Genomic DNA, 48,649 nt, shown 5'->3' on the forward strand with positions numbered 1-48,649 from the left:
CTACGACGATGAGGCTCAGCCGTTCCGCTGGACCTACGACGGCACCCCACTTAAAGCCGCATGACCCCCGCAAGATCAATGCGGCGCTGCACTAGCCCGGTGCGGGCCCCTCAGCAGAGCGACCGCTGGGCTGTGCGGATGCTGATGGTGAACAGGTCGCTGTAAGCGCGGCACCCGACCGTCCGGGCCCACGCACCTGTCGGATTCCTGCCAGCGCCGCACCCCGCCCGATGTTTGGCTGGGCCCATGACGCCTTCGCACCCGCTCCTCGCTCCCGCCCGCGCCTTCCGTGCCCTGCACGTGCCCGGCCGTCCGCTCGTCCTGCCGAACGCCTGGGACGCGGCGAGCGCCGCGGTCGTCGCCGAGGCCGGTGCCGCGGCCGTCGCGACCACCAGCGCCGGGCTCGCCTGGGCGCTCGGTGCCGCCGACGGCGACCGGCTCGACCGGGACCGCGCCCTGCGGGCGGTCGCCGGCGTCGCCGCCGCCGTGCGGGTGCCGGTGAGCGCCGACATCGAGGGCGGCTACGCGAAGGACCCGGCGGGGGTCGCCGACACCGTGCGGGCGGTGCTCGCCGCGGGCGCGGTGGGCATCAACATCGAGGACGCCCGGCACACGGCGGACGGCGAGCCGCTGCGGGCCGTCACCGAGCAGGCGGAGAGGATCGCTGCCGCCCGCGAGGCCGCGGACGAGGCGGGAGTCCCCCTGTTCGTCAACGCGCGGACGGACACGTTCCTGCGCGGCGCCGGGGGAGTGGACCGCACCCTGGAACGGGCCGCCGCCTACCTGGCCGCGGGCGCCGACGGGATCTTCGTCCCCGGGGCCGTCGACCCGGAGACGGTCGGGGCGCTCGTCGCGGGCATCGACGGGCCGGTCAACGTGATGGTGTTCCCCGGTGCGCCGTCGGTCGCCGAACTGGCCGCTGCCGGTGTCGCCCGGATCAGCGCGGGCTCCGCACTCGCCCAGGCCGCCCACGCACTGGTCCGCCGCGCCGCGCGGGAGCTGCTCACGGCGGGGACGTACGGCGCGCTGGCCGACGGATACGACTACGGCGAGCTGAACGCGCTGCTCACGCGCGCGTGAGCGTTCAGCAGGCGTCGCGGATCAGCTCGGCCAGGTCGTGGTCCAGGTCGAGCTGGAGGTGTTCGAGGCCGACCGGGACCAGGCCGTTGGCCGCCTCCAGGAAGTGCCGGATCTCGCCCGAGCGCACATGCACGACCGCGGTGCCCTCGGGGGCGTGGAACTCCAGCACGGTGCGGTCGTAGCCGTACGGCCGCACCCGCACGTCCCCGTGGCCCTCGGCGCCCTGCAGCCCGGCCGCGAGCAGCTCGCGGGAGAAGGTCCAGCACACCTCGACGCCCTCCAGGGTGGCCGGGGCCGGGAAGGTCATGCGGACGGCGAACGGGTCGCGCCGGTCGTAGCGCAGCGTGGCGGGAATGCTCGGCATGCGTGGTGCGGCGGCGACGAGGCGTGCCTCTACGGGCTGCTCGATGACGGTGGACAACGCCTTGCTCCCTCGTGACGGCTGGACTGCGCCCGGGTGTGACACCCGGTACTGGAAGAGACGACGGAAACGGCCGATGCGTGCACACGGGGAACGAGTGACCTCGGTCACCGCGTTCATGCACACGTTCCCGCCCGGCCCGCAGCCCGTAAGTCCGCCGCCGCACGGGCCGCGCCATCTCCCGTGCACGCGTGCGTGGTTGGGCCTCTGGACGGCGCCCGGGGCATGGGCTGGCTTCGCCCGCCATGAGGCGCTTGGGGAGCACGCGGCACAGGGGACGTACCGGTCGGCGGGTGGCGGCGGGGGTGGCGTGCGGGGCGGCACTGGCCGCGCTGACGGTCCCGGCGGCCGAGGCCCGGCCGCTCGTTCACCAGGGGGCGCCGGGAGGTGTCCACTGGCAGCCGAAGGACCCCGGCACCCCGCAGGTCCGCTTCCGGGGCCTCGCCGCCGTCGACCGGCACACCGCGTGGCTCGCCGGCACCGCCGGCACGGTGCTGCGCACCACGGACGGCGGCGCGACCTGGCGGAACGTCTCTCCGCCGGGGGCGGCCGACCTGCAGTTCCGGGACGTGGAGGCGTTCGACGCGCGCCGCGCGGTGGTCCTCGCCATCGGCGAGGGCGAGGCGTCCCGCGTGTACCGCACCGACGACGGCGGGGCGACCTGGACGGAGTCCTTCCGCAACACCGACCCGAAGGCCTTCTACGACTGCCTCGCCTTCTTCGACCGCCGTCACGGCCTCGCGGTGAGCGACCCCGTCGTGGACGGCAGGTTCCGCATCCTGTCCACCGGCGACGGCGGCCGGTCCTGGCGGGTGCTGCCCGCCGCCGGCATGCCGGCCGCGCTGGACGGCGAGGCGGGCTACGCAGCGAGCGGACAGTGCCTGGTCACCTCGGGCCCGAAGGAGGTCTGGCTGCCCACGGGAGGCGCCGCGCACGCGCGCGTGCTGCACTCCGCCGACCGCGGACTGAGCTGGACGGCCGCCGAGACGCCGGTCCCGGCCGGCGACCCCGCGCGCGGCGTCTTCGCGCTCGCCTTCCGCGACCGGGCCCACGGCCTCGCCTGGAGCCCGGCCGGCACACCGCCGCCCGCCTACCGCTCCGGCGCCGCGTGGCTCCCGCACAGCCGTACCGCCGCGCTCGCCGTCGGCCCCACGGGCACCGATCTGACCACCGACGGCGGCCGCAGCTGGCGCACGATCGACACCGGCTCCTACGACACCGTGGACTGCACCCCCGACCTGAGCTGCTGGGCGGCCGGCGAACAGGGAAGGGTGGCCCGGCTGGAACGCTGAGGTGAGAGCCGTAAGTGGCCGTGAGGCGGGTACTCGTCGCACACCGCCGAGGAAAGGAGCGATCATGCCAGCCGGTTCCAGCCCCAAGCGCGAGCGTCAGTACGAACACATCAAGAAGAGCGCGCAGGACCGGGGCGAGAGCACCGGGCGCGCCGAGGAGATCGCCGCCCGGACGGTGAACAAGGAGCGCGCCCGCTCGGGTGAGTCCAAGTCCGCCAGCCGCAGCTCGACGCAGGACATGTCGTCCGGCAAGCGCGGCGGCCAGCGGTCGGGCAACCGCTCCGGCCCCCAGGGCCCGACGCGCGACCAGCTCTACAACGAGGCGAAGCAGCGTGGCATCGAAGGCCGTTCGCACATGAACAAGGACGAGCTGCAGCGCGCGCTCGACCGCAAGAAGGGCTGACCTCCGAGGAGCGCCGGAGCGCCGGAGCGCCGGCCGTTCCGCGCGGACGACGCCGAGCTGAGCCGGGCCCCCGGGCTCAGCTCAGCGTCTGCCGGTGGCGGGCCAGTTCCGGAGCGGTTTTCGTGGCGATGAACTCGGTGACGCGGTACGCGCACACCCCGGCGGCGACGAACGGGTCGCCCGCGACGGTCTCCTCGATGCGGGCACGGTCCTCGGCGACGGCCAGGATCACCCCGCCGTCCCGCGGTTCCTTCCGCCCGGAGGCCAGGAAGAAGCCCTTCTCGTACTGCTCCTCCAGCCAGACCACATGGTCCGGCAGCACGGCGTCCACGGCGTCGAGCGGGGCGGTGTAGGTCAGTTCCAGCACGAACATGATCGTGAGCCTACCCCCGGGCCGGCCGGCCCGTCGGGAGGCGTCCATCATGGCCACCATGACGACCGTAGGCGTACCCGCGGGCTGGCCCGCGACGGAGGAAGAGGCCCGCGCCGTGCAGGACGAGCTGCGCGGGCGGGTGGTGCTCGGCGAGCCCGGGCCGCCGCCCGGGACCGGGCGGGTGACGGGGGTCGACGTGGCCTACGACGACGCCCTCGACCTCGTCGCCGCGGCGGCCGTCGTGCTCGACGCCGCCACCCTGGACGTCGTGGCGGAGGCGACGGCCGTCGGCCGGGTCTCCTTCCCGTACGTCCCCGGGCTCCTCGCCTTCCGGGAGATCCCCACCGTCCGCGCCGCCCTGGACCGGTTGCCGTGCCCGCCCGGGCTGATCGTGTGCGACGGCTACGGCCTGGCCCATCCGCGCCGCTTCGGCCTCGCGAGCCACCTGGGCGTGCTCACCGGCCTGCCGACGATCGGCGTCGCCAAGAACCCGTTCACCTTCCGCCACGACGAACCGGCCGCCGCGCGGGGCGCTTCGGCCCCGCTGCTCGCCGGGAGCGAGGAGGTCGGGCGCGCTCTGCGCACCCGGGACGGCGTCAAGCCGGTCTTCGTCTCCGTCGGGCACCGGGTGAGCCTGGACAACGCCCTCGCGCACACCCTGGCGCTGACCCCCGCCTACCGGCTGCCGGAGACCACGCGCAGGGCGGACGCCCTGTGCCGCCGGGCCCTCGCGGAGGCGGCACGGGCCCACGCGCGCGTGCCCGCTCCGGACACGACGACGGGCCGGGCGCCGGCCTCCTGACAGGCCGGACCGTGGACGGCCGAGCCGTCGCCCGTCTCGACGGCCTGACCGGGCGGCGGTACGGCGTGGCCCGGTGGCGGTACGGCGTGACCGGGCGGCGGTACGGCGGGCTAACCGCGGGCCGCGACCCGGAAGGTGATCCCGGCGGCGCGCAGCCGGGCCGTGAGGGCGTCGCCCATCGCCTGGGCCGTGGTCACCTGACCCGCCGTCGGCGGGAGGTCGTCGAAGGCCAGCGACAGGGCCGCCTCCCCGAACATCTTCGCGGTCTCGTCGTAGCCGGGGTCGCCGCCCGCCACCTCCGTGAACACCCGCCGTCCGCCGCCCTCGCCGACGAAGCGCACCGAGAAGCTGCTCCTCGCCCGCCTCTGCGCGCTCGGTCCGTCCCCCGGCCTGAGCCGGTCCGACAGCCAGCGCCGGGCCGGCGGCAGCTGGGCCGCCGCCAGCACCGCGCCGACCGCGGCGACCCCGCCGAGGGCGACCGGCAGGCGCCGCACCGCCGCGTAGTGCCGGTAGCGGAAGTCGGGTCCGTAGCGCTGGAGGGCCTTCGCCGAACGGCGCACGATCTGCGGGTCGATGGTCGGCAGCGGCAGCGCCCAGGCGCCGACCTCCCCGGCGAACCTCGGCGCGCCCGCCGGCGCGGTGACCCGGCGGTCCATCAGCCGCGGCTCGTGCCGGCCCCGGTCGCGGGCGGCGGCCAGCATCTGCCGTCCCCGCGCGAACTGGTTCAGCGCGGAGGCGAGGGTGCCGCCGGAGAAGGCCGCGTCGGCGGACACGTACCCGTCCACGGTCAGCGGCACCCCCTGCGGCAGCTGCCCGACCGTGAAGTACACGCCGAGATCGTGCGGCACGGAGTCGAAGCCGCAGGCGTGCACCAGGCGCGCGCCCGTCTCCCGCGCGCGTGCGTCGTGGCGGACGTACATCAGGTCCACGAACTCCGGCTCGCCGGTGAGGTCCAGGTAGTCGGTGCCGGTGTCCGCGCAGGCGGCGACCAGGTCCTCGCCGTACAGCACGTACGGGCCCACGGTGGTGGCGACCACGCGCGCGTTCTCGGCGAGGGCGCGCAGGCCGGCCGGTTCGGCCACGTCGACCCGGAGCACCCCGATGTCCGCGCCGCCGGGCAGCCGCTCGCGCAGCCGCTGCAGCCCGCGCTCGTCGCGGCCGGCCACCGCCCAGCGCAGGTCCCGCGGTGCGTGGGCGGCGAGATACTCCGCCGTGAGCGTGCCGACGAAGCCCGTGGCTCCGAAGAGCACGAGGTCATAGGGGCGATCCGCCCTTTTTAGCCTGCTCATGACACCCCTTGGTCGTGCAGCCCGCGCCACTGTCGGTGGCTGAGGCTAGCGTGAGGAGTGCGCAGCGATGACGACCAGCCCCCGGAGGCAGCGGTGGCCATGGCCAGGAACGCCCTGAGGACAGGCACACGCGCCTCTCCCTGCACGGATCCACCCCGCGGCGCACCCGCCTCTCACCCGACCGGGTGATCCGCGCCAAGCCGGGCACTTGGCTAAGCGCTTGCTCGTTCAGGTCTTGTGCCCGGTGGAGCCTGTTCTTAGCATCACCGGTGTTACATCAGTTGTGTCACACGCTTTGGGGGCTGGACGCATGACGACGGCACGGACACCCGGCACGCAGGGCGGCGGCCCGCTCTCCGGCGTGCGCGTGGTGGAGCTGGCCGGCATCGGGCCGGGCCCCTTCGCCGCCATGCTGCTGGCCGACCTCGGCGCCGACGTGGTCCGGGTGGACCGCCCGGGCGGCCCGGGCCTCGGCATCGCCCCGGAGTACGACGTCACCAACCGCAACAAGCGCTCGATCGTGGTCGACCTGAAGACACCGGACGGCCCCGCCCGCGTGCTCGACCTGGCCGCCCGCGCCGACATCCTCCTCGAGGGCTACCGCCCCGGCGTCGCCGAGCGGCTCGGCGTCGGCCCCGGGGACTGCCTCGCCCGCAACCCCCGCCTGGTCTACGGCCGCATGACCGGCTGGGGCCAGGACGGCCCGCTCGCCCCCCGCGCGGGCCACGACGTGGCCTACATCGCGCTCACCGGCACCCTCGGCATGATCGGCCGCCCGGACGAGCCCCCGGCCGTCCCCGCCAACCTCCTCGGCGACTACGCGGGCGGCTCCCTCTACCTGGTCGTCGGCGTCCTCGCCGCCCTGCACCACGCGCGCGCGACCGGCACCGGACAGGTCGTGGACGCGGCCATCGTCGACGGCACGGCCCACCTGTCCGCGATGATCCACGGCATGCTCGCGGCCGGCGGCTGGCAGGACCGGCGCGCCGCCAACCTGCTGGACGGCGGCTGCCCCTATTACGGCACCTACGAGACAGCCGACGGCGGGTACATGGCCGTCGGCGCCCTGGAGGGCCAGTTCTACGAGGAGTTCCTGCGCCTGCTCGGCCTGGCCGACCTGGCACCGGCCCGCGCGGACTGGACCCGCTGGGACGAACTGCGCGCGCACATCGCCGCCCGCTTCAAGTCCCGCACCCGCGACGAGTGGACGGCCGTCTTCGAGGGCTCGGACGCCTGCGTGGCACCCGTGCTGTCCCTGCGCGAGGCCCCGCACCACCCGCACCTGGCCGCCCGCGGCACCTTCACCGACCACGGCGGCATCACCCAGCCCGCCCCCGCCCCCCGCTTCTCCGCCACCCCCACCACCGTCCGCGGCGGCCCGGCCCTGCCGGGCGCGGACACGGCGGCGGTGGCGCGGGAATGGGGGATACCCGCACTCGTGAGCGACGACCCGGTCACCGACGCCGACTGACCCGCCCACCCCGCTCGGCCCACCCTCCCGAAAGGCACCTCAGTGAGCACCGAAGCGTACGTGTACGACGCGATCCGCACCCCGCGCGGCCGCGGCAAGGCAGGCGGCGCCCTGCACGGCACGAAGCCCATCGACCTGGTCGTCGGCCTCATCCACGAGATCCGCGACCGCTTCCCCGGCCTCGACCCCGCCGCGATCGACGACATCGTGCTCGGTGTCGTCGGCCCCGTCGGCGACCAGGGCTCCGACATCGCCCGGATCGCCGCGATCGCCGCCGGACTGCCCGACACGGTCGCGGGCGTGCAGGAGAACCGCTTCTGTGCCTCCGGCCTGGAGGCCGTCAACCTGGCCGCCGTCAAGGTCCGCTCCGGCTGGGAGGACCTCGTCCTCGCGGGCGGCGTCGAGTCCATGTCCCGGGTCCCGATGGCCTCCGACGGCGGCGCCTGGTTCAACGACCCGATGACCAACCTCGAGGTCGACTTCGTGCCGCAGGGCATCGGCGCCGACCTGATCGCCACCGTCGAGGGCTTCTCCCGCCGCGACGTGGACGAGTACGCCGCCCTCTCCCAGGAGCGTGCCGCCACCGCCTGGAAGGAGGGCCGCTTCGCCCGCTCGGTGGTCCCCGTCAAGGACCGCAGCGGCCTGGTCGTCCTCGACCACGACGAGCACCCGCGCCCCGGCACCACCGCGGACTCCCTCGGGAAGCTGAAGCCCTCGTTCGCGGACATCGGCGAACTCGGCGGCTTCGACGCCGTCGCGCTGCAGAAGTACCACTGGGTGGAGAAGATCGACCACGTCCACCACGCGGGCAACTCCTCCGGCATCGTCGACGGCGCCTCGCTCGTCGCCATCGGCTCCAAGGAGGTCGGCGAGCGCTACGGCCTCACCCCGCGCGCACGGATCGTCTCCGCCGCCGTCTCCGGCTCCGAGCCCACCATCATGCTCACCGGACCCGCCCCCGCGACCCGCAAGGCGCTCGCCAAGGCCGGCCTCACCATCGACGACATCGACCTGGTCGAGATCAACGAGGCGTTCGCCGCGGTCGTGCTGCGCTTCGTGAAGGACATGGGCCTGTCCCTGGACAAGGTCAACGTCAACGGTGGCGCCATCGCCCTCGGCCACCCGCTCGGCGCGACCGGCGCGATGATCCTCGGCACCCTCGTGGACGAACTGGAGCGCCAGGACAAGCGGTACGGCCTCGCCACCCTCTGCGTGGGCGGCGGCATGGGCATCGCCACGATCATCGAACGCATCTGAACTCCCTGCGGAACCAAGCGACTTCAACGGAGACGACTGTCATGACCGAGAGCACCACCATCCGCTGGGAGCAGGACGGCACCGGTGTCGTCACGCTCGTCCTGGACGACCCCGACCAGTCCGCGAACACCATGAACCAGGCGTTCCGCGACTCCCTCGCCGCGATCACCGACCGGCTGGAGGCCGAGGAGGACTCCGTCCGGGGCATCATCTTCACCTCGGCGAAGAAGACCTTCTTCGCGGGCGGCGACCTGCGCGACCTGATCCGGGTCACGCCCGAGACCGCGCAGGACCTGTTCGACGGCGGCCTCGCCATCAAGCGCAACCTGCGCCGCATCGAGACGCTGGGCAAGCCGGTCGTCGCGGCGATCAACGGCGCCGCCCTGGGCGGCGGCTTCGAGCTGGCCCTCGCCTGCCACCACCGGGTCGCCCTCGACACCTCCGGCACGAAGATCGGCTGCCCCGAGGTCACCCTCGGCCTGCTGCCCGGCGGCGGCGGAGTCGTCCGGACCGTACGGCTGCTCGGCATCGCGGACGCGCTGCTGAAGGTGCTCCTCCAGGGGCAGCAGTACAACGCGCGGCGCGCCCAGGAGAACGGCCTCGTCCACGAGGTCGCCGCCACGCCCGAGGAACTGCTCGCCAAGGCCCGCGCGTTCATCGACGCCAACCCCGAGTCCCAGCAGCCCTGGGACAAGCCCGGCTACCGGATCCCCGGCGGCACCCCCGCCAACCCGAAGTTCGCGGCCAACCTGCCGGCCTTCCCGGCCACCCTGCGCAAGCAGACGAACGGCGCGCCCTACCCGGCCCCCCGCAACATCCTCGCCGCGGCCGTCGAGGGCTCGCAGGTGGACTTCGAGACCGCCCAGGTCATCGAGGCCCGCTACTTCGTGGAGCTGGCCGCAGGACAGACCTCGAAGAACATGATCCAGGCCTTCTTCTTCGACCTGCAGGCCGTGAACGCCGGCGCCAACCGGCCGAAGGGCATCGAGCGCCGCCAGGTCCGCAAGGTCGCCGTGCTCGGCGCCGGCATGATGGGCGCCGGCATCGCCTACTCCTGCGCCCGCGCGGGCATCGACGTCGTCCTGAAGGACGTCGCCCTGGAGGCGGCCGTCAAGGGCAAGGGCTACTCCGAGCAGCTGTGCGCCAAGGCCGTCGCCAAGGGCCGCACCAGCCAGGAGAAGGCCGACGCGCTGCTCGCCCGCATCACCCCCACCGCCGACGCCGCCGACCTCGCCGGCTGCGACGCGGTGATCGAGGCCGTGTTCGAGGACACCTCGCTCAAGCACAAGGTGTTCCAGGAGATCGAGTCCGTCGTCGCGCCCGACGCGCTCCTGTGCTCCAACACCTCCACCCTGCCCATCACCACCCTCGCCGAGGGCGTGGAGCGCCAGGGCGACTTCATCGGCCTGCACTTCTTCTCGCCGGTCGACAAGATGCCGCTGGTCGAGATCATCAAGGGCGAGCGCACCGGCGACGAGGCCCTCGCCCGGGCCTTCGACCTGGTCCGGCAGATCAACAAGACGCCGATCGTCGTCAACGACTCGCGCGGCTTCTTCACCTCCCGGGTGATCGGCCACTTCATCAACGAGGGCGTCGCCATGGTCGGCGAGGGGCTGGAGCCGGCCTCCGTGGAGCAGGCCGCCGCCCAGGCCGGCTACCCGGCCAAGGTCCTCTCCCTCATGGACGAACTGACCCTCACCCTGCCGCGGAAGATCCGCAATGAGACGAAGCGGGCCGTCGAGGAGGCGGGCGGCACCTGGACCGCGCACCCGGCGGAGGCGGTCATCGACCGCATGGTCGACGAGTTCGGCCGCCCCGGCCGCAGCGGCGGCGCCGGCTTCTACGAGTACACCGAGGACGGCAAGCGGGCCGGGCTCTGGCCGGGCCTGCGCGAGCACTTCACCCGGCCCGGGCACGAGATCCCGTTCCGGGACATGCAGGAGCGGATGCTCTTCTCCGAGGCGCTCGACACCGTGCGCCTCATCGAGGAGGGCGTCCTGACCTCCGTCGCCGACGCCAACATCGGCTCGATCTTCGGCATCGGCTTCCCCGGCTGGACCGGCGGGATCCTGCAGTACATCAACGGCTACGAAGGCGGCCTGCCCGGTTTCGTGGCCCGCGCGCGGGAGCTCGCCGAGGCCTACGGCGAGCGGTTCACCCCGCCCGCACTGCTCGTGGAGAAGGCCGAGAAGGGGGAGCCGTTCGCCGACTCAGTCCGTTCCTGAGCCGGGCCCGGCCGGTTCCGGCCGGGTGACCCACTCGCTCAGCTCCTCCCGCAGCGAGCGCTGGAACGTGGTCAGCAGCGCCTGCACCACCAAGGGGTGCATGTGCGCCGACAGGGACTTCACGTCCCGGGCGTCACGCTCCGCCACCTCGCCGCGGAAGACCTGGGAGAGTTCGTGAGCCGCGGCGCGCGAGTGCTCGATGAGCACCTTGCGCGCCGCGAGGATCGCCTCCTGCGACAGCGGCACGTCGAGCAGCTGCACGCCGAGCCGGAGCAGCCCGGAGTCGACGCGGAAGGTGTCCGCTCCCGCCTCCGTGATCACGTTCATCGCCGTCAGCCGCTCGAGGTCCTCGGCGGCCAGCGACCGTCCCGCCCGCCGCTCCAGCTCCCGCCGCGGCACCGTGTCCACCGCGTCCGGCGCCCACGAGGCGACCACCGCGCGGTGAATGGCCAGGTCGTGCGGGGTGAGACCGGGCGGCAGCTGCCGCAGGTACCGCTCGATCGCCGCCAGGGTCATGCCCTGGTGCTGCAGCTCCTCGATGAGGGCCAGCCGTGCCACGTGGTCCGGGCCGTAGTGCCCCACGCGGCGCGGACCGATCACCGGCGGCGGCAGCAGCCCCTTGCTGCCGTAGAACCGCACGGTGCGGACCGAGACGCCCGCACGGGCGGCCAGCTCGTCGACGGTGAGGGGCGCGTCCCCGGCATCGGTCGTCATGTGCAGCAGTATCGCTGTCTCACCAATGGTGTGAAACCCGTGGTGAACATCGCGTGGACCCTGAGTGGATCGTGTGAGAAGTGACGCTCTGTGACCTGGGCCACCGCGCACCCGCGGCTCTCTCTGGGAAGCTGCTGCCTTGGTCTGTACCGCGACTCATCAGGGTGGTGCGGGCCGATCCCTGCACGACCCCCGGGCCCACGAGGCCCGGGCGCACCAGGAAGTGGAACCACCCGTGAGCACCAAGGACACCGTGGAAACGGTGCAGGCCTCGACCCGTCCCGAGGTGGCCACGACGCCCGCGGACGCGGGCGACGCCGGTTACAGCAAGGACCTCAAGGCCCGCCACGTCAACATGATCGCCATCGGCGGCGCCATCGGCACCGGACTCCTCCTGGGCGCCGGCGGCCGGCTGCACAACGCGGGCCCGGCCCTCGCCCTGGCCTACCTCGTCTGCGGCGTCTTCGCCTTCTTCGTCGTCCGGGCCCTGGGCGAGCTGGTCCTGTACCGCCCGTCCTCCGGGTCGTTCGTGTCGTACGCCCGTGAGTTCCTGGGCGAGAAGGGCGCCTACGTCGCCGGCTGGATGTACTTCCTCAACTGGTCGACCACCGGCATCGCCGACATCACCGCGATCGCGCTCTACACGCACTACTGGTCCATGTTCACCAGCATCCCCCAGTGGGTGCTGGCGCTGATCGCCCTCGCGGTGGTCCTGGCCGTGAACCTGATCTCGGTGAAGATCTTCGGCGAGATGGAGTTCTGGTTCGCGATCATCAAGGTCGCCACCATCGTCGGCTTCATGCTGATCAGCATTTTCCTGCTGGCCACCCAGCACAAGGTCGACGGCCACACCCCCGGTCTGAGCGTCATCAGCGACCACGGCGGGCTCCTCCCGCACGGTGCGATGCCGGTCGTCCTGGTCATGCAGGGCGTGATCTTCGCCTACGCCGCCCTGGAGCTGGTCGGCGTCGCCGCCGGTGAGACCGCCGAGCCGGAGAAGGTCGTCCCCCGCGCGGTGAACTCGATCATGTGGCGCGTCGGCCTGTTCTACGTCGGCTCGGTCGTGCTGCTCGCCCTGCTGCTGCCCGGCTCGGTGTACTCCGCCGATGAGAGCCCGTTCGTCACGGTCCTGTCGAAGATCGGCGTCCCGGCGGCCGGTGACGTGATGAACCTGGTCGTCCTGACCGCCGCCATGTCCTCGCTGAACTCCGGCCTGTACTCCACCGGCCGCATCCTGCGCTCCATGGCCATGGCGGGCTCCGCCCCGAAGTTCACCGCCCGCATGAACCGCAGCCAGGTGCCCTACGGCGGCATCCTGCTGACCTGCGCGGTCTGTGTCCTCGGCGTCGGCCTGAACTACCTGGTGCCCAGCCAGGCCTTCGAGATCGTGCTGAACGTGGCCTCTCTCGGGATCATCAGCACCTGGGTGATCATCATGCTCTGCCACATGATCTTCGTCCGCCGTGCCCGCGCCGGCCTGGCGACCCGTCCGGACTTCCGGCTGAAGTTCAGCCCGGTCACCGAGATCGCGACGATCGCGTTCCTGCTGGTCTGCCTGGGCATGATGTGGAACGACCCCGAGGTCGGCCGGAAGACCATCCTGCTGATCCCGGTGCTCGCCGTCGTGCTGGTCGCCGGCTGGTTCGGCGTGCGCCGCCGGGTGGCGCAGAACGCCGGCCGGGACCTGTCGAAGCAGACGAAGTAGCGGCCCCGGAAAACCCCCCGAGCCACTGTCAGTGGCATCGCCTACGGTGGCGTCATGCTGGAGATCACATACGTCCGGGGTGACGCCACCGTGCCGTCGGTCAAGGGCGGCAAGGTGATCGCCCATGTCTGCAACGACATCGGCGGCTGGGGGAAGGGCTTCGTGCTCGCGCTCTCGCGCCGCTGGCCGCAGCCGGAGGCGGCCTACCGCGCCTGGCACCGTGACCGGGCGAGGAACGACTTCGCACTGGGCGCCGTCCAGCTGGTCGAGGTCGGGCGGTCCCTGTGGGTGGCCAACATGATCGGCCAGCACGGAATCAGGACGGGCAGCAAGGGCGTCCCGGTCCGCTACGAGGCGATCGACACCGCCCTGGCCCGCCTCGCCGGCGAAGTGATCGAACGCGGCGCGTCGGTGCACATGCCCCGCATAGGCTGCGGTCTGGCGGGCGGCACCTGGTCCCGCGTGGAGCCGCTCGTCACCGAGCGGCTGGTGGGACGGGGGATCGCGGTGACCGTGTACGACCACGCGGGGGGCGGCCGATGACGCCGGGGAGCGATGCGACGGACGTCCTGGTGCTGGGCGGGGCGGGCGTGGACACGATCATCCACGTCCCCGAGCTGCCCCTGCCGTACGCCGACAGCTACATGATCGACACCGGGATCCGCACCCGGGCCGGACAGACCGGCGACTTCGTCGCGCTGGGGCTGGCCGCGCTCGGTCTGCGCACCCACCACCTCGACCTGCTCGGCGACGACCCCGAGGGCGACCTCGTCCGCGCCCTGCACCGCGAGCACGGCATCGCGCTGACCGCGCTGCCACAGCCGGCCGGCACCAGGCGGGCGGTCAACCTCGTCGGTCCCGACGGCCGCCGCCTGTCCCTGTACGACACCAGCCGGGCCCGGCCCGGGGACCGCTTCCCCGCGGAGCTGCTGCGCCGGCTGGCCCGGGCGAGCCGGCATGTGCACGTGACCATCACCCAGCCGTGCGCCGAGGCACTGCCGGTGCTGACGGCGGCCGGCGTCCCGCTGTCCACGGACCTGCACGACTGGGACGGCGAGAACCCGTACCACGAACCCTTCGCGTACGCGGCGGATGTCGTCTTCCTCTCGGCCGCCGCGCTGACCGACCCCGAGCGGACCATGCGGCGCATCGCCGAGCGGGGCCGGGCCGAGGCCGTCGTCGCCACCGCCGGGGCCGACGGCGCGTATCTGCTGGCCGGCGGCGAGCTGACGCGGGTGCCCGTGGCGGTGCCGTCCGCGCCGGTGGTGGACTCCAACGGCGCGGGCGACGCCTTCGCCGCCGCGTTCCTCTACGGCCGCCTGGGCGGCGAGCCGCCCGGGATCTGCGCCCGCTACGGCGCGGTCGCGGGCGCCCACGCCTGCACGGTCCCGGCCTCCCGAGCGGAGTCGATAGGCCGGGACGCACTGCTGCAACAGGCCGAACCGAGCCGCTAGCCACGGCCGGCACACACGCCGGCCGCGGCCACACGTCGGCCGCGCGCCGGCCACGGCCCGCACGCACGCCGACCACGGCGAAGCGTCGGCGACGGTTACGCGCGGGCCCCGGCCGGCCACGGCCAAGGTCAACCACCGCCACGGTCATGCGCCGGCCGCGGCCAGCCACGGTCACGCGCCGACCAAGGCGAAGCGTCGGCGACGGTTACGCGCCGGCCCCGGCCGGCCACGGCCACAACCAGCCACGGCCACGGCCACGGTCGTGCGTCGGCCACGGTCGTGCCCAGGCCGCGGCCACCCACGGTCACGGTCACGCGCCGACCACGGCCAAGCGTCGGCGACGGTTACGCGCCCGCCCCGGCCAGCCACAGCCACAACCAGCCACGACCACGGCCGGCCACAGCCACGACCACGGCCGACCACAGCCACGACCACGGCCGACCACCGCCACGGCCACGCGCCGGTCGCGGTCACGCGCCGGCCGCGAACGCCCGGGCGCTGCGCTGACGGGGAGCTGACGCCCGGCGCCGCCCCGGCAGGTCCAACCGGTCGCCCGGTCGGACCCGCCAGGCCGTCGGGCGCCCGCCAGGCCGTCGGGCGCCCGCCAGGCCGTCCGGCGCGCGGCAGGCTCAGTGCCCGTGGCCGCCGTGGGCCGCCTCGATCCTCTTCCAGGAACGCGGCTGGGCCACCGCCGTGCCCGCCGTCGCCAGGGACGCGGCGCGGGCCGCGGGCGCGGCCGGCTTCGACGGCTGGAACAGCCAGGTGTCGAACAGCCCCGCGAGCGGCTTGCCGGACACCTGCTCGGCGTACGTGCGGAAGTCGGCCACCGAGGCGTTGCCGTACGCGTGCTTCTTCGGCCAGCCCTTCAGGATGCGGAAGAACGCGTCGTCACCGACCTTGTCGCGCAGCACCTGCAGGGCGAGGGCGCCCCGGTCGTAGACGGCGTCGTCGAACTGCTTGTCCGGGCCCGGGTCGCCGGGCGCGACCGTCCAGAACGGGTCGTCGGCCGGGTGCGAGGCGTACACGTAGTCGGCGAGCTGCCGCGCGGTGCCCTCGCCCTCGTGCTCGGACCACAGCCACTGCGCGTACGACGCGAAGCCCTCGTTGAGCCAGATGTCCTTCCAGCCCTTGAGCGACACGTCGTCGCCGTACCACTGGTGGGCCAGCTCGTGCACGACCAGCGACGTGTTGGCGCCCTTCGCGAACTGCTTCGGGCTGTAGTAGACGCGGGTCTGCGTCTCCAGCGCGTACCCGGTGGTGGTGTTCGGCACGTACCCGCCGGCCGAGGCGAACGGATACGGCCCGAAATAGCCGCTCAGCCAGTCCACGATCTCGCCGGTGCGCTCCACGCTCGCCCGCGCGGCCCCGTCGTTGTCGCCGAGGTCCTTGCTGTAGGCGTTGACGATCGGCACTCCGCCGTCGGACGTGCCGGTGGTGATGTCGAACTTGCCCAGCGCGAGCGTGGCCAGATAGGTCGCCTGCGGCTTGTTCTGCCGCCAGGAGTAACGCGTCCAGCCCAGCTTCGAAGAGGTCGCCTGCAGCGTGCCGTTGGAGATGGCCTGGGTGCCGTCCGGCACGGCCACCGACACGTCGTAGGTGGCCTTGTCCCTCGGGTGGTCGTTGCTCGGGAACCACCACCAGGCGGACTCGGGCTCGTCGGCCGCCACCGCACCGTCGGGGGTGCGGTGCCAGGTGGTGAAGCCGTAGGCGCTCTTCGTCGACGGCACCCCGCTGTAGCGGACGACGACGGTGAGCGGCGTGCCCTCGGCCAGCGGCGTCTTCGGCGTGACGACCAGTTCGTGCTGCCCGGAGTGGGTGAACGCGGCCTTCGCGCCGTTCACCCGCACCTCGCTCACGTCCAGCAGGAAGTCCAGGTCGAAGCGGGACAGGTCCTGCGTGGTCCTCGCCAGGATCGTCGCCGTGCCCTGCAGTTCGTCCGTCTTCGGCTGGTACCGCAGCCGCAGGTCGTAGTGGGAGACGTCGTAGCCGCCGTTGCCGTAGTACGGGTAGTAGGGGTCGCCGATGCCCGGCGCACCGGGGGAGTAGCTCGCGGCCGATGCCGGGATCGCCAGCAGGAGGGAGGCCGCCGCGAGTGCGCCCGGCGCGATGATTCTGCGGTGCACGTCAGCTCCAAGTCGTCGGGACGGAGGGTGTGTTCGGAGCCTATTCAGTCCCTGTGGCCCCTGACCTGTCCATGGTCACTGCTGTCACACGATCGCCATTCGGCCGTCACGCGACACGCTGGGCGCCGCAAAACCCTCTTATGCCGGGCAGTTGACCGGAGTACCGTCCGCGCATGCCGATGAGAACGCGCTTCACGATCTGGAGAACGCTCGCCACCGGGGTCGTCGCCATCCTGACGGCCGCCTTCCTCACCCCGGCCGCCGCCCAGGCCGCCACCCAGCAGAGCAGGTCACCCCGCGAGAGCCGGCCCGTCTACTCGTACGCGCACGCGGTCCGTGAGGCGGTCTGGGTGGACACCGGCCTCGACGGGGACGGCGACGGAAAGACCGACCGGGTCGCCGCCGACATCGTGCGGCCCGCCGAACCGGCCCGGCAGGGCCGCAAGGTTCCGGTCATCATGGACGCCAGCCCCTACTACTCCTGCTGCGGGCGCGGCAACGAGAGCCAGGTCAAGACGTACGACGGGTACGGCCACGTCGTCCAGATGCCGCTGTTCTACGACAACTACTTCGTGCCCCGCGGCTACGCCTTCGTCGGCGTCGACCTCGCCGGCACCAACCGCTCCGACGGCTGCGTGGACGTCGGCGGCCGCTCCGACATCCTGTCCGCGAAGTCCGTCGTCGACTGGCTGAACGGCCGCGCCAGGGCGTACACCACCCGCACCGGCACCAAGACGGTCAGAGCCACCTGGACCGACGGCCGCACCGGCATGATCGGCAAGAGCTGGGACGCCACCATCGCCAACGGCGTCGCCGCCACCGGCGTCAAGGGCCTGAAGACCATCGTCCCGATCAGCGGCATCTCCTCCTGGTACGACTACTACTTCGCCCAGGGCGCCCCGCTGTACGAGGGCGGCCCCGACGAACTGGCCGGCTACGTCCAGAGCGACGAGGCCCGGGCCCACTGCGCGGCCGTGCAGAAGAAGCTCGCCGACGGCAGCCCGCGCAGCGGCGACTGGACCGGGCTGTGGACCGAGCGGGACTACGTCAAGGACGCGGGCAGGGTGCGCGCCAGCGTGTTCCTGGTGCACGGCATGCAGGACCTCAACGTCCGCACCAAGCACTTCGGCCAGTGGTGGGACGCCCTCGCCGCGCACGGCGTCGAGCGCAAGATCTGGCTGTCCCAGACCGGCCACGTCGACCCCTTCGACTACCGGCGCGGCGCCTGGGTCGACACCCTGCACCGCTGGTTCGACCACGAACTCCTCGGCTACGACAACGGCATCGACCGGGAGCCGATGGCCGACGTCGAACGCCACCCCGGACAGTGGGTCACCTCCCGCGTCTGGCCGCCCGCCGGCACCCGCACCACCACCCTGCACCCGGCCCCCGGCAGCCGCGCCGGCGTCGGCACGCTGGGTCTCCACGCGGCCTCCGGCACCGAGACCTTCACCGACGACCCCAAGCGCAGCGAGACCGACTGGGCGGCCCGCCTGACCACGTCCACCCCGGAGAAGGCCGGCTTCCTCACCGCGCCGCTCACCCACGACCTGCGCCTGTCCGGCTCGTCCACGGTGACGGTGACCGCGACGCCCAGCACGGCCTCGGCCCACCTGTCCGCGGTCCTGGTCGACCTCGGCCCGGACACCATCCGTGACTACGCGGACGCCGCCGAGGGCATCACCACCCTCGACAACCGCACCTGCTGGGGCGCGAGCACCGCCGGGGACAGCTCCTGCTTCAAGGAGACCAGGGCGAAGACGGCCCAGGTGGACTACACCGTCTTCAGCCGCGGCTGGGCCGATCTCGGCCACTACGCCTCGCTCGGCAAGGGCGTCCCGCTCACCCCGGGCAGGGCGTACACGATGACGCTGCGTCTCGCGGCCACCGACCACGTCGTCCCCGAGGGGCACCGCCTCGCCCTGATCGTCGCGGGCACGGACAAGGACCTCATCGACCCGCCGTCCACCACACCGACGCTGGCGGTGTCCCTGTCGGGTACGGCGGCCAGGCTGCCGCTGGTCGGCGGCGCGGCGGCGTTCGCCCGGGCCACGGCCGACGCCACGGGAGCGGCTCCGTCACCGAAGGCTCTGCACGGCGTACGAGCACCGCGCACCGCCGAACACATTCCGGGGTAGTCGCCGCCCCACCGCCCCGACGAGGGCTCAGGCGGCCGGGAACGCCAGCCCGGCCGCCTCCCGCGCGCACCCCCACGCCACGGTGATCCCCGCTCCGCCGTGGCCGTAGTTGTGGACCACGGCGCGGCCGCCGGCCAGGGGCTGCCGCTCCAGCCGTACCGCGTCCCGGGCCGGGCGCAGCCCGACCCGGTGGGCGAGCACCCGCGCACCGGCGATCTCCGGCCGCACCGCCGCACACCGCTCGACGATCGCCGCGGCGGTGTCCGGATCCGGCTCCGCCGACCAGGCGCCGTCCTCAGCCGTACCGCCCAGCAGCAGCCCGCCCGGCTGCGGGATGACGTACGTCGAGACCGCGGACGCGTGCTCGACGGACGTGAACCAGGTCGTGATCCCCGGGTTCTCCACGACGACCAGCTGCCCGCGCACGGGATGCACCGCCGGGTCCGGCACCAGCGAACGGGCCCCGAGACCCGTGCAGTTGACCACGACGGCGGCGGGCACGGCGGCCAGGTCGGCCACCTCGCGGAGCTCCACCGTCCCGCCCGCCCTCGCCAGCCGCTCCCGCAGCCACACCAGGTGGACCGGCATGTCGAGCACCGGCAGCCGCGCGGCCAGCCCGCCGGGCACCGCCCGCAGCCCCGGCACCCGGCTCGCCCACGCACCCAGCCCGTCCAGCCGGGCGCCCCGGTGTACGCCCTCGACCAGGCGTACGCCCGTCTCCCGCGGCCGGTCCGCCAGCTCCTCGTACACGGCGAGGGTCTGCAGCGCCCACTCACCCACCGACGGCTCCGGCTCGATGCGGTAGGGCCACCACAGCCCGCCGGCGACCGCCGAGGTCGTACGCCCGGCGGGCTCGCGCGCCCACACCCGCACCCGCCGCCCGGACTCGGCCAGCACCACGGCCGTCGTCAGCCCGGCGACCCCGGCCCCGACCACGATCACTTCGTCACTCGGCTCGTTGTCCACGCCAGGACGATAGGCCGCTCCCGGACGAATGTGACATGCCGCGCTCACCCCGGTTTCGGCGTGGGGATACTCACAGCATGTCTGCCCGCTTCGCGACCTTCGGCCTGGCACCGGCGATGCGCGCCGGCGGTGTCCTCGCCGACGGCGGCTACCAGGTCCACCGGGACTTCGTGGACTTCCTCGTGGACGGCCGGCCGCTGCTGTTCAGGCTGTCCGACCTGGACGCCGTCTCCCCGCTCGCCTCGGACGTCCCGCCCGCCATCTTCACCGCGCAGGTGCGGGCGCTGCTGCTGGAGGCCGAACCGCCGCTCCCGGACGGCCGGTTCGTGATCTACGGCTGCCCCGAGTGCGAGGACCTGGGCTGCGGAGCGGTCACCGCCGTCATCGAGCGCGACGGCGAGGACTACATCTGGCGGGACTTCGCCTGGCAGACGGACGTGCACGCGGACCTGGAGCTGGGCGGCTACCACGGGCTGGGACCGTTCCGCTTCCACGGCGCGGAGTACCGCGCGGCCCTCGACGCCCTGCTCGAGGAAGCCTCCCCGCCCCGCCGCCGGGTCCTGCTGATCGGCGCCCGCGTCGCCGTCCTCGCCCGGCTGGCCGCCGCGCTGCGCACCATCGGCATCGGCGCCGACATCATCCAGGACGCCCGGGACGTCTCCGCCGAGGAACTGCGCGGCTACGGCGCCGTCGCCTTCGGCCGCGCGGTCGGCGCGGCGGAACGGGCCGCCGTGCTCGAGGCCTTCGAGCGCGCCGGGGCGGAGGTCACCCCGGTGGACGGGCTCGCCCCGATCGTTCCGCTGCTCGTCGCCCAGATCGAGCACGCCCTGGACCGCGGCCCCCTCCCGCGGCACCGGCTGACCGCGCTGTCCGCCGCCGGCACCGTCGCGGACGTCGAGGTGATCTCGCCGTGCCGGGTGCGGATCACCGCGTACCGCCTCGACCGGTTCTACCGCAACCGTGCCCGGGAGGTGTTCGACGGCCTCCTGGAGACCGGCCGCCATCGCATCGCGCTGGAGCCGAAGGCGGTCAAGGGGGAGGCGTACCTCGTCGCCCGGACGCCGGGAGGCGTGCTCGTGGCGCCGGTGACCCGGGGGAACGCGGGCTGAGCCGCCGGCGCCCGGCGCATTAGGATCGGCGCCTGATGACTGCCACCCTCGTCGCAAAGAACCTCGCCGCCGGCCACGGCGACCGCTCCCTGTTCGCCGGGCTCGACCTCGTCGTCGCCCCCGGTGACGTGATCGGTCTGGTCGGTGCCAACGGCGCCGGCAAATCCACCCTGCTGCGGATGCTCGCCGGACTCACCCCGCCCGAGCAGGGCGAACTGCGGCTGTCCCCGCCGGCCGCGACCGTCGGCCATCTGCCCCAGGAGCCGGAGCGCAGGCCGGGGGAGAGCGTCCGCGAGTTCCTCGCCCGCCGCACGGGCGTCGCGGAGGCCCAGCGCACCATGGACGAGGCCACCCAGGCCCTGGTGGACGGCGCGCCCGGCGCCGACGACGCCTACGCGGCCGCCCTGGAGCGCTGGCTCGATCTGGGCGGCGCCGACCTGGAGGAGCGCGCCGAGGAGATCGCCGACTCCCTCGGCCTCGCCGTCGGCCTGGACCAGCCGATGACCGCCCTCTCCGGCGGCCAGGCGGCCCGCGCCGGACTCGCCTCCCTGCTGCTGTCCCGCTACGACGTCTTCCTGCTGGACGAGCCCACCAACGACCTCGACCTCGACGGACTGGAGCGTCTGGAACGCTTCGTCACCGGCCTGCGCGCGGGCACGGTCGTCGTCAGCCACGACCGCGAGTTCCTCACCCGCACGGTCACCAAGGTCCTCGAACTCGACCTGGCGCAGGGCCGGATCAACCTCTACGGCGGCGGCTACGCGGCCTACCGGGAGGAGCGGGACGTCTCCCGCCGGCACGCCCGCGAGGAGTACGAGGAGTACGAGGGGAAGAGGAACGCCCTCGAGGACCGGGGCCGGATGCAGCGGGCCTGGATGGACAAGGGCGTCAAGAACGCCCGGCGCAAGGCGGGCAACGACAACGACAAGATCGGCCGCAAGTTCCGCAGCGAGGCCAGCGAGAAGCAGGCCGCCAAGGCCCGGCAGACGCAGCGCATGATCGAGCGGCTGGAGGTGGTCGAGGAGCCGCGCAAGGAGTGGGAGCTGCGGATGGAGATCGCCTCCGCCCCGCGCTCGGGCGCGGTGGTGGCCACGCTGCGCGACGCCGAGATCCGGCGCGGCGACTTCACCTTCGGCCCGGTCTCCCTGCAGATCGACTGGGCGGACCGGGTGGCGGTCACCGGGGCCAACGGCGCCGGGAAGTCGACCCTGCTCGGCGCGCTGCTCGGCCGCGTCCCGCTCGACTCCGGGCACGCGGCCCTCGGCTCGGGCGTCCTGGTCGGCGAGGTGGACCAGGCCCGCAAGGTGTTCCACGGCCCCGAGAACCTGCTCGACGCCTTCTGCGCGGCCGTCCCCGAGACCGAACCGGTCGACGTGCGCACGCTGCTCGCCAAGTTCGGCCTGAAGTCCGATCACGTACTGCGCCCGGCGGCGAGTCTGTCCCCGGGGGAACGCACCCGCGCCGCGCTGGCGCTGCTCCAGGGCCGGGGCGTCAACCTCCTCGTCCTGGACGAGCCGACGAACCACCTCGACCTGCCCGCCATCGAACAGCTGGAGTCGGCCCTCGACTCCTACGAGGGCACGCTGCTCCTGGTCACCCACGACCGCAGGATGCTGGACGCGGTCCAGGTGACCCGGCACCTGGACGTGGCGGCCGGAAAGGTGACGGAGCGCTAGGACGCCCCGACGAGGCCGGTCCGCGCGCCGCCGCTGGCGGGGTGTGCCCGGTCCTGGTGGCGCCTTTGCGCGTCGGGTCCCATGGGCCCCCGACGGGACGTGTGCCCGTTCCGGGGCGGGCGGGACGACGGCGGGCCGCGCCGCCGTCAGGACCCCGACACCGGCCGGGACGCGCGCCGCCGCCGGGGCTCACCCGGCCCCGGCGGGGCCTGTCCGTGTCGGGGTCACCCGCGCGGCGGCGGGGCATCTGTGCGCGACGGCCCCCGGCGGGACGTGTGCCCGTGCCAGGACACGCCCGCCCGGCCCCGGCGACCCCCGTTGCCGGGGCAAGAAGACCGGATCCGGCGACCCCCGTTGCCGGGGCAAGAAGGCCGGATCCAGCGACCCCCGTTGCCGGGGCCGGAGGGCCGACTCAGTAACCCCCGTTGCCGGGGCCGGAAGGCCGGCTCAGCGGCCCCCGCGCTTCGGGTCCACCAGCCCCGCGCGGCGCAGGGCGTCCGCCATCGCGCTGTTGGACGGCGGCGGGGCCTGACGGCCGCCCCGGTCACCGCCGCGGCCCTGCCGCTGCCCCTGCCCCTGCCGCTGCTGGGGCGGCCGGGCGCCGCCGCCCCGCTGCTGCCGGCCGCCGCCCTGGCCCTGAGGGGCGGCGGCCTCGTCGTCCAGCCGCAGCGTCAGCGCGATCCGCTTGCGCGGGATGTCCACGTCCAGGACCTTCACCTTGACGATGTCACCGGGCTTCGCCACATCGCGCGGGTCCTTCACGAACGTCTTCGACATCGCCGACACGTGCACCAGGCCGTCCTGGTGGACACCGACGTCCACGAACGCGCCGAAGGCGGCCACGTTCGTCACCACGCCCTCCAGGACCATCCCGGCGGACAGGTCCGAGATCTTCTCCACGCCCTCCTTGAAGGTGGCGGTCTTGAAGGCGGGACGCGGGTCGCGGCCCGGCTTCTCCAGCTCCTTCAGGATGTCCGTCACCGTCGGCAGGCCGAAGGTGTCGTCCACGAAGTCGGCGGGCCGCAGCGAGCGCAGCACGCCCGTGTTGCCGATGAGCGAGGCCACCTCCTGACCGGTGGTCTTCACCATGCGGCGCACCACCGGGTAGGCCTCGGGGTGGACGCTGGAGGCGTCCAGCGGGTCGTCGCCGCCGCGGATGCGCAGGAAGCCCGCGCACTGCTCGTACGCCTTCGGGCCCAGCCGGGCCACCTTCTTCAGGGCCGAGCGGGACAGGAAGGGGCCGTTGGCGTCCCGGTGCGCCACGATGTTCTCGGCCAGGCCGGACGAGATGCCGGACACCCGCGAGAGCAGCGGCACGGACGCCGTGTTGACGTCCACTCCGACGCCGTTCACACAGTCCTCCACCACCGCGTCCAGCGAGCGGGACAGCTTCACCTCGGACAGGTCGTGCTGGTACTGGCCGACGCCGATCGACTTCGGGTCGATCTTCACCAGCTCGGCCAGCGGGTCCTGCAGGCGCCGGGCGATGGAGACCGCGCCGCGCAGCGACACGTCCATGCCGGGCAGCTCCCGCGAGGCGTACTCCGAGGCCGAGTACACCGACGCGCCCGCCTCGGACACCATCACCTTCGTGAGTTTCAGCTCGGGGTGCCTGGCGATGAGTTCGGTGGCGAGCTTGTCCGTCTCGCGGGACGCCGTGCCGTTGCCGATCGCGACGAGGTCCACCGCGTGGTCCTTCGCGAGCCTCGCCAGCTTCGCGATCGCCTCGTCCCACTTGTTGGCCGGGACGTGCGGGTAGATCACATCGGTGGCGACGGCCTTGCCGGTGGCGTCGACCACGGCCACCTTCACGCCCGTACGGAAACCGGGGTCCAGGCCCAGCGTCGCGCGCGTGCCGGCCGGGGCGGCCAGCAGCAGGTCGCGCAGGTTCGCGGCGAACACGTTCACCGCCTCGTCCTCGGCGGCGGTACGAAGGCGCAGCCGCAGGTCGATGCCGAGGTGGACGAGGATGCGGGTGCGCCAGGCCCAGCGGACCGTGTCCTTCAGCCACTTGTCGGCGGGGCGGCCCCGGTCGGCGATTCCGAACCGGGCGGCGACGGTGCCCTCGTACGACGACGGCGCCGACGGGGACTCGGCGGGCTCCTCCGGCTCCAGGACGAGGTCCAGGACCTCCTCCTTCTCACCGCGCAGCATCGCCAGCACGCGGTGCGAGGGCAGCTCCGTGAACGGCTCGGCGAAGTCGAAGTAGTCGGCGAACTTGGCGCCGGCCTCCTCCTTGCCCTCCCGCACCTTCGCGACCAGCCGCCCGCGCACCCACATGCGCTCGCGCAGCTCGCCGATCAGGTCGGCGTCCTCCGAGAACCGCTCGGTGAGGATCGCCCGGGCGCCCTCCAGCGCGGCCTGCGGGTCGGCGACGCCCTTGCCGGCGTCCACGAACGCGGCGGCGGCGGCCTGCGGCTCGACCGTCGGGTCGCCCAGCAGGCCGTCGGCCAGCGGCTCCAGGCCCGCCTCGCGGGCGATCTGCGCCTTGGTGCGCCGCTTGGGCTTGTAGGGGAGGTAGATGTCCTCCAGACGCGCCTTGGTCTCGGCGCCCCGGATCTGCGCCTCGAGCTGCTCGGTGAGCTTGCCCTGCTCGCGCACCGACTCCAGGATCGCCGTGCGCCGCTCCTCCAGCTCCCGCAGGTAGCGCAGCCGCTCCTCGATCGTGCGCAGCTGCGCGTCGTCGAGCATCTCGGTCGCTTCCTTGCGGTAGCGGGCGATGAAGGGCACCGTCGAACCGCCGTCCAGCAGCTCCACCGCGGCCTTCACCTGCCGCTCCCGTACGCCGAGCTCCTCGGCGATCCTGCCTTCGATGGATCCTGCTTCGATGGACCCGGGTGTCGTCACGATCCCGTACCGCCTTCTCCACTGAGGTTGCGCGGCAATTGTGGCAGGTGACACCGACATCCGGGGATCAGGGCGGCACCCCGGCGGGGCGCCGGGCCCCAAGGTCAGGCCCGGCTGCCGCGCGCGGTGGACGAGGCTCCGCCGAACAGCCGGGCGAGCGCCCGGAACGGCAGCGTGACGACCGTGGCGACGGCTCCGCCGATCTGCCGCAGCACGTCTGCGATGGCACGGAACACGAATGAACTCCCTTCCCGCGGGTCTCGTTGTCGGGGGCCGGGTACCTCGGCGGGCACGGCCCATGCCCGCGTGGCAGGAAAGGTGGGAAACTCGTCATTGCGGCCATGCAAGGGCCGTCGAAGAATCGGGGACATGCCGCAGCGAACCGTTTTGTTCGTCCTCTTCGACGAGGTGCAGAGCCTCGACGTCACCGGACCGCTCGAGGTGTTCTCCGGCGCCGAGACCCACACGCCCGGCACGTACCGGATCCGTACGGCCTCCCTCGACGGCGGGCCCGTCCGCACCTCCGGCGGGCTGCGCCTCGTACCGGACGGGGCCCTCGGCCGGGCCCCGGTGCCGGACACCCTGGTGGTCCCCGGCGGTGCGGGAACGCGCCGTGTCGAACCCCGGCTCGTGGAGTGGCTGCGCGACCACGGCCCGCGGCCCCGGCGGCTGGTCTCGGTGTGCACCGGCGCGCTCCTGCTGGCCGCGGCGGGCCTGCTCGACGGCCGCCGGGCGACGACCCACTGGGCCTACTGCGACAAGCTCGCCCGCGACCACCCGGACGTCACGGTGGAACCGGAGCCGATCTACGTCCGCGACGGGAGCGTCTCCACCTCCGCCGGCGTGACCTCCGGGATCGACCTCGCGCTCGCCCTGGTGGAGGAGGACCTGGACCGCGACGTGGCACTGGCCGTCGCCCGGCGGCTGGTGGTGTTCCTGCGCCGGCCGGGCAACCAGGCCCAGTTCAGCGCGCAGCTCGCCGCGCAGACCGCGCGGCGCGAGCCCCTCAGGGAGGTCCAGCGGTGGATCACCGAGCACCCGGCCGGTGACCTCACGGTCGAGTCGCTCGCCGCCCGGGCCCGGCTGTCACCGCGCCACTTCGCGCGCGCCTTTCGTGAGGAGACCGGCATGACCCCCGGCCGCTACGTGGACCGGATCCGCCTCGAACACGCCCGCCGGCTGCTGGAGGACACCGCCGGCGGCATCGAGGACATCTCCCGCGCGAGCGGCTACGGCACCCCCGAGGCCATGCGCCGGGCCTTCCTCAAGTCCCTGGGCACACCTCCCAGGGAGTACCGCACCCGCTTCCACCCGGCCCCCACCCGCTGAACCCGGAAAGGACCCCCATGCACATCGCCCTGGTCGTCTACGACCGTTTCACCGCGCTGGACGTCGTCGGCCCCTACGAGATCCTCAGCCGGCTCCCCGGCGTGCGGCTGGACTTCGTCGCCGAGCGGACCGGGACCGTCCGCGCCGACACCGGGTTCCTCGCGCTCTCGGCGGACCGGGCCCTGGACGAGGTGCCCGAGCCCGACGTCGTCGTCGTGTCGGGCGGGCCCGGCACCCAGGAGCAGCTGGACAACCCGGTCCTGCTGCAGTGGCTGCGCGCGGCCGACGCGGCGAGCACCTGGACGACCTCCGTCTGCTCGGGCTCGCTGCTGCTCGCCGCCGCGGGACTGCTCCGGGGGCGGCGGGCGACCAGCCACTGGACCGCCCTGGAGCTGCTGCGGACGTTCGGCGCGGAGCCGGTCGGCGAGCGGGTGGTGACCGACGGCAAGTACGTCACCGCGGCCGGGGTCTCCGCCGGCATCGACATGGCCCTCACCCTGTCCGGCCGGATCGCCGGCGACGAACACGCCCAGGCCGTCCAGCTGCTGACCGAGTACGACCCGCAGCCGCCGTACGACGCCGGCTCCCCGCGGAAGGCGCCCGCGCACCTCGTCGAGGAACTGCGCGCGGGCAGCCGTTTCAACCTGACGTAGGCAGGTGTCAACCTGACGTGGGCACGTGCGCGGCGGACACGTCCGACGCGGCCGCGTCCGGCGATGCCGCGTCCGGCGCGGACCCGGACGCGGGCACGCTCCAGGTGAAGCGCGGCTGCCGGCGCTCCAGGAACGCGGCGACGCCCTCCGCGGTGTCGCCGCTGCCGCGCGCCTGCTCCGCCCAGTGGGCGTCCCGGTCCGTCCGGCCGTCCGCGAACTCCTTCGCCGCGGCCTGGGTGAGCTGCGAGCGGGCCACCAGGACGCCGGTCAACTCGGCGACCCGCTTCCCCAGTTCGCCCTCCGCCAGCACCTCGTCCACCAGCCCGGTGCGCAGCGCCCGCCGGGCGTCGATCAACTCGGCCGTGAACAGGAGGTACTTGGCGGCGGCCGGGCCGACCAGGGACACCAGCCGGCGGGTGGAGGAGGCCGGGTAGACGATGCCGAGCCGCGCCGGTGTCACCCCGAACAGCGCGCTCTCCTCCGCCAGCCGCAGATCACAGGCCGCCGCGAGCTGCGCCCCGCCGCCCACACAGTGCCCGCGCACGGCGGCCAGCGACGGCTTGGGGAACGCGGCCAGGGCCTCCTCGGCCGCCACCGCGAGCCCCTGCGCCTCCTGCGGCGACTCCCGCAGCGTGGAGATGTCCGCGCCCGCGCAGAACGTCCCGCCCTCCCCGGTCAGCACCAGCGCCCGCACCCGCGAATCGGCCGCCAGCTCCGCCAGCAGCGGCGGCAGCGCCCGCCACATCGCGGCCGTCATGGCGTTGCGCTTGGCGGGGTGGCGGATGACGACGGTGGCGACGGATCCGGTGACCTGGTGCGACAGCTGGGGGTCCATGCGCGGATGCTATCCACCCGCCCGGGGACCGCCGCTGTGCGTTACGACACCCCGTCCGACGGGGACAAAAACGGAAGTAGCCGACAAAGCGGGCGATATCAGGAGGTGGCGATGGCCAGGTCCGGGAAGCCCAGGGGCAAGGCGGCGAAGCTGCACCGCGGCTTCAGCTGGCTCGCGGTGCTCGGCGTGATCCTCGTCCTCGCCGGTCTCGTCGGACTCGTCTACACCGGCCTCGCCACGCTGACCTCGATGCTGCTGTTCGGCTGGCTGCTGCTGATCGGCGGTGTCGTCGGCCTGCTGCACGCCGTCCAGGCCCGCGGCACCAGCTTCTTCTGGCTCGGCGTGATCGTCGCCGCCCTGAACATCGCGGCGGGTGTCGTCGTCATCCGGCTGCCCCACGCGACGGCCGCCGCGCTGACCATGTTCGCCGCCCTGCTGTTCCTCGCCGCCGGCCTGTTCCGGCTGGTCGGCAGCCTGGTGGTCCGCGGTCCGCAGTTCGCCTGGACCCTGCTGCTCGGCGTCTTCGACCTGCTGCTCGGGATCCTGGTTCTCGCGCACTGGCCGAGCAGCAGCCAGTACGTCATCGGCTGCTTCTTCTCGCTCGCCCTGCTCTTCGACGGCCTCGGCCTGCTGGCCACCGGCTACGGCGGGCGCCGGGTCGTCGGCATGGTCTCCGACCAGGGGCACTCCGAACGCGTACAACCCGAATAGTTCGGGATGCGGCGTCCGCGAGGACAGGAACGGTCCCTCTCGTGACCGTGTCATACGCACTCGGTCAGAAACCGCTCGATACCGGCTGACTTGCGTTCAGGTGTCCGGCCCGCAGCGCATCGTTACCAACACTCGACGTGTGGTGACAATCGAGCGCGAGGGTGGCGACCGGACGATGGACAACCACGGGCGCGGGGACGGTGCGCGCCCGGCGGAGGGCGCCGAGCGGCCGCCCGGCCCCCTGCCGTACGAGGGCGTCTGGCGGTTCACGGCCGCCGCCGTGGACTCATCGGTGCCGCAGGCCCGGCACGCCGTACGGGACCTGCTGCTGCGCCAGGGCGTGCCGGTCTCGGAGGACCTGGTGCACGGCCTGCTGCTGATCGTCTCCGAACTGGTCACCAACGCGGTCCGGCACGCGGCGCTGCTGTCGCCGGTGCTGGCCGTGGAGGTCGCCGTCGGAGCCGAGTGGGTACGGGTGTCCGTGGAGGACAACCACCCGTACCGCCCGACCGCCCTGGAGGCCGACCACGGCCGGACCGGCGGCCGGGGGCTGCTGCTGGTCCGCGAGGTGGCGCGGGAGGCGGGCGGGGTGGTCGACGTGGAGCACACCGCGAGCGGCGGCAAGGTGATCTGGGCCGCCCTGCCGCTCAAGCCCGCGCCGCTGCCGTAGCGCCGCTCACCAGCCCGCGGACGGGCCCGTCAGCTCCCTGATCGCCGGACGGGCCGCGTCCAGCACGGTCATGAACCAGGCCGAGAACGGTTCGCGTGCGTGCCGCTCCGCCAGCTCGGCCGCCGTCACGAAGACGGTCGAGGCGACCTCGTCCTCGTCCGGCGCGAGCGGTGCCTGCACCAGGCCGACGAACAGGTGGTTGTACTCCTGCTCCACCAGGCCCGAGGCAGGGTCCGGGTGGTTGTAGCGGACCGTCCCCGCCTCCGCCAGCAGCGACGGCGACACGCCCAGCTCCTCGTACGTGCGCCGGGCCGCCGCCGCGAACGGCGCCTCACCGGGGAAGGGGTGACCACAGCAGGTGTTGGACCAGACGCCGGGGGAGTGGTACTTGCCGAGCGCGCGCTGCTGGAGCAGCAGCCGGCCCTGCTCGTCGAAGAGGAACACCGAGAACGCGCGATGCAGCTGTCCCGGCGGCTGGTGGGCGGCGAGCTTCTCCGCCGTGCCGATCGTCACACCCTTCTCGTCGACCAGTTCCAGCAAAATCGCCTCTGCGGTGCCCTCCGACGCACGGTGCGTCGCGGTGGCAGGTGTGATCGGCATACCCATCCTTCGCCTCGGTCTTCGCGCCCCAAGTCTGCCGTACGAATCCGGCACTCCCGGCACTTCCCCGCACGTCCGCGCGCGGCGCGGCACCGGGGCCGGACCCGGTAGATCATCTTCCCGGCCGGCGGATCACGGAATCGTCCGGGGCGGGTGCCGAACGACTGTCCGATCGGTCGCGGGTGCGGGCGCCGGCGGTGCGACCGTCGGTGGCACAGCCGTCAGTGGCACAGCCGTGCCTCGTGCTCCGCGTGTCCGCCCGGCTCCAGCTGGAACGTGCAGTGCTCGACGTCGAAGTGGTCGCCCAGGCAGCCCTGCAGCTCGTGCAGCATCTTCTCGTGGCCGATGGCGTTCAGCACCTCCGAGCTGACCACCACGTGCGCCGACAGCACGGGCATGCCGGAGGTGATCGTCCAGGCGTGCAGGTCGTGGACGTCCTCCACGCCGTCCAGCGCCAGGATGTGCGCCCGTACCTCCGCCATGTCGACGTTCTTGGGGGCCGCCTCCAGCAGCACGTCCAGCGTCTCGCGCAGCAGCTTCAGCGTCCTCGGCACGATCATCAGCCCGATGACCAGCGAGGCGACCGGGTCGGCGGCCTGCCAGCCGGTGGTCAGGATCACCGCGGCGGAGATCAGCACCGCGACCGAGCCCAGCGCGTCCGCGGCCACCTCCAGGAAGGCGCCGCGCACGTTCAGGCTCTCCTTCTGCCCGCGCATCAGCAGGATCAGCGAGACCGAGTTGCCGACCAGGCCGATCAGACCGAAGACGACCATCAGGCCGCCCCGGGTGTCCGCGGGCGTCATGAACCGCTGGACCGCCTCGTACAGGACGTATCCGCCGACCCCGAGCAGCAGCACGCAGTTGGCCAGCGCGGCCAGGATCTCGGCGCGGGCGTAGCCGAAGGTGCGGTTGGTGCTCGCCGGGCGGTTCGCGAAGTGGATGGCGAGCAGTGCCATGCACAGGCCCACCGCGTCGGTCGCCATGTGGGCCGCGTCCGCGATCAGTGCCAGCGAGTCCGCGAGCAGACCGCCGACGATCTCGGAGACCATGATCGTGAGCGTGATGCCCAGGGCGACGCGCAGCCGGCCGCGGTAGGCGGCCGCGGCCGTACCGGTGGGCGGCGCGTGGGTGTGCGCATGCCCGTGGTCGTGCCCTGCCCCCATGGCGAACCGCCTTCCCAGTGCCGTCGGAAGACCCAGTGAACTACGGGCGGGGGGTATGGGGCAACGCGGCATTGAACACCGTTGTCATCTGCCCTGACCTGCGGAAACGATCCGCTGGTCAGGGCGGTGCGGGCTCACCGGGCGTGGTGCAGCTGCCAGCCCTGCCAGGCGGAGTCGACCATCTCGCGCACCCCGCGCCGGGCCCGCCAGTCGAGCGCCCGGGCGGCGCGCTCGGCCGAGGCGACCGCACGCGGCGCGTCCCCCGGCCGGCGACCCTCCACCAGCGGCGCCCGGCGGTCCCCGGTGACCTCCCCGATGACGGAGATCAGCTCGCGCACCGAGACGCCCTCGCCCCGGCCGATGTTCAGCGTCAGATCGCCGGCGAGGTCCCCGCCGGCGAGCCGCCGCGCCGCCGCGAGGTGGGCCTCGGCGAGATCGGCCACGTGGATGTAGTCCCGGACGCAGGTGCCGTCCGGCGTCGGATAGTCGGCACCGAAGATCCGCGGGGCCTCGTCACGGGTGAGCCGGTCGAAGACCATCGGCACGATGTTGAACACCCCGGTGTCCGCGAGCCCGGGGGCCGCGGCGCCCGCCACGTTGAAGTAGCGCAGGCACACCGTGGAGATCCCGTGTGCCTTTCCGGCCGCCCGCACCAGCCACTCCCCGGCCAGCTTGGTCTCGCCGTAGGGGTTCACCGGCGCGCACGGGGTGTCCTCGGTGATCTGGTCCACGTCCGGGTTGCCGTACACGGCCGCCGACGAGGAGAACACCAGCCGGCGCACGCCCGCCGCGGCGATCGCGTCCAGGAGCGTGGCGAGCCCCCCGACGTTCTCCCGGTAGTAGCGGGTGGGCTGCGCCACGGACTCGGCGACCTGCTTGCGCGCCGCGAGGTGGACGACGCCCGTCACACCGTGCTCCGCGCAGACCCGTTTCACCAGCGCCCCGTCGAGCGCCGAGCCCCGGACCAGGGGCACCTCGGCCGGGAGCCGCGCCGGCACCCCGGCCGACAGGTCGTCCAGCGCCACGACGCTCTCCCCGGCGCCGGCCATGGCCCGTGCCACGTGCGCCCCGATGTATCCGGCCCCGCCGGTGATCAGCCACGTCATGGTCGCCCACCCTATGCGGACCGGGAAGGTGTCCCGGATGCCCGGGTCTGCGCCGACGGGTTTGTGGGGCGGGCCCCGGATCCCCGATGATGATCGCGGCAAAGGCCGGGGCAGCCCCCGTGGACCGGGCCGTGAACGGCCGGTGAACAAGGGCTCCCGCCCATCAGATAGCCTCTGCCGACATGCCGCCCGGGTGCCGCAGGCAGGGCGCCCCATCACGCACGAGACCGGCGCCCGCGCGCCGGCACCCAGGGAGTGAGTTCGGTTGCCGACCGCCATCGTCACCGGTCAGCCGGTCCCCGGATCGTCGCTCGAGAGCGATCTGCGGTCCCTCGGCTTCGACGTCCAGGTGGCCGCGGACGCCCCCGAGGCCGCGACCCTGCTCGCCGCCGCTCCCGCGGGCGACCGCGCGGCCCTGGTCGACGCCCGCTTCGTCGGCCACCCGCACGCCCTGCGCCTCGGCCTGACCGACCCGCGCTTCCCGCTCGCCGCCGTCCCCGGTGCCGTCACCGCGCAGCCCGCCGCCCGGCAGGCGCTCGGCCGGGCCCTGACCCGCGAGACCTCCGCGGGCGGCGGCACCGCGACCGCCCTCGACAGCCTCGCCGACCGCGTCGTCGACGCCCTCGACGCCGAGGGCGTCGAGGTGTACCGGCCGGTGCTCGGCAGCCTCGTCGCCGCCGTCCCCGCCGACCCGCAGGCCCGCAACGAGGCCCGGCAGGCCGTCGCCGCCGTCGACGACGAGGCCGTGCGCCTGAAGTCGGCCGTGAAGTCCCGCGACGGGTTCTTCACCACGTTCTTCATCAGCCCGTACTCGCGCTACCTCGCCCGCTGGTGCGCCCGCCGGGGCCTCACCCCGAACCAGGTCACCACCGCGTCCCTGCTCACCGCACTGATCGCGGCCGGCTGCGCGGCGACCGGCACCCGCGCGGGCTTCGTCGCGGCCGGTGTGCTGCTGATCGCCTCCTTCGTGCTGGACTGCACCGACGGCCAGCTCGCCCGCTACGCGCTGAAGTACTCCACGCTCGGCGCCTGGCTCGACGCCACCTTCGACCGGGCCAAGGAGTACGCCTACTACGCCGGTCTCGCCCTCGGCGCGGCCCGCGGCGGCGACGACGTGTGGGCGCTGGCGCTGGGCGCGATGATCCTGCAGACCTGCCGGCACGTGGTCGACTTCTCCTTCAACGAGGCCAACCACGACGCCGCCGCCAACACCAGCCCCACCGCCGCCCTCTCCGACAAGCTGGACAGCGTCGGCTGGACGGTGTGGGTGCGGCGCATGATCGTCCTGCCGATCGGCGAACGCTGGGCGATGATCGCGGTCCTCACCGCGGCCACCACCCCGCGGATCACCTTCTACGTCCTGCTCGCCGGCTGCGCCTTCGCCGCGACGTACACCACGGCGGGGCGTGTGCTGCGGTCGGTGACGCGCAAGGCGCGGCGCACGGACCGGGCGGCGCAGGCGCTGGCCGACCTCGCCGACAACGGCCCGCTCGCCTCGCTCGTGGCCCGGATCACCCGGGGCCGCCTCGGCTCCCCGTTGCTGGTCGCCCTGGCCGGCACGGCCGTCCTCGCGGTGTCCCTCTTCTCCGGCGTGGCCTGGGCACCCGTCGCCGGTGCCGTGGTCTACGCGACCGCCGCCGGCCGGGCCCTGTACCGCCCCCTCAAGGGAGCCCTGGACTGGCTCGTCCCGCCGCTGTTCCGGTTCGCCGAGTACGGCACCGTGCTGGTACTGGCGGCCGACGCGGACGTGAACGGGGCCCTTCCTGCGGCTTTCGGCCTGGTGGCGGCCGTCGCCTACCATCACTACGACACGGTGTACCGCATCCGCGGCAACGCCGGAGCGCCCCCGGCCGGTCTGGTCCGCGCCATCGGGGGGCAGGAGGGGCGGACGCTGCTCGTCACCGTCCTGGCCGCGGCGCTCACCGCTTCGCAGTTCAAGGTCGCGCTCACGGCACTCGCCGTGGCCGTCGCCCTGGTGGTGCTCGTCGAGAGCATCCGCTTCTGGGTGTCCGCTGGGGCGCCCGCCGTACACGACGAAGGAGAACCCGCATGATCGGCCTCGTGCTGGCGGCCGGCGCCGGACGGCGTCTGCGCCCCTACACCGACAGCCTGCCCAAGGCGCTGGTGCCGGTGGGGCCTGCGGGGATAGAGGACTCGATCACGGTGCTGGACCTGACCCTCGGCAACTTCGCCGAGATCGGGCTGACCGAGGTCGCGATCATCGTCGGCTACCGCAAGGAGGCCGTGTACGAGCGCAAGGCGGCCCTGGAGCAGAAGTACGGCCTGAAGCTCACCCTCATCGACAACGACAAGGCCGAGGAGTGGAACAACGCCTACTCCCTGTGGTGCGGCCGTGACGCGCTCAAGGACGGTGTGATCCTCGCCAACGGCGACACCGTCCACCCGGTCTCCGTCGAGAAGACGCTGCTCGCCGCGCGCGGCGAGGGCAAGCGGATCATCCTCGCCCTGGACACGGTGAAGAACCTGGCCGACGAGGAGATGAAGGTCGTCGTCGACCCCGAGAAGGGCATGACGAGGATCACCAAGCTGATGGACCCGGCCGAGGCCACCGGCGAGTACATCGGCGTCACCCTGATCGAGGGCGACGCCGCCCCCGAGCTGGCCGACGCGCTGAAGACGGTCTGGGAGACCGACCCGCAGCAGTTCTACGAGCACGGGTACCAGGAGCTGGTGGGCCGCGGCTTCCGGATCGACGTGGCGCCGATCGGCGATGTCAAGTGGGTCGAGATCGACAACCACGACGACCTCGCCCGCGGACGGGAGATCGCGTGCCAGTACTGACCCGGCTCATCCCCTCGCCGGTCGTCGTGGACATCCGCCCGGGTGCCCTGGACGACCTGGGGTGCGTGCTCGCCGACGAGCGCATCTCGCAGTCCGGCCGGCTCGCCATCGCCGTCAGCGGCGGCTCGGGCGCCCGGCTGCGCGAGCGCATCGCCCCGACCCTGCCCGGCGCGAGCTGGTACGAGGTCGGCGGCGGCACCATCGACGACGCGGTCCGGCTGGCGGGCGACATAAAGGCCGGCCGGTACGACGCGGTCGTGGGCCTGGGCGGCGGCAAGATCATCGACTGCGCCAAGTTCGCGGCGGCCCGGGTCGGCCTGCCGCTGGTGGCCGTCGCCACCAACCTCGCGCACGACGGCCTGTGCTCGCCGGTCGCGACCCTCGACAACGACGCGGGCCGCGGCTCGTACGGCGTGCCGAACCCGATCGCGGTCGTCATCGACCTGAACGTGATCCGTGAGGCGCCCGTCCGCTTCGTGCGCTCCGGCATCGGCGACGCCATCTCCAACATCTCCGCGGTCGCGGACTGGGAGCTGGCCAACCGGGTCAACGGCGAGAAGATCGACGGCCTGGCCGCGGCCATGGCCCGGCAGGCCGGCGAGGCGGTGCTCCGGCACCCCGGCGGCGTCGGCGACGACGGCTTCCTGCAGGTGCTGGCCGAGGCCCTCGTCCTCACCGGTATCGCCATGTCGGTGTCGGGCGACTCCCGGCCGTCCTCCGGGGCGTGCCACGAGATCAACCACGCCTTCGACCTGCTGTACCCCAAGCGGGCCGCCGCCCACGGCGAGCAGTGCGGACTGGGCGCGGCCTTCGCGATGTACCTGCGCGGCGCGCACGAGGAGTCGGCGTACATGGCCGAGGTGCTGCGCCGGCACGGGCTTCCGGTGCTGCCCGAGGAGATCGGCTTCACCGTGGACGAGTTCGTCCGCGCCGTGGAGTTCGCTCCCGAGACCCGCCCCGGCCGCTACACGATCATCGAACACCTCGACCTCAAGACGAACCAGATCAAGGACACCTACGCCGACTATGTCAAGGCCATCGGTAGCTGAACTCCGTCCGGTCGTCCACCCCGCGGGGGTGAAGGACCGGCGCAGCGGTGAGCACTGGATGGGACGCCTCTACATGCGTGAGGTGTCCCTGCGGGTCGACCGCTACCTGGTGAACACCAGGGTCACGCCCAACCAGCTCACGTACCTGATGACCGTCTTCGGCGTGCTCGCGGCCCCGGCGCTCCTGGTGCCGGGGATCTGGGGCGCCGTCCTCGGCGTGGTGTGCGTCCAGATGTACCTGCTGCTGGACTGCGTCGACGGCGAGATCGCGCGCTGGAAGAAGCAGTACTCGCTGAACGGGGTCTACCTGGACCGCGTCGGCGCCTATCTGACCGACGCGGCCGTCCTGGTCGGCCTCGGCCTGCGCGCCGCCGACCTGTGGGGCGGCGGCCGTATCGACTGGCTGTGGGCCTTCCTGGGCACCCTCGCCGCGCTCGGCGCGATCCTCATCAAGGCCGAGACCGACCTGGTCGGTGTCGCCCGGCACCAGGCAGGCAAGCCGCCGGTGAAGGAGGCCGCCGCCGAGATGCGCACCTCCGGCATGGCACTGGCCCGCCGGGCCGCCGCCGCGTTCAAGTTCCACCGGCTGATCCTCGGCATCGAGGCCTCGCTGCTCATCCTGGTCCTCGCCGTGGCGGACCAGGTCCGCGGCGACCTGTTCTTCACCCGTCTCGGCACCGCCGTCCTGGCGGGCATCGCCCTGCTGCAGACCCTGCTGCACCTGGTGTCGATCCTCGCCTCCAGCAGGCTGAAGTGAGTGCCGTGAAGGTCGGCGCCGTCATCATCACCATGGGCAACCGGCCCGAGGAGCTGCGGGCCCTGCTCGACTCGGTCGCCAAGCAGGACGGCGACCCGGTCGAGGTGGTCGTCGTCGGCAACGGCTCGCCCGTCCCGGACGTCCCCGACGGCGTGCGCACGATCGAGCTGCCCGAGAACCTGGGCATCCCCGGCGGGCGCAACGTCGGCACGGAGGCCTTCGGGCCCGGCGGCCGGGACGTCGACATATTGCTGTTCCTGGACGACGACGGCCTGCTCGCCCGCCACGACACCGCCCGGCTGTGCCGCGAGGCGTTCGAGGCGGACCCGGAGCTCGGCATCGTCAGCTTCCGCATCGCCGACCCGGAGACCGGCGAGACGCAGCGCCGGCACGTGCCCCGGCTGCGCGCCTCCGACCCGATGCGCTCCTCGCGGGTCACCACCTTCCTGGGCGGCGCCAACGCCGTCCGCACCCAGGTCTTCGCCGACGTCGGCGGCCTGCCGGACGAGTTCTTCTACGCCCACGAGGAGACCGACCTCGCCTGGCGGGCGCTGGACGCCGGCTGGATGATCGACTACCGGTCCGACATGGTGCTGTACCACCCGACGACCGCGCCCTCGCGGCACGCGGTCTACCACCGCATGGTCGCCCGCAACCGGGTCTGGCTGGCCCGCCGCAACCTCCCCGTCCCCCTGATCCCCGTCTACCTGGGGGTCTGGATGCTGCTCACCCTGCTCCGCCGCCCCTCCGGGCCGGCGCTGAAGGCCTGGTTCGGCGGCTTCCGCGAGGGCTGGGCCACGCCGTGCGGTCCCCGCCGCCCGATGCGCTGGCGCACGGTGTGGAGGCTGACCCGGCTGGGCCGTCCTCCGGTGATCTGAGAAGCTTCTCTTACCCGAAGAGAGCAAGCTTCTTACCCAAGAGAGTCCGGATTTCCACTCGTGAGTCACACAACGCATGACGGCGGTGTCGCGGTGAGCGCGATACCGTCGCCCGACGAGGGACTGACGGCGGCCCAGCTCGCCGACAAGTACGGGCTCGCCGTGAGCGGCGCCCGTCCCTCGCTTGCCGAGTACATCCGCCAGCTGTGGGGGCGGCGCCACTTCATCCTCGCCTTCTCCCAGGCGAAGCTGACCGCGCAGTACAGCCAGGCCAAGCTGGGCCAGCTCTGGCAGGTGGCCACGCCGCTGCTGAACGCGGGCGTGTACTACTTCATCTTCGGCGTGATCCTGCACGCGAGCCGCGGCCTGTCCCAGGACGTGTACATCCCGTTCCTGGTCACGGGTGTGTTCGTGTTCACCTTCACGCAGAGCTCGGTCATGTCGGGCGTCCGTGCGATCTCCGGCAACCTGGGCCTGGTGCGCGCCCTGCACTTCCCGCGCGCCTCGCTGCCCGTCTCCTTCTCGCTGCAGCAGCTCCAGCAGCTGCTCTTCTCGATGATCGTGATGTTCGTCGTGGCGATCGGTTTCGGCAGCTATCCGAGCGCGTCCTGGCTGCTGATCGTGCCGGTCCTGCTGCTGCAGTTCCTGTTCAACACCGGGCTCGCGCTGGTCGTGGCCCGCATGGGCGCCAAGACGCCGGACCTCGCCCAGCTGATGCCGTTCATCCTGCGCACCTGGATGTACACCTCCGGTGTCATGTTCTCCATCAACAAGATGATGGAGGGCCGCTCCGAGCTGGCGGTCCGGCTGCTGCAGGTCAACCCGGCCGCGGTCTACATGGACCTGATGCGCTACGCGCTGATCGACGGGTACGGTGCCTCGAACCTGCCGCCGCACGTGTGGGCGATCGCCCTGTTCTGGGCCGTGGTCGTCTTCGCCGGTGGTTTCGTGTACTTCTGGAAGGCGGAGGAGAGGTACGGCCGTGGCTGAGCAGAACAACGGACAGGACACCGGCGAGCGCCGCCCCACCGTCATCGCGGACGGCCTGCACATCGTCTACCGGGTCAACGGGGCCAGGACCGGCAAGGGCAGTGCGACGGCGGCGCTGAGCCGGATCGTCAAGCGCGGCTCCGACGACGCGGCACGCGGTGTGCGCAAGGTGCACGCCGTGCGCGGGGTGTCCTTCGTCGCCTACCGCGGCGAGGCCATCGGCCTGATCGGCTCCAACGGCTCCGGCAAGTCCACCCTGCTGCGCGCCATCGCGGGGCTGCTCCCGGCGGAGAAGGGCAAGGTCTACACCGACGGCCAGCCCTCGCTGCTCGGTGTGAACGCGGCCCTGATGAACGACCTGACCGGCGAGCGCAACGTCATCCTGGGCGGGCTCGCGATGGGCATGTCACGGGAGCAGGTCAAGGAGCGGTATCAGGACATCGTCGACTTCTCCGGGATCAACGAGAAGGGCGACTTCATCACCCTTCCGATGCGCACCTACTCCTCCGGTATGGCGGCCCGGCTGCGCTTCTCCATCGCCGCCGCCAAGGACCACGACGTCCTCATGATCGACGAGGCGCTGGCGACCGGTGACCGCAAGTTCCAGAAACGTTCCGAGGAACGCATCAGGGAACTGCGCAAGGAAGCGGGCACGGTGTTTCTGGTCAGCCACAACAACAAGTCGATCCGGGACACCTGCAACCGTGTCCTCTGGCTGGAACGCGGCGAGCTGCGTATGGACGGACCGACCGAAGAGGTTTTGAAGGAGTACGAGAAGTTCACGGGCAAGTAGCCCGTTTCGGCCAGGGCCCCGCGGTCGTCCGACCGGCGGGGCCCTGCGTCTGCAAAGGAAGCGTCAACTCCGGCGGACGTAAGGAATCTTGACGCCAATCGGTGTGTTGTTGTGATGTGCAGGACACCCCCTCGGACCGCGCCGCGTTGTACAACGTAAGCTGTACCGGTGCCGGAATGCGGCAAGTGGGGCGATAATGCGCGACATCCTAGGCCAGGGCGGCCCTGCGGATTGCCGGGCGGCGTGTCCGAAATAGTGTGTATTGGTTCGGCAGTGTAGAACGGGAGATGTGACGGCAATGGCTACGGAAACTCCCCAGCTCAACGCAGCATGTGCCGTCCCCGCCCCGGGCAGCGCCCGATGACGGCCACCGAGACGGCGCCCGGTCCGGAACGCGCCACCCTCGACAAGGCCGCGAGCGAGAACTTCCCCGTGGCCCCCTTCTTCCTCCCCCGCGCCTGGCGCGACGACCTCATGGCCGTCTACGGCTTCGCCCGCCTCGTCGACGACATCGGCGACGGCGACCTCGCGCCCGGCGGCGCCGACGCCCGGCTGCTCGGTGTGCCACCGGCCGACGCCGAGGACCGGCTGGTCCTCCTCGACGCCTACGAGGCCGACCTGCGCCGCGTCTTCGACGGCACCCCGGGCCACCCCCTGCTGCGCCGCCTGCAGCCCACCGTCCGCCGCCGCTCGCTCACCCCCGGGCCGTTCCTCGGCCTGATCGCCGCCAACCGCCAGGACCAGCTGGTCACCCGGTACGAGACCTACGACGACCTCCTCGCCTACTGCGAACTGTCCGCCAACCCCGTCGGCCGCCTCGTCCTCGCCGTCACCGGCACCTCGACCCCCGAGCGGATCCGCCTGTCCGACGCGATCTGCACCGCGCTGCAGATCGTCGAACACCTCCAGGACGTCGCCGAGGACCTCGGCCGCGACCGGATCTACCTGCCGGCCGAGGACATGAAGCGGTTCCACGTCCAGGAAACGGATCTTGGCGCAAAAACCGCGGGCGCATCGGTGCGCGCCCTGGTTGCATACGAAGCGCAACGCGCCCGCGATCTGCTGAATGAAGGCGCCCCCCTGGTGGGTAGCGTCCACGGCAGGTTGAAGCTGCTGCTCGCAGGGTTCGTGGCGGGGGGAAGGGCGGCGATCCGGGCGATCGCCGCCGCCGAATACGACGTACTTTCCGGCCCGCCCCGACCCGGCAAGGTCCAGTTGCTGCGTGAGGCGGGCGTGATCCTGCGAGGAGAGGGGTGATCCGGACCGTGGATTCTCCGTCGCACGTGTCCGCACCGGTACTCGCCGCCTACAGCTACTGCGAGACCGTCACGGGGCAGCAGGCCCGGAACTTCGCGTACGGCATCCGGCTGCTGCCGGCGCCCAAGCGCCGCGCCATGTCGGCGCTGTACGCGTTCTCGAGGCGCGTGGACGACATCGGCGACGGCGAGCTGGCCGACGACGTCAAGCTGACGCGGCTGGAGGACACCAGGGCGCTGCTCGCCCGGATCCGGGAGGGACAGGTCGAGGAGGACGACACCGATCCGGTCGCCGTCGCCCTCGCCCACGCCGCCCGTTCCTTCCCGATCCCGCTCGGCGGCCTGGACGAGCTGATCGACGGCGTCCAGATGGACGTCCGCGGCGAGACCTACGAGACCTGGGACGACCTGAAGGTCTACTGCCGGTGTGTCGCCGGAGCCATCGGACGCCTCTCGCTCGGCGTCTTCGGCACCGAACCGGGAGCGCGCGGCACCGAGCGCGCGGCCGAGTACGCCGACACGCTGGGCCTGGCCCTGCAGCTCACCAACATCCTGCGGGACGTCCGCGAGGACGCCGCCGGCGGCCGTACCTACCTGCCCGCCGACGACCTCGCCAAGTTCGGCTGCTCGGCCGGGTTCGACGGGCCGACCCCGCCGGAGGGCTCCGACTTCGCGGGGCTCGTGCACTTCGAGGTGCGGCGGGCCCGGGCCCTGTTCGCCGAGGGCTACCGGCTGCTGCCCATGCTCGACCGGCGCAGCGGCGCGTGCGTGGCGGCCATGGCCGGCATCTACCGCCGGCTGCTGGACCGCATCGAGCGCGATCCGGAGGCCGTGCTGCGCGGCCGGGTCTCCCTGCCGGGACGCGAGAAGGCCTACGTCGCCGTGCGTGGCCTGTCCGGTCTCGACACCCGGCACGTGACCCGTCATGTCGCGTCGCGGTCCGTCCGGAGGCGCGCCTGATGGACCTCACCGAACCAGGAGACCGGAGGCAGGCAACTTTCCGCCACGGCGTGGCGTCCCTGACTGCGACGGCCGTGCGTGCACCGTTCAACCAGCACGCCCGGCACGCACGGAAGGACGCACGATGAGCGACGGCCCACGCTCCGCACCGGCGCACGCGCACACCCCGGCCAGGGCGGGCCGCAGCGCGGTCGTGGTCGGCGGCGGTCTCGCCGGCGTCACCGCCGCGCTCGCGCTCGCCGACGCGGGCGTGCAGGTCACGCTGCTCGAAGGCAGGCCCCGGCTGGGCGGCCTCGCCTTCTCCTTCCAGCGCGGCGAGTTGACCGTCGACAACGGCCAGCACGTGTACCTGCGCTGCTGCACCGCCTACCGCTGGTTCCTCGACCGGATCGAGGGCGCGGCGCTGGCACCGCTGCAGGACCGCCTGGACGTGCCCGTCGTCGACGTCGCCAAGCCCGAGGGCCGGCGGCTCGGCCGGCTGCGACGCGACCCGCTGCCCGTCCCCCTCCATCTGGGACGCAGCCTGGCCGCCTATCCGCACCTCTCGCTCGCCGAGCGCGCCGCGGTCGGGCGGGCCGCGCTCGCGCTGAAGGGGCTCGACCTCACCGATCCGGCCCTGGACAACCAGGACTTCGGCAGCTGGCTGGCCGCGCACGGCCAGTCGGCACGCGCCGTCGAGGCCCTGTGGGACCTGGTCGGTGTCGCCACCCTCAACGCGGTCGCGGGCGACGCCTCGCTGGGGCTCGCCGCGATGGTGTTCAAGACCGGTCTGCTGTCCGACCCGGGCGCGGCCGACATCGGCTGGGCCCGCGTCCCGCTGGGCGAACTGCACGACCGGCTGGCCCGCAAGGCGCTCGACTCCGCGGGCGTGCGTACCGAGGTCCGTACACGCGTCAATTCCGTCTCCATCAACGAGAACGGGACCTGGAGCGTTCAGGTTCCCGACGAGACGCTCCGGGCCGACGCGGTCGTTCTCGCCGTACCCCAGCGCGAGACGTACGACCTGCTGCCGCCCGGCGCCCTCGACGCCCCCGGGCGGCTGCTCGAGATCGGCACGGCCCCCATCCTCAACGTGCACGTCGTCTACGACCGCAAGGTGCTCGCGCGGCCCTTCTTCGCCGCTCTCGGCACCCCCGTGCAGTGGGTCTTCGACCGCACCGACGCCTCCGGGCTGACCGGGGGCCAGTACCTGGCGCTGTCCCAGTCCGCCGCGCAGGACGACATCGACCTGCCGGTCGCCGACCTCCGGGCACGGTACCTCCCGGAGCTGGAGCGGCTGATCCCGGGAACACGCGGCGCCGTGGTGAGGGACTTCTTCGTGACCCGGGAGCGGACGGCCACGTTCGCCCCCGCCCCCGGTGTCGGGCGCCGCAGGCCCGGCGCCCGCACCAAGGCACCCGGCCTGTACCTGGCCGGAGCGTGGACCGCCACCGGGTGGCCCGCGACCATGGAAAGTGCGGTCCGCAGTGGAGTGAGCGCGGCCGACGCCGTGCTGAGCACCCTGGGCCGGCCCCGCCCGGGCCACCTCTTCGCCTTCGAGGAGGCGGCCTGATGCTCGATCAGCAGCCCGCGGCAGGCCCCCGCACCCCCGGTACCGCAACAAGAGGAGAGACTGTGCCCACTGTGCCCCCGGCCTCGACGCCCGCGCGAGAGACCGCGGTGGACGTCACCGCGCTCCTGGAGCGCGGCCGGACCCTGGCCACACCGGTCCTGCGTGCGGCCGTCGACCGGCTGGCTCCTCCCATGGACACCGTCGCGGCCTACCACTTCGGCTGGATCGACGCCCAGGGCAACCCGGCCGACGGCGACGGCGGCAAGGCCGTCCGTCCGGCGCTGGCCGTGCTCTCCGCCGAGGTCACCGGCGGCGCGCCCGAGGTGGGCATCCCCGGTGCCGTCGCCGTCGAACTCGTGCACAACTTCTCGCTGCTGCACGACGACCTGATGGACGGTGACGAGCAGCGCCGGCACCGCGACACTGTCTGGAAGGTGCACGGCCCCGCCCAGGCCATCCTGGTCGGCGACGCCCTCTTCGCCCTCGCCAACGAGGTGCTGCTGGAGCTCGGCACCGTCGAGGCCGGCCGCGCCACCCGCCGTCTGACCACCGCCACCCGCGCCCTGATCGACGGTCAGGCACAGGACATCTCCTACGAGCACCGCGACCGCGTCAGCGTCGAGGAGTGCCTGGAGATGGAGGGCAACAAGACCGGCGCCCTGCTCGCCGCCTCCAGCTCCATCGGCGCGGTCCTCGGCGGCGCGGACGACGCCACCGCCGACGCGCTGGAGAAGTACGGCTACCACCTCGGCCTCGCCTTCCAGGCCGTCGACGACCTCCTCGGCATCTGGGGCGACCCGGACGCCACCGGCAAGCAGACCTGGAGCGACCTGCGCCAGCGCAAGAAGTCCCTGCCCGTCGTCGCCGCGCTGGCGGCCGGTGGCCCGGCCTCCGAGCGGCTCGGCGAGATCCTCGCCGCCGACGCCAAGAGCAGCGACTTCGAGAACTTCTCCGAGGAGGAGTTCGCGGCCCGCGCCGCCCTCATCGAGGAGGCGGGCGGCCGCCGGTGGACGGCCGAGGAGGCGCGCCGTCAGCACACCATCGCCATCGAAGCCCTTGACGCCGTCCGGATGCCCGACCCGGTCCGGGCCGCCTTCACCGCGCTCGCCGACTTCGTCGTCGTACGGAAGAGATGATCGTTATCGGCTCGACACACCTCGCGTAGTCGCCGGCCGGTGTCGTACGAACGACGCGGACACCGGCCGACGGCGGACCCACAGCAGCACGACTCGCACGACTGCACGAAGGGGAAGCCATGACAGCGACGACCGACGGAAGCACCGGGGCGACCCTGCCGCCCCGCGCTGCCGCGGCCAGCGACACCACCCCCGAGGCGGCGGCCGGGGTTCAGGAAGCCGCCGCACGCGCCGCGAGGCGCGCCACCGACTTCCTGCTCTCCCGGCAGGACGCCCAGGGCTGGTGGAAGGGCGACCTGGAGACGAACGTCACCATGGACGCCGAAGACCTGCTGCTCCGTCAGTTCCTGGGCATCGGGGACGACACGACCACGCAGGCCGCCGCGAAGTTCATCCGCGGCGAGCAGCGCGAGGACGGCACCTGGGCCACCTTCTACGGCGGTCCCGGTGAACTGTCCACCACCGTCGAGGCGTACGTCGCCCTCCGGCTGGCCGGCGACGCGCCCGACGCCCCGCACATGGCGAGGGCCTCGGCCTGGATCCGCGAGCGCGGCGGCATCGCGGCCTCCCGGGTGTTCACCCGGATCTGGCTCGCCCTGTTCGGCTGGTGGAAGTGGGAGGACCTGCCCGAACTCCCGCCGGAGCTCATCTGGTTCCCCACCTGGATGCCGCTCAACATCTACGACTTCGGCTGCTGGGCCCGGCAGACCATCGTGCCGCTGACCATCGTCTCGGCCAAGCGCCCGGTCCGCCCCGCGCCCTTCCCGCTGGACGAGCTGCACACCGACCCGGCGAACCCCAACCCGCCCAGGCCCCTCGCCCCCGTGGCGAGCTGGGACGGCGCCTTCCAGCGGCTGGACAAGGCCCTGCACCGCTTCCGCAAGGTCGCCCCGCGCCGGCTCCGCAAGGCCGCGATGAACTCGGCCGCCCGCTGGATCATCGAGCGGCAGGAGAACGACGGCTGCTGGGGCGGCATCCAGCCGCCCGCCGTGTACTCGGTCATCGCCCTGTACCTGCTCGGCTACGACCTCGAGCACCCGGTGATGCGCGAGGGCCTCGCCTCGCTGGACCGTTTCGCCGTCTGGCGCGAGGACGGCGCCCGGATGATCGAGGCCTGTCAGTCCCCGGTCTGGGACACCTGCCTCGCCACCATCGCGCTCGCCGACGCGGGACTGCCCGCCGACCATCCCGCACTGGTCAAGGCGGCCGACTGGATGCTCGGCGAGGAGATCGTCCGGCCCGGCGACTGGGCCGTACGACGGCCCGGACTCCCGCCGGGGGGCTGGGCGTTCGAGTTCCACAACGACAACTACCCCGACATCGACGACACCGCCGAGGTCGCCCTCGCGCTGCGCCGGGTCCGCCACCACGACCCCGAGCGGGTGGACAACGCCATCGGGCGCGCGGTGCGCTGGAACCTGGGGATGCAGTCGAAGAACGGGGCGTGGGGCGCCTTCGACGTCGACAACACCAGCCCGTTCCCGAACCGGCTGCCGTTCTGCGACTTCGGCGAGGTCATCGACCCGCCGTCGGCGGACGTCACCGCGCACGTCGTGGAGATGCTCGCCGCAGAGGGCCTCTCCCACGATCCGCGCACCCGGCGCGGCATCGCCTGGCTGCTCGCCGAACAGGAGGCGGACGGCTCGTGGTTCGGCCGCTGGGGCGTCAACTACGTCTACGGCACCGGCTCGGTCGTCCCCGCGCTGACCGCGGCGGGCCTGCCCGGCTCCCACCCGGCGATCCGGCGGGCCGTGACCTGGCTGGAGAGCGTGCAGAACGACGACGGCGGCTGGGGCGAGGACCTGCGCTCCTACAAGTACGTCAGGGAATGGAGCGGCCGGGGTGCCTCCACCGCCTCGCAGACCGCGTGGGCGCTGATGGCGCTGCTCGCGGCGGGGGAGAAGGACTCCAAGGCCGTGGAGCGCGGCGTCCGGTGGCTGGCCGAGACCCAGAAGGAGGACGGCAGCTGGGACGAGCCGTACTTCACCGGGACGGGCTTCCCCTGGGACTTCTCCATCAACTACCACCTGTACCGGCAGGTCTTCCCGCTCACCGCGCTCGGCCGGTACCTGCACGGCGACCCCTTCGAGCGGAACCTGCTCGCCGGAGCCGGCACGTCGATCTCGAAGGCCGTCCCGCAGGCCGTCCCGCAGACCGTCCCCCAGGCCAAGGGGGGCTGACTTGAGCGACCGGCCCGCCGCCACCCCGCTGCTGATCGCCTGCGCGCTCGGCATCGAGCGCCTCGCCCTGCGCACCGGCGACCGCAGCGGGGCCGACGGGCCGTACACCGTCGTCCGTACGGGCATGGGCCCGCGGGCGGCGAAACGCTCCCTCACGGACCGGCTGGCGGCCCCGGCCCTCGCCGAGGCCGCCGTCCTGGCCACCGGGTTCTGCGCCGGGCTCGCCCCCGGCATGCACCCCGGCGACCTGGTCGTCGCCGAGGAGACCCGGGACCCGCACGGGACCGTCCCGTGCGTGGGAACCGACCTGCTGGTCAAGGAGGTCGTGCGCCTCCTGCCCGGACGCACGGTCCACACCGGCCCGCTCACCGGCTCCGACCACGTCGTGCGGGGCCATGAGCGGTCCGCTCTGCTCGCGACCGGCGCCATCGCGGTCGACATGGAGTCCGCGGCCACGCTCCTGAGCGCCGTCCACGCGGGCGAGCGTCCGGTGGCGGCCGTACGGGTGGTCGTGGACGCTCCTGAACATGAACTCGTCCGGATCGGCACGGTGCGCGGTGGAATAACAGCTTTCCGTGTTCTTCGTTCCGTTCTTCCTGCATTTTTTGAATGGCACCGTTCTTTGTCGCTCCCCCGGAGGTGAGCCAGATGGCCATGCCGTTGCGTCAGTCCATCAAGGTCGCTACATACCTGGCCGAACAGAAGCTCCGCAGGCGGGACAAGTTTCCGCTCATCGTCGAGCTCGAACCGCTCTTCGCCTGCAACCTCAAGTGCGAGGGCTGCGGCAAGATCCAGCACCCGGCCGGTGTGCTCAAGCAGCGCATGCCGGTCGCCCAGGCCGTGGGCGCGGTGCTGGAGTCGGGCGCGCCGATGGTGTCCATCGCCGGCGGCGAGCCGCTGATGCACCCTCAGATCGACGAGATCGTCCGTCAGTTGGTGGCCAGGCGGAAGTACGTCTTCCTGTGCACCAACGCGATGTTGCTGCGCAAGAAGATCGACGAATTCACGCCGTCGCCCTATTTCGCCTTCGCGGTCCACATCGACGGGCTGCGGGAGCGGCACGACGAGTCCGTGGCGAAGGAGGGGGTGTTCGACGAGGCGGTGGAGGCCATCAAGGAGGCCAAGCGGCGCGGCTTCCGGGTGACCACCAACTCCACCTTCTTCAACACCGACACCCCGCAGACCATCATCGAGGTGCTCAACTTCCTCAACGACGACCTGAAGGTCGACGAGATGATGATCTCGCCCGCCTACGCCTACGAGAAGGCCCCCGACCAGGAGCACTTCCTCGGCGTGGAGCAGACCCGCGAGCTGTTCAAGAAGGCCTTCGCGGGCGGCAACCGCAAGAAGTGGCGCCTCAACCACTCCCCGCTCTTCCTGGACTTCCTGGAGGGCAAGGTCGACTTCCCATGCACCGCGTGGGCGATCCCGAACTACTCGCTGTTCGGCTGGCAGCGCCCCTGCTACCTGATGAGCGACGGGTACGTGCCGACGTACCGGGAACTCGTCGAGGAGACCGACTGGGACAAGTACGGCCGCGGCAAGGACCCGCGCTGCGCCAACTGCATGGCGCACTGCGGCTACGAGCCCACCGCCGTCCTCGCCACCATGGGTTCTCTGAAGGAGTCGCTGCGGGCCATGCGTGAGACCGTCTCCGGAAACCGGGAGTGAGACGATGACCGCCGTTCCCTTGGGCGTTCCCGGGGTACCGGCCCGGCCGGTGGCGCCGCGGCGCGTGTCGCGGCGGATCCAGGTCGGGCCGGTGGCGGTCGGCGGCGGAGCCCCGGTGTCGGTGCAGTCGATGACCACGACCCGTACGTCCGACATCGGTGCGACTCTGCAGCAGATCGCGGAACTCACCGCGTCCGGTTGCCAGATCGTCCG

Annotated in this window: 45 protein-coding genes; 33 read left to right on the forward strand and 12 right to left on the reverse strand. The window is 72.8% G+C overall.

What is annotated here, in order from left to right; all coding sequences use genetic code 11:
* The first annotated feature begins 246 nt into the window (after positions 1–246).
* Positions 247–1,080: an isocitrate lyase/phosphoenolpyruvate mutase family protein gene (locus tag AB0N17_RS38455; RefSeq protein ID WP_366016315.1), complete on the forward strand. Its 834-nt coding sequence runs from the start codon at positions 247–249 to the stop codon at positions 1,078–1,080.
* 4 nt (positions 1,081–1,084) lie between these two features.
* Here the strand turns inward: AB0N17_RS38455 and AB0N17_RS38460 are convergent, their stop codons facing one another.
* Positions 1,085–1,501, reverse strand: coding sequence for an SsgA family sporulation/cell division regulator (locus tag AB0N17_RS38460; RefSeq protein ID WP_366016316.1), 417 nt, complete (start codon positions 1,499–1,501; stop codon positions 1,085–1,087).
* A 245-nt stretch (positions 1,502–1,746) separates the two neighbouring features.
* Between AB0N17_RS38460 and AB0N17_RS38465 the strand changes: the two genes are divergently transcribed.
* Together AB0N17_RS38465 and AB0N17_RS38470 are read left to right on the forward strand one after the other, a co-directional pair.
* Positions 1,747–2,793 carry an oxidoreductase gene (locus tag AB0N17_RS38465; protein WP_366016317.1) on the forward strand — a complete coding sequence of 349 codons (1,047 nt, stop codon included), beginning with the start codon at positions 1,747–1,749 and terminating at the stop codon, positions 2,791–2,793.
* A 64-nt stretch (positions 2,794–2,857) separates the two neighbouring features.
* On the forward strand, positions 2,858–3,196 hold the full coding sequence (locus AB0N17_RS38470; protein WP_366016318.1) for a plasmid stabilization protein: 339 nt from the start codon (positions 2,858–2,860) through the stop codon (positions 3,194–3,196).
* A 76-nt stretch (positions 3,197–3,272) separates the two neighbouring features.
* Here the strand turns inward: AB0N17_RS38470 and AB0N17_RS38475 are convergent, their stop codons facing one another.
* Positions 3,273–3,569, reverse strand: a complete 297-nt coding sequence (locus tag AB0N17_RS38475) for a YciI family protein (RefSeq protein WP_366016319.1) — start codon at positions 3,567–3,569, stop codon at positions 3,273–3,275.
* A 58-nt stretch (positions 3,570–3,627) separates the two neighbouring features.
* Here AB0N17_RS38475 and AB0N17_RS38480 point away from each other — a divergent pair, with 58 nt between their 5' ends.
* Entirely contained in the window at positions 3,628–4,371 is a 744-nt protein-coding gene (locus AB0N17_RS38480) for an endonuclease V (protein WP_366016320.1), read from the forward strand.
* A gap of 110 nt (positions 4,372–4,481) precedes the next feature.
* On the opposite strand, the gene AB0N17_RS38485 is transcribed toward AB0N17_RS38480, so the two are convergent.
* Positions 4,482–5,660: a saccharopine dehydrogenase NADP-binding domain-containing protein gene (locus AB0N17_RS38485; RefSeq protein WP_366016321.1), complete on the reverse strand. Its 1,179-nt coding sequence runs from the start codon at positions 5,658–5,660 to the stop codon at positions 4,482–4,484.
* A 310-nt stretch (positions 5,661–5,970) separates the two neighbouring features.
* Here AB0N17_RS38485 and AB0N17_RS38490 point away from each other — a divergent pair, with 310 nt between their 5' ends.
* The 3 genes from AB0N17_RS38490 to AB0N17_RS38500 are packed head-to-tail and all read left to right on the forward strand — an operon-like array spanning position 5,971 to position 10,613.
* Positions 5,971–7,131 carry a CaiB/BaiF CoA-transferase family protein gene (locus AB0N17_RS38490; protein WP_366016322.1) on the forward strand — a complete coding sequence of 387 codons (1,161 nt, stop codon included), beginning with the start codon at positions 5,971–5,973 and terminating at the stop codon, positions 7,129–7,131.
* A gap of 42 nt (positions 7,132–7,173) precedes the next feature.
* The gene (locus AB0N17_RS38495; protein WP_366016323.1) at positions 7,174–8,388 is read left to right on the forward strand and encodes an acetyl-CoA C-acetyltransferase; all 1,215 of its coding nucleotides are present in this window, start codon (positions 7,174–7,176) and stop codon (positions 8,386–8,388) included.
* 41 nt (positions 8,389–8,429) lie between these two features.
* Positions 8,430–10,613: a 3-hydroxyacyl-CoA dehydrogenase NAD-binding domain-containing protein gene (locus AB0N17_RS38500; RefSeq protein WP_366016324.1), complete on the forward strand. Its 2,184-nt coding sequence runs from the start codon at positions 8,430–8,432 to the stop codon at positions 10,611–10,613.
* Here AB0N17_RS38500 and AB0N17_RS38505 read toward each other — a convergent pair.
* Entirely contained in the window at positions 10,599–11,327 is a 729-nt protein-coding gene (locus AB0N17_RS38505) for a MerR family transcriptional regulator (RefSeq protein WP_366016325.1), read from the reverse strand. The two genes, AB0N17_RS38500 and AB0N17_RS38505, sit on opposite strands and share 15 nt — an antisense overlap.
* A gap of 235 nt (positions 11,328–11,562) precedes the next feature.
* Here AB0N17_RS38505 and AB0N17_RS38510 point away from each other — a divergent pair, with 235 nt between their 5' ends.
* Genes AB0N17_RS38510 through AB0N17_RS38520 form a run of 3 tightly spaced genes read left to right on the forward strand, consistent with a single transcriptional unit; the run spans position 11,563 to position 14,486 of the window.
* Entirely contained in the window at positions 11,563–13,032 is a 1,470-nt protein-coding gene (locus AB0N17_RS38510) for an amino acid permease (RefSeq protein ID WP_366016326.1), read from the forward strand.
* Between the two features lie 54 nt (positions 13,033–13,086).
* Positions 13,087–13,575: a macro domain-containing protein gene (locus AB0N17_RS38515; RefSeq protein ID WP_366016327.1), complete on the forward strand. Its 489-nt coding sequence runs from the start codon at positions 13,087–13,089 to the stop codon at positions 13,573–13,575.
* The gene (locus AB0N17_RS38520; RefSeq protein WP_366016328.1) at positions 13,572–14,486 is read left to right on the forward strand and encodes a PfkB family carbohydrate kinase; all 915 of its coding nucleotides are present in this window, start codon (positions 13,572–13,574) and stop codon (positions 14,484–14,486) included. The genes AB0N17_RS38515 and AB0N17_RS38520 overlap by 4 nt, the downstream gene beginning before the upstream one ends.
* Before the next feature lie 629 nt (positions 14,487–15,115).
* Here the strand turns inward: AB0N17_RS38520 and AB0N17_RS38525 are convergent.
* Positions 15,116–16,609, reverse strand: a complete 1,494-nt coding sequence (locus tag AB0N17_RS38525) for a M1 family metallopeptidase (RefSeq protein ID WP_366016329.1) — start codon at positions 16,607–16,609, stop codon at positions 15,116–15,118.
* A 173-nt stretch (positions 16,610–16,782) separates the two neighbouring features.
* Between AB0N17_RS38525 and AB0N17_RS38530 the strand changes: the two genes are divergently transcribed.
* The gene (locus AB0N17_RS38530) at positions 16,783–18,747 is read left to right on the forward strand and encodes a Xaa-Pro dipeptidyl-peptidase (RefSeq protein ID WP_366016330.1); all 1,965 of its coding nucleotides are present in this window, start codon (positions 16,783–16,785) and stop codon (positions 18,745–18,747) included.
* Positions 18,748–18,774: 27 nt separating this feature from the next.
* Here AB0N17_RS38530 and AB0N17_RS38535 read toward each other — a convergent pair whose 3' ends face one another.
* Positions 18,775–19,713, reverse strand: a complete 939-nt coding sequence (locus AB0N17_RS38535) for an FAD-dependent oxidoreductase (protein ID WP_366016331.1) — start codon at positions 19,711–19,713, stop codon at positions 18,775–18,777.
* Between the two features lie 77 nt (positions 19,714–19,790).
* Here AB0N17_RS38535 and AB0N17_RS38540 point away from each other — a divergent pair, with 77 nt between their 5' ends.
* The gene (locus AB0N17_RS38540) at positions 19,791–20,822 is read left to right on the forward strand and encodes an oxidoreductase (protein WP_366016332.1); all 1,032 of its coding nucleotides are present in this window, start codon (positions 19,791–19,793) and stop codon (positions 20,820–20,822) included.
* Positions 20,823–20,857: 35 nt separating this feature from the next.
* Positions 20,858–22,498 (forward strand): ABC-F family ATP-binding cassette domain-containing protein, encoded by a 1,641-nt coding sequence (locus AB0N17_RS38545; RefSeq protein WP_366016333.1) that lies wholly within the window; start codon positions 20,858–20,860, stop codon positions 22,496–22,498.
* A gap of 447 nt (positions 22,499–22,945) precedes the next feature.
* On the opposite strand, the gene AB0N17_RS38550 is transcribed toward AB0N17_RS38545, so the two are convergent.
* Positions 22,946–25,345, reverse strand: coding sequence for a Tex family protein (locus AB0N17_RS38550; RefSeq protein ID WP_366016334.1), 2,400 nt, complete (start codon positions 25,343–25,345; stop codon positions 22,946–22,948).
* Positions 25,346–25,449: 104 nt separating this feature from the next.
* Positions 25,450–25,581 (reverse strand): LPFR motif small protein, encoded by a 132-nt coding sequence (locus AB0N17_RS38555; protein WP_366016335.1) that lies wholly within the window; start codon positions 25,579–25,581, stop codon positions 25,450–25,452.
* Between the two features lie 133 nt (positions 25,582–25,714).
* Between AB0N17_RS38555 and AB0N17_RS38560 the strand changes: the two genes are divergently transcribed.
* Both AB0N17_RS38560 and AB0N17_RS38565 read left to right on the forward strand, forming a co-directional pair.
* Complete coding sequence (locus AB0N17_RS38560; RefSeq protein ID WP_366016336.1) at positions 25,715–26,674, forward strand: GlxA family transcriptional regulator; 960 nt, start codon at positions 25,715–25,717, stop codon at positions 26,672–26,674.
* A gap of 17 nt (positions 26,675–26,691) precedes the next feature.
* On the forward strand, positions 26,692–27,327 hold the full coding sequence (locus AB0N17_RS38565; RefSeq protein ID WP_366016337.1) for a DJ-1/PfpI family protein: 636 nt from the start codon (positions 26,692–26,694) through the stop codon (positions 27,325–27,327).
* 7 nt (positions 27,328–27,334) lie between these two features.
* On the opposite strand, the gene AB0N17_RS38570 is transcribed toward AB0N17_RS38565, so the two are convergent.
* Positions 27,335–28,162, reverse strand: a complete 828-nt coding sequence (locus AB0N17_RS38570; protein WP_366016338.1) for an enoyl-CoA hydratase/isomerase family protein — start codon at positions 28,160–28,162, stop codon at positions 27,335–27,337.
* A 111-nt stretch (positions 28,163–28,273) separates the two neighbouring features.
* On the opposite strand from AB0N17_RS38570, the gene AB0N17_RS38575 reads away from it, so the two are divergent.
* Both AB0N17_RS38575 and AB0N17_RS38580 read left to right on the forward strand, forming a co-directional pair.
* The gene (locus AB0N17_RS38575) at positions 28,274–28,873 is read left to right on the forward strand and encodes a DUF308 domain-containing protein (protein WP_366016339.1); all 600 of its coding nucleotides are present in this window, start codon (positions 28,274–28,276) and stop codon (positions 28,871–28,873) included.
* A 175-nt stretch (positions 28,874–29,048) separates the two neighbouring features.
* Complete coding sequence (locus tag AB0N17_RS38580; protein WP_366016357.1) at positions 29,049–29,543, forward strand: ATP-binding protein; 495 nt, start codon at positions 29,049–29,051, stop codon at positions 29,541–29,543.
* Positions 29,544–29,549: 6 nt separating this feature from the next.
* Here the strand turns inward: AB0N17_RS38580 and idi are convergent, their stop codons facing one another.
* The 3 genes from idi to galE all read right to left on the reverse strand — a co-directional run bounded on the left by idi (position 29,550) and on the right by galE (position 32,412).
* Entirely contained in the window at positions 29,550–30,143 is a 594-nt protein-coding gene (idi, locus tag AB0N17_RS38585; RefSeq protein WP_366016340.1) for an isopentenyl-diphosphate Delta-isomerase, read from the reverse strand.
* 221 nt (positions 30,144–30,364) lie between these two features.
* Positions 30,365–31,306, reverse strand: coding sequence for a cation diffusion facilitator family transporter (locus AB0N17_RS38590; protein ID WP_366016341.1), 942 nt, complete (start codon positions 31,304–31,306; stop codon positions 30,365–30,367).
* A gap of 134 nt (positions 31,307–31,440) precedes the next feature.
* Positions 31,441–32,412, reverse strand: coding sequence for a UDP-glucose 4-epimerase GalE (gene galE, locus AB0N17_RS38595; RefSeq protein WP_366016342.1), 972 nt, complete (start codon positions 32,410–32,412; stop codon positions 31,441–31,443).
* 265 nt (positions 32,413–32,677) lie between these two features.
* Here galE and AB0N17_RS38600 point away from each other — a divergent pair, with 265 nt between their 5' ends.
* The 16 genes from AB0N17_RS38600 to AB0N17_RS38675 all read left to right on the forward strand — a co-directional run.
* Positions 32,678–34,465, forward strand: a complete 1,788-nt coding sequence (locus AB0N17_RS38600) for a DUF5941 domain-containing protein (RefSeq protein ID WP_366016343.1) — start codon at positions 32,678–32,680, stop codon at positions 34,463–34,465.
* Positions 34,462–35,214: a phosphocholine cytidylyltransferase family protein gene (locus AB0N17_RS38605; RefSeq protein ID WP_366016344.1), complete on the forward strand. Its 753-nt coding sequence runs from the start codon at positions 34,462–34,464 to the stop codon at positions 35,212–35,214. Before AB0N17_RS38600 ends, AB0N17_RS38605 begins: the two co-directional genes overlap by 4 nt.
* Complete coding sequence (locus AB0N17_RS38610; protein ID WP_366016345.1) at positions 35,202–36,263, forward strand: iron-containing alcohol dehydrogenase family protein; 1,062 nt, start codon at positions 35,202–35,204, stop codon at positions 36,261–36,263. Before AB0N17_RS38605 ends, AB0N17_RS38610 begins: the two co-directional genes overlap by 13 nt.
* A complete protein-coding gene (locus AB0N17_RS38615; RefSeq protein ID WP_366016346.1) occupies positions 36,241–37,020 on the forward strand; it encodes a CDP-alcohol phosphatidyltransferase family protein in 780 nt (259 codons plus the stop codon). Before AB0N17_RS38610 ends, AB0N17_RS38615 begins: the two co-directional genes overlap by 23 nt.
* A 32-nt stretch (positions 37,021–37,052) precedes the next feature.
* Entirely contained in the window at positions 37,053–37,898 is an 846-nt protein-coding gene (locus AB0N17_RS38620) for a glycosyltransferase (RefSeq protein ID WP_366016358.1), read from the forward strand.
* A 60-nt stretch (positions 37,899–37,958) separates the two neighbouring features.
* The gene (locus AB0N17_RS38625; protein ID WP_366016347.1) at positions 37,959–38,888 is read left to right on the forward strand and encodes an ABC transporter permease; all 930 of its coding nucleotides are present in this window, start codon (positions 37,959–37,961) and stop codon (positions 38,886–38,888) included.
* The gene (locus AB0N17_RS38630) at positions 38,881–39,681 is read left to right on the forward strand and encodes an ABC transporter ATP-binding protein (RefSeq protein ID WP_366016348.1); all 801 of its coding nucleotides are present in this window, start codon (positions 38,881–38,883) and stop codon (positions 39,679–39,681) included. Before AB0N17_RS38625 ends, AB0N17_RS38630 begins: the two co-directional genes overlap by 8 nt.
* 360 nt (positions 39,682–40,041) lie before the next feature.
* The gene (hpnC, locus tag AB0N17_RS38635) at positions 40,042–40,938 is read left to right on the forward strand and encodes a squalene synthase HpnC (protein WP_366016349.1); all 897 of its coding nucleotides are present in this window, start codon (positions 40,042–40,044) and stop codon (positions 40,936–40,938) included.
* Positions 40,935–41,897, forward strand: a complete 963-nt coding sequence (gene hpnD, locus AB0N17_RS38640) for a presqualene diphosphate synthase HpnD (protein ID WP_366016350.1) — start codon at positions 40,935–40,937, stop codon at positions 41,895–41,897. Before hpnC ends, hpnD begins: the two co-directional genes overlap by 4 nt.
* Entirely contained in the window at positions 41,897–42,025 is a 129-nt protein-coding gene (locus tag AB0N17_RS38645; protein WP_366016351.1) for a DUF6380 family protein, read from the forward strand. The genes hpnD and AB0N17_RS38645 overlap by 1 nt, the downstream gene beginning before the upstream one ends.
* Positions 42,022–43,449: a hydroxysqualene dehydroxylase HpnE gene (hpnE, locus tag AB0N17_RS38650; protein WP_366016352.1), complete on the forward strand. Its 1,428-nt coding sequence runs from the start codon at positions 42,022–42,024 to the stop codon at positions 43,447–43,449. Before AB0N17_RS38645 ends, hpnE begins: the two co-directional genes overlap by 4 nt.
* Positions 43,449–44,585 carry a polyprenyl synthetase family protein gene (locus tag AB0N17_RS38655; RefSeq protein WP_366016353.1) on the forward strand — a complete coding sequence of 379 codons (1,137 nt, stop codon included), beginning with the start codon at positions 43,449–43,451 and terminating at the stop codon, positions 44,583–44,585. The genes hpnE and AB0N17_RS38655 overlap by 1 nt, the downstream gene beginning before the upstream one ends.
* 119 nt (positions 44,586–44,704) lie before the next feature.
* Positions 44,705–46,765: a squalene--hopene cyclase gene (shc, locus tag AB0N17_RS38660; RefSeq protein ID WP_366016354.1), complete on the forward strand. Its 2,061-nt coding sequence runs from the start codon at positions 44,705–44,707 to the stop codon at positions 46,763–46,765.
* Between the two features lies 1 nt (position 46,766).
* Positions 46,767–47,408 carry a 1-hydroxy-2-methyl-2-butenyl 4-diphosphate reductase gene (locus tag AB0N17_RS38665; RefSeq protein ID WP_366016355.1) on the forward strand — a complete coding sequence of 214 codons (642 nt, stop codon included), beginning with the start codon at positions 46,767–46,769 and terminating at the stop codon, positions 47,406–47,408.
* A gap of 5 nt (positions 47,409–47,413) precedes the next feature.
* Positions 47,414–48,436: an adenosyl-hopene transferase HpnH gene (gene hpnH, locus AB0N17_RS38670; RefSeq protein ID WP_366016359.1), complete on the forward strand. Its 1,023-nt coding sequence runs from the start codon at positions 47,414–47,416 to the stop codon at positions 48,434–48,436.
* 4 nt (positions 48,437–48,440) lie between these two features.
* Positions 48,441–48,649, forward strand: a 209-nt coding sequence (locus AB0N17_RS38675) for a flavodoxin-dependent (E)-4-hydroxy-3-methylbut-2-enyl-diphosphate synthase (RefSeq protein WP_366016356.1), incomplete at its 3' end; no start/stop codon positions are given.

The sequence above is a fragment of the Streptomyces sp. NPDC051133 genome, assembly GCF_040682635.1.
Taxonomy (GTDB): Bacteria; Actinomycetota; Actinomycetes; order Streptomycetales; family Streptomycetaceae; genus Streptomyces.

What these genes read in the sequence shown, in the direction of transcription:
- AB0N17_RS38455 (WP_366016315.1), top strand. Translation starts at nt 247, where the DNA reads ATGACGCCTTCGCACCCGCTCCTCGCTCCCGCCCGCGCCTTCCGTGCC.
- AB0N17_RS38465 (WP_366016317.1), top strand. Translation starts at nt 1,747, where the DNA reads ATGAGGCGCTTGGGGAGCACGCGGCACAGGGGACGTACCGGTCGGCGG.
- AB0N17_RS38470 (WP_366016318.1), top strand. Translation starts at nt 2,858, where the DNA reads ATGCCAGCCGGTTCCAGCCCCAAGCGCGAGCGTCAGTACGAACACATC.
- AB0N17_RS38475 (WP_366016319.1), bottom strand. Translation starts at nt 3,569, where the DNA reads ATGTTCGTGCTGGAACTGACCTACACCGCCCCGCTCGACGCCGTGGAC.
- AB0N17_RS38480 (WP_366016320.1), top strand. Translation starts at nt 3,628, where the DNA reads ATGACGACCGTAGGCGTACCCGCGGGCTGGCCCGCGACGGAGGAAGAG.
- AB0N17_RS38485 (WP_366016321.1), bottom strand. Translation starts at nt 5,660, where the DNA reads ATGAGCAGGCTAAAAAGGGCGGATCGCCCCTATGACCTCGTGCTCTTC.
- AB0N17_RS38490 (WP_366016322.1), top strand. Translation starts at nt 5,971, where the DNA reads ATGACGACGGCACGGACACCCGGCACGCAGGGCGGCGGCCCGCTCTCC.
- AB0N17_RS38500 (WP_366016324.1), top strand. Translation starts at nt 8,430, where the DNA reads ATGACCGAGAGCACCACCATCCGCTGGGAGCAGGACGGCACCGGTGTC.
- AB0N17_RS38505 (WP_366016325.1), bottom strand. Translation starts at nt 11,327, where the DNA reads ATGACGACCGATGCCGGGGACGCGCCCCTCACCGTCGACGAGCTGGCC.
- AB0N17_RS38515 (WP_366016327.1), top strand. Translation starts at nt 13,087, where the DNA reads ATGCTGGAGATCACATACGTCCGGGGTGACGCCACCGTGCCGTCGGTC.
- AB0N17_RS38520 (WP_366016328.1), top strand. Translation starts at nt 13,572, where the DNA reads ATGACGCCGGGGAGCGATGCGACGGACGTCCTGGTGCTGGGCGGGGCG.
- AB0N17_RS38530 (WP_366016330.1), top strand. Translation starts at nt 16,783, where the DNA reads ATGCCGATGAGAACGCGCTTCACGATCTGGAGAACGCTCGCCACCGGG.
- AB0N17_RS38540 (WP_366016332.1), top strand. Translation starts at nt 19,791, where the DNA reads ATGTCTGCCCGCTTCGCGACCTTCGGCCTGGCACCGGCGATGCGCGCC.
- AB0N17_RS38545 (WP_366016333.1), top strand. Translation starts at nt 20,858, where the DNA reads ATGACTGCCACCCTCGTCGCAAAGAACCTCGCCGCCGGCCACGGCGAC.
- AB0N17_RS38560 (WP_366016336.1), top strand. Translation starts at nt 25,715, where the DNA reads ATGCCGCAGCGAACCGTTTTGTTCGTCCTCTTCGACGAGGTGCAGAGC.
- AB0N17_RS38565 (WP_366016337.1), top strand. Translation starts at nt 26,692, where the DNA reads ATGCACATCGCCCTGGTCGTCTACGACCGTTTCACCGCGCTGGACGTC.
- AB0N17_RS38570 (WP_366016338.1), bottom strand. Translation starts at nt 28,162, where the DNA reads ATGGACCCCCAGCTGTCGCACCAGGTCACCGGATCCGTCGCCACCGTC.
- AB0N17_RS38575 (WP_366016339.1), top strand. Translation starts at nt 28,274, where the DNA reads ATGGCCAGGTCCGGGAAGCCCAGGGGCAAGGCGGCGAAGCTGCACCGC.
- AB0N17_RS38580 (WP_366016357.1), top strand. Translation starts at nt 29,049, where the DNA reads ATGGACAACCACGGGCGCGGGGACGGTGCGCGCCCGGCGGAGGGCGCC.
- idi (WP_366016340.1), bottom strand. Translation starts at nt 30,143, where the DNA reads ATGCCGATCACACCTGCCACCGCGACGCACCGTGCGTCGGAGGGCACC.
- AB0N17_RS38590 (WP_366016341.1), bottom strand. Translation starts at nt 31,306, where the DNA reads ATGGGGGCAGGGCACGACCACGGGCATGCGCACACCCACGCGCCGCCC.
- galE (WP_366016342.1), bottom strand. Translation starts at nt 32,412, where the DNA reads ATGACGTGGCTGATCACCGGCGGGGCCGGATACATCGGGGCGCACGTG.
- AB0N17_RS38605 (WP_366016344.1), top strand. Translation starts at nt 34,462, where the DNA reads ATGATCGGCCTCGTGCTGGCGGCCGGCGCCGGACGGCGTCTGCGCCCC.
- AB0N17_RS38615 (WP_366016346.1), top strand. Translation starts at nt 36,241, where the DNA reads ATGTCAAGGCCATCGGTAGCTGAACTCCGTCCGGTCGTCCACCCCGCG.
- AB0N17_RS38620 (WP_366016358.1), top strand. Translation starts at nt 37,053, where the DNA reads ATGGGCAACCGGCCCGAGGAGCTGCGGGCCCTGCTCGACTCGGTCGCC.
- hpnC (WP_366016349.1), top strand. Translation starts at nt 40,042, where the DNA reads ATGACGGCCACCGAGACGGCGCCCGGTCCGGAACGCGCCACCCTCGAC.
- AB0N17_RS38645 (WP_366016351.1), top strand. Translation starts at nt 41,897, where the DNA reads ATGGACCTCACCGAACCAGGAGACCGGAGGCAGGCAACTTTCCGCCAC.
- hpnE (WP_366016352.1), top strand. Translation starts at nt 42,022, where the DNA reads ATGAGCGACGGCCCACGCTCCGCACCGGCGCACGCGCACACCCCGGCC.
- AB0N17_RS38655 (WP_366016353.1), top strand. Translation starts at nt 43,449, where the DNA reads ATGCTCGATCAGCAGCCCGCGGCAGGCCCCCGCACCCCCGGTACCGCA.
- shc (WP_366016354.1), top strand. Translation starts at nt 44,705, where the DNA reads ATGACAGCGACGACCGACGGAAGCACCGGGGCGACCCTGCCGCCCCGC.
- hpnH (WP_366016359.1), top strand. Translation starts at nt 47,414, where the DNA reads ATGGCCATGCCGTTGCGTCAGTCCATCAAGGTCGCTACATACCTGGCC.